General features: G+C 58.9%; 49 protein-coding genes and 2 pseudogenes (1 of these 51 running past the window's edge). 36 read left to right on the plus strand and 15 right to left on the minus strand.

Annotated elements, in window-relative coordinates; all coding sequences use genetic code 11:
• Both P3T22_RS29585 and P3T22_RS29590 read left to right on the plus strand, forming a co-directional pair.
• A pseudogene (locus P3T22_RS29585) lies at nt 1-480 on the plus strand (DHA2 family efflux MFS transporter permease subunit); the annotation flags it as partial.
• 216 nt (nt 481-696) lie between these two features.
• Entirely contained in the window at nt 697-1,194 is a 498-nt protein-coding gene (locus P3T22_RS29590) for a DUF302 domain-containing protein (RefSeq protein ID WP_429326879.1), read from the plus strand.
• Nucleotides 1,195-1,429: 235 nt separating this feature from the next.
• Here the strand turns inward: P3T22_RS29590 and P3T22_RS29595 are convergent, their stop codons facing one another.
• The 11 genes and pseudogenes from P3T22_RS29595 to P3T22_RS29645 form a co-directional block, all read right to left on the minus strand.
• Entirely contained in the window at nt 1,430-2,608 is a 1,179-nt protein-coding gene (locus tag P3T22_RS29595) for an acetyl-CoA C-acyltransferase (protein WP_429326921.1), read from the minus strand.
• A gap of 19 nt (nt 2,609-2,627) precedes the next feature.
• The gene (locus P3T22_RS29600) at nt 2,628-4,751 is read right to left on the minus strand and encodes a 3-hydroxyacyl-CoA dehydrogenase NAD-binding domain-containing protein (RefSeq protein WP_429326880.1); all 2,124 of its coding nucleotides are present in this window, start codon (nt 4,749-4,751) and stop codon (nt 2,628-2,630) included.
• 306 nt (nt 4,752-5,057) lie between these two features.
• Nucleotides 5,058-5,900: a TetR/AcrR family transcriptional regulator gene (locus tag P3T22_RS29605; RefSeq protein ID WP_429326881.1), complete on the minus strand. Its 843-nt coding sequence runs from the start codon at nt 5,898-5,900 to the stop codon at nt 5,058-5,060.
• Between the two features lie 168 nt (nt 5,901-6,068).
• Nucleotides 6,069-6,899 carry an alpha/beta hydrolase gene (locus P3T22_RS29610; RefSeq protein WP_429326882.1) on the minus strand — a complete coding sequence of 277 codons (831 nt, stop codon included), beginning with the start codon at nt 6,897-6,899 and terminating at the stop codon, nt 6,069-6,071.
• Between the two features lie 151 nt (nt 6,900-7,050).
• On the minus strand, nt 7,051-7,476 hold the full coding sequence (locus P3T22_RS29615; RefSeq protein WP_429326883.1) for an organic hydroperoxide resistance protein: 426 nt from the start codon (nt 7,474-7,476) through the stop codon (nt 7,051-7,053).
• 165 nt (nt 7,477-7,641) lie between these two features.
• Nucleotides 7,642-8,208, minus strand: coding sequence for a TetR/AcrR family transcriptional regulator (locus P3T22_RS29620; protein WP_429326884.1), 567 nt, complete (start codon nt 8,206-8,208; stop codon nt 7,642-7,644).
• A gap of 204 nt (nt 8,209-8,412) precedes the next feature.
• Complete coding sequence (locus tag P3T22_RS29625) at nt 8,413-9,972, minus strand: DHA2 family efflux MFS transporter permease subunit (RefSeq protein WP_063499103.1); 1,560 nt, start codon at nt 9,970-9,972, stop codon at nt 8,413-8,415.
• Nucleotides 9,973-10,053: 81 nt separating this feature from the next.
• Nucleotides 10,054-11,208 (minus strand): annotated as a pseudogene (locus P3T22_RS29630) (efflux RND transporter periplasmic adaptor subunit); the annotation flags it as partial.
• 68 nt (nt 11,209-11,276) lie between these two features.
• The gene (locus P3T22_RS29635; RefSeq protein ID WP_429326885.1) at nt 11,277-11,870 is read right to left on the minus strand and encodes a TolC family protein; all 594 of its coding nucleotides are present in this window, start codon (nt 11,868-11,870) and stop codon (nt 11,277-11,279) included.
• Nucleotides 11,871-12,339: 469 nt separating this feature from the next.
• Nucleotides 12,340-13,239, minus strand: coding sequence for a helix-turn-helix domain-containing protein (locus P3T22_RS29640; RefSeq protein WP_429326886.1), 900 nt, complete (start codon nt 13,237-13,239; stop codon nt 12,340-12,342).
• 916 nt (nt 13,240-14,155) lie between these two features.
• Nucleotides 14,156-15,190 (minus strand): LysR family transcriptional regulator, encoded by a 1,035-nt coding sequence (locus P3T22_RS29645; protein ID WP_429326887.1) that lies wholly within the window; start codon nt 15,188-15,190, stop codon nt 14,156-14,158.
• Between the two features lie 613 nt (nt 15,191-15,803).
• Between P3T22_RS29645 and P3T22_RS29650 the strand changes: the two genes are divergently transcribed.
• The 7 genes from P3T22_RS29650 to P3T22_RS29680 all read left to right on the plus strand — a co-directional run bounded on the left by P3T22_RS29650 (nt 15,804) and on the right by P3T22_RS29680 (nt 24,800).
• Nucleotides 15,804-16,736: a LysR family transcriptional regulator gene (locus P3T22_RS29650; protein WP_429326922.1), complete on the plus strand. Its 933-nt coding sequence runs from the start codon at nt 15,804-15,806 to the stop codon at nt 16,734-16,736.
• Between the two features lie 263 nt (nt 16,737-16,999).
• Nucleotides 17,000-17,422, plus strand: a complete 423-nt coding sequence (locus P3T22_RS29655) for a MarR family winged helix-turn-helix transcriptional regulator (protein WP_429326888.1) — start codon at nt 17,000-17,002, stop codon at nt 17,420-17,422.
• A 412-nt stretch (nt 17,423-17,834) separates the two neighbouring features.
• The gene (locus P3T22_RS29660) at nt 17,835-18,932 is read left to right on the plus strand and encodes an HlyD family secretion protein (RefSeq protein ID WP_082855313.1); all 1,098 of its coding nucleotides are present in this window, start codon (nt 17,835-17,837) and stop codon (nt 18,930-18,932) included.
• A gap of 21 nt (nt 18,933-18,953) precedes the next feature.
• Nucleotides 18,954-20,528 (plus strand): DHA2 family efflux MFS transporter permease subunit, encoded by a 1,575-nt coding sequence (locus tag P3T22_RS29665; RefSeq protein WP_429326889.1) that lies wholly within the window; start codon nt 18,954-18,956, stop codon nt 20,526-20,528.
• 11 nt (nt 20,529-20,539) lie between these two features.
• On the plus strand, nt 20,540-21,946 hold the full coding sequence (locus P3T22_RS29670) for an efflux transporter outer membrane subunit (protein WP_429326890.1): 1,407 nt from the start codon (nt 20,540-20,542) through the stop codon (nt 21,944-21,946).
• Between the two features lie 107 nt (nt 21,947-22,053).
• Nucleotides 22,054-23,106, plus strand: coding sequence for an NADP-dependent oxidoreductase (locus P3T22_RS29675; protein ID WP_429326891.1), 1,053 nt, complete (start codon nt 22,054-22,056; stop codon nt 23,104-23,106).
• Between the two features lie 182 nt (nt 23,107-23,288).
• Nucleotides 23,289-24,800 carry an acetyl-CoA hydrolase/transferase family protein gene (locus P3T22_RS29680; RefSeq protein ID WP_429326892.1) on the plus strand — a complete coding sequence of 504 codons (1,512 nt, stop codon included), beginning with the start codon at nt 23,289-23,291 and terminating at the stop codon, nt 24,798-24,800.
• A gap of 27 nt (nt 24,801-24,827) precedes the next feature.
• Here the strand turns inward: P3T22_RS29680 and P3T22_RS29685 are convergent, their stop codons facing one another.
• Nucleotides 24,828-25,274 carry a hypothetical protein gene (locus tag P3T22_RS29685; protein ID WP_429326893.1) on the minus strand — a complete coding sequence of 149 codons (447 nt, stop codon included), beginning with the start codon at nt 25,272-25,274 and terminating at the stop codon, nt 24,828-24,830.
• 877 nt (nt 25,275-26,151) lie between these two features.
• Between P3T22_RS29685 and P3T22_RS29690 the strand changes: the two genes are divergently transcribed.
• From P3T22_RS29690 to P3T22_RS29740, 11 genes are all read left to right on the plus strand, one after another.
• Nucleotides 26,152-26,997 (plus strand): MlaA family lipoprotein, encoded by an 846-nt coding sequence (locus tag P3T22_RS29690; protein WP_429326894.1) that lies wholly within the window; start codon nt 26,152-26,154, stop codon nt 26,995-26,997.
• Between the two features lie 1,261 nt (nt 26,998-28,258).
• Complete coding sequence (locus P3T22_RS29695) at nt 28,259-29,614, plus strand: lanthionine synthetase LanC family protein (RefSeq protein WP_063499116.1); 1,356 nt, start codon at nt 28,259-28,261, stop codon at nt 29,612-29,614.
• A 49-nt stretch (nt 29,615-29,663) separates the two neighbouring features.
• Nucleotides 29,664-30,578: an NAD-dependent epimerase/dehydratase family protein gene (locus tag P3T22_RS29700; protein WP_429326895.1), complete on the plus strand. Its 915-nt coding sequence runs from the start codon at nt 29,664-29,666 to the stop codon at nt 30,576-30,578.
• Nucleotides 30,579-30,581: 3 nt separating this feature from the next.
• Nucleotides 30,582-31,856, plus strand: coding sequence for an ABC transporter ATP-binding protein (locus tag P3T22_RS29705; protein ID WP_429326896.1), 1,275 nt, complete (start codon nt 30,582-30,584; stop codon nt 31,854-31,856).
• A gap of 9 nt (nt 31,857-31,865) precedes the next feature.
• On the plus strand, nt 31,866-32,969 hold the full coding sequence (locus tag P3T22_RS29710) for an ABC transporter substrate-binding protein (protein ID WP_429326897.1): 1,104 nt from the start codon (nt 31,866-31,868) through the stop codon (nt 32,967-32,969).
• Nucleotides 32,970-33,002: 33 nt separating this feature from the next.
• Nucleotides 33,003-34,790, plus strand: coding sequence for an ABC transporter permease (locus P3T22_RS29715; protein ID WP_429326898.1), 1,788 nt, complete (start codon nt 33,003-33,005; stop codon nt 34,788-34,790).
• A gap of 310 nt (nt 34,791-35,100) precedes the next feature.
• Nucleotides 35,101-36,270, plus strand: coding sequence for a porin (locus tag P3T22_RS29720; protein ID WP_429326899.1), 1,170 nt, complete (start codon nt 35,101-35,103; stop codon nt 36,268-36,270).
• A 90-nt stretch (nt 36,271-36,360) separates the two neighbouring features.
• Entirely contained in the window at nt 36,361-37,248 is an 888-nt protein-coding gene (locus P3T22_RS29725; protein ID WP_063499122.1) for an AraC family transcriptional regulator, read from the plus strand.
• Between the two features lie 133 nt (nt 37,249-37,381).
• Nucleotides 37,382-39,037, plus strand: a complete 1,656-nt coding sequence (locus P3T22_RS29730) for a flavin-containing monooxygenase (protein WP_429326900.1) — start codon at nt 37,382-37,384, stop codon at nt 39,035-39,037.
• A gap of 154 nt (nt 39,038-39,191) precedes the next feature.
• Complete coding sequence (locus tag P3T22_RS29735) at nt 39,192-40,244, plus strand: alpha/beta fold hydrolase (RefSeq protein ID WP_429326901.1); 1,053 nt, start codon at nt 39,192-39,194, stop codon at nt 40,242-40,244.
• 188 nt (nt 40,245-40,432) lie between these two features.
• On the plus strand, nt 40,433-40,753 hold the full coding sequence (locus P3T22_RS29740) for an EthD family reductase (protein WP_063500713.1): 321 nt from the start codon (nt 40,433-40,435) through the stop codon (nt 40,751-40,753).
• 73 nt (nt 40,754-40,826) lie between these two features.
• On the opposite strand, the gene P3T22_RS29745 is transcribed toward P3T22_RS29740, so the two are convergent.
• The gene (locus tag P3T22_RS29745; RefSeq protein ID WP_429326902.1) at nt 40,827-41,465 is read right to left on the minus strand and encodes a TetR/AcrR family transcriptional regulator; all 639 of its coding nucleotides are present in this window, start codon (nt 41,463-41,465) and stop codon (nt 40,827-40,829) included.
• 141 nt (nt 41,466-41,606) lie between these two features.
• On the opposite strand from P3T22_RS29745, the gene P3T22_RS29750 reads away from it, so the two are divergent.
• From P3T22_RS29750 to P3T22_RS29815, 14 genes are all read left to right on the plus strand, one after another.
• Nucleotides 41,607-42,428, plus strand: coding sequence for an alpha/beta fold hydrolase (locus P3T22_RS29750; RefSeq protein WP_429326903.1), 822 nt, complete (start codon nt 41,607-41,609; stop codon nt 42,426-42,428).
• Between the two features lie 5 nt (nt 42,429-42,433).
• Complete coding sequence (locus P3T22_RS29755) at nt 42,434-42,730, plus strand: extradiol ring-cleavage dioxygenase (RefSeq protein ID WP_063499125.1); 297 nt, start codon at nt 42,434-42,436, stop codon at nt 42,728-42,730.
• A 17-nt stretch (nt 42,731-42,747) separates the two neighbouring features.
• Nucleotides 42,748-43,587, plus strand: a complete 840-nt coding sequence (locus P3T22_RS29760; RefSeq protein WP_429326904.1) for a hypothetical protein — start codon at nt 42,748-42,750, stop codon at nt 43,585-43,587.
• A 13-nt stretch (nt 43,588-43,600) separates the two neighbouring features.
• Entirely contained in the window at nt 43,601-43,942 is a 342-nt protein-coding gene (locus P3T22_RS29765) for a non-heme iron oxygenase ferredoxin subunit (RefSeq protein WP_063499127.1), read from the plus strand.
• Between the two features lie 11 nt (nt 43,943-43,953).
• The gene (locus tag P3T22_RS29770; protein WP_429326905.1) at nt 43,954-45,354 is read left to right on the plus strand and encodes a Rieske 2Fe-2S domain-containing protein; all 1,401 of its coding nucleotides are present in this window, start codon (nt 43,954-43,956) and stop codon (nt 45,352-45,354) included.
• Nucleotides 45,351-45,902 (plus strand): 3-phenylpropionate/cinnamic acid dioxygenase subunit beta, encoded by a 552-nt coding sequence (locus tag P3T22_RS29775; protein WP_082855320.1) that lies wholly within the window; start codon nt 45,351-45,353, stop codon nt 45,900-45,902. Before P3T22_RS29770 ends, P3T22_RS29775 begins: the two co-directional genes overlap by 4 nt.
• Nucleotides 45,903-45,904: 2 nt before the next feature.
• Nucleotides 45,905-46,717 (plus strand): 3-(cis-5,6-dihydroxycyclohexa-1,3-dien-1-yl)propanoate dehydrogenase, encoded by an 813-nt coding sequence (gene hcaB / locus P3T22_RS29780; protein ID WP_429326906.1) that lies wholly within the window; start codon nt 45,905-45,907, stop codon nt 46,715-46,717.
• Nucleotides 46,718-46,740: 23 nt separating this feature from the next.
• A complete protein-coding gene (locus P3T22_RS29785) occupies nt 46,741-47,775 on the plus strand; it encodes an NAD(P)H-dependent flavin oxidoreductase (RefSeq protein ID WP_429326907.1) in 1,035 nt (344 codons plus the stop codon).
• Nucleotides 47,772-48,554, plus strand: coding sequence for a 2-keto-4-pentenoate hydratase (locus P3T22_RS29790; protein ID WP_429326908.1), 783 nt, complete (start codon nt 47,772-47,774; stop codon nt 48,552-48,554). Before P3T22_RS29785 ends, P3T22_RS29790 begins: the two co-directional genes overlap by 4 nt.
• Before the next feature lie 107 nt (nt 48,555-48,661).
• On the plus strand, nt 48,662-50,515 hold the full coding sequence (locus P3T22_RS29795; protein WP_429326909.1) for a feruloyl-CoA synthase: 1,854 nt from the start codon (nt 48,662-48,664) through the stop codon (nt 50,513-50,515).
• Between the two features lie 24 nt (nt 50,516-50,539).
• On the plus strand, nt 50,540-51,481 hold the full coding sequence (locus tag P3T22_RS29800) for an acetaldehyde dehydrogenase (acetylating) (RefSeq protein ID WP_429326910.1): 942 nt from the start codon (nt 50,540-50,542) through the stop codon (nt 51,479-51,481).
• A 12-nt stretch (nt 51,482-51,493) separates the two neighbouring features.
• Nucleotides 51,494-52,534 carry a 4-hydroxy-2-oxovalerate aldolase gene (gene dmpG, locus P3T22_RS29805; protein WP_429326911.1) on the plus strand — a complete coding sequence of 347 codons (1,041 nt, stop codon included), beginning with the start codon at nt 51,494-51,496 and terminating at the stop codon, nt 52,532-52,534.
• A 14-nt stretch (nt 52,535-52,548) separates the two neighbouring features.
• Nucleotides 52,549-53,550: an FAD-binding oxidoreductase gene (locus tag P3T22_RS29810; RefSeq protein WP_429326912.1), complete on the plus strand. Its 1,002-nt coding sequence runs from the start codon at nt 52,549-52,551 to the stop codon at nt 53,548-53,550.
• A gap of 136 nt (nt 53,551-53,686) precedes the next feature.
• Nucleotides 53,687-54,820: a porin gene (locus P3T22_RS29815; protein WP_429326913.1), complete on the plus strand. Its 1,134-nt coding sequence runs from the start codon at nt 53,687-53,689 to the stop codon at nt 54,818-54,820.
• 185 nt (nt 54,821-55,005) lie between these two features.
• Here the strand turns inward: P3T22_RS29815 and P3T22_RS29820 are convergent, their stop codons facing one another.
• Both P3T22_RS29820 and P3T22_RS29825 read right to left on the minus strand, forming a co-directional pair.
• Entirely contained in the window at nt 55,006-55,398 is a 393-nt protein-coding gene (locus P3T22_RS29820; RefSeq protein ID WP_063499136.1) for a tautomerase family protein, read from the minus strand.
• Between the two features lie 166 nt (nt 55,399-55,564).
• Entirely contained in the window at nt 55,565-56,506 is a 942-nt protein-coding gene (locus P3T22_RS29825) for a ketopantoate reductase family protein (protein WP_429326914.1), read from the minus strand.
• Nucleotides 56,507-56,757: 251 nt separating this feature from the next.
• Here P3T22_RS29825 and P3T22_RS29830 point away from each other — a divergent pair, with 251 nt between their 5' ends.
• Complete coding sequence (locus P3T22_RS29830; RefSeq protein ID WP_429326915.1) at nt 56,758-57,183, plus strand: MarR family winged helix-turn-helix transcriptional regulator; 426 nt, start codon at nt 56,758-56,760, stop codon at nt 57,181-57,183.
• 89 nt (nt 57,184-57,272) lie between these two features.
• A protein-coding gene (locus P3T22_RS29835; RefSeq protein WP_429326916.1) for a thiolase family protein crosses the window boundary here: on the plus strand, nt 57,273-57,671 show its 5' portion. The gene runs 786 nt beyond the window's last position; only the first 399 of its 1,185 coding nucleotides appear in the window; its start codon is at nt 57,273-57,275; its stop codon lies off the right edge, out of view.

Genomic DNA, 57,671 nt, shown 5'->3' on the forward strand with positions numbered 1-57,671 from the left:
ACGGACCTGAGCGAAGGCTACATCATCCTGCCGACGCTGCTGCAGGGCATCCCGATGGCGCTTTTCTTCGCACCGCTGACGACCATTATCCTTTCTGGCCAGCCGCCGGAGAAAGTGCCTGCGGCAGCGGGTCTGTCGACCTTCTTCCGGATGTTTTTTGGGGGAATCGGCACGTCGCTGGCAAACGTCGTGTGGAATAACCGGACCATCCTTCACCATGAAATTCTCACCCAGCAGTCCAGTCCGACCAATCCCATGTTCACGCAGCAGATCGGCGCATATCACTCGCTGCTGGGATTGGGGCGGGGAGCGTCGTACGCGCTGTTCGATCAGACGGTCCAGGCGCAGGCGGCAATGATGGGCCTGAACGACGTCTTCTATGGTTCGGCGCTGATCATGATCGTGATCATTCCCCTGATCTGGATTACAAAGCCGCGAAAGACGGCTGGGGCGAGCGACGCGGCAGCCGCTGCGCACTAATCAGTCCATGAGCCATGGCCCGACGTATAAGGAGCGATTCCGGACATAAGGCGTCGCGGCCAGGTTCAGGGCAGGGAGAAGGCGACGCCGCCTGCCTGCGGTCGAGTGCGTGTCGCCGCGGGTTCCTTTACCCGATGGATACGATGGGGCGCTGATGCTCCGATAGGTGAATTTCTAGTTGTGTATTAACCCAATGCAATCTCGAAGGAGGTCAACATGAGGACATCTGAAACCCAAAGGCAAATAGTTCGCGTCACGATCGATGCCGACGTAAATTTTGAAGGCTTTGTCAAAAGCTTTCGGGAAAGACTCGGGAGATTCGATCAGGCAGCAATTGCCGCCCTGATGGGGCAGCCTCGCGAAGCGGCGGCCGCGATTCAAGGCATGGAGGGGGATCAAGGGTTAATGATCTTTTTTACTCTTGACCACGGTCGCGCGCTCAACATGGTCGGGAAAAGCAAGAAGGCCATCCGGTTCATATTGGGAAACCCTCTGGTAGCGATACAGATGACTAAGCACGACGTACGTGCCGGCCAGTATGTTCCTTTAACGCTCATTGCTTATGAAGATGAGGAGAATCGCGTTCGCATCGAGTATGACAAGCCATCGTCTCTACTCGATGTTTGCGACAATGCAGAAATCGACGAAACAGCACGCGACCTCGATAAAAAGCTTTTCCTGGTGGTGGAGCATGCAATCAAGGATGCATCCTAGGCAGCTGGGACGAAAGACCTGGGGTGATGGAACACCCGAGCTCCATGCCGACAAGAATGGCGCCAAGGTGGACGAACCTGGTGGAAGGCCACCGACGCTTCGCCCACGTGCCGCGTGAACGTGGACAGGGGATGCCGTCAGACTGAAGCTTCCAGTCGGGTCACTATCCCCTGTTTCGCACAGCATCGCGCGAGTCCTTGTCCTTAAGGATCAAGATCCATGACTTGCCACCGCCTCAGTAGATTTCAAAGAGGCCTGCTGCGCCCATGCCGCCAGCGATACACATTGTGACGACCGCGTATTTGGCGCCACGACGGCGACCTTCGATGAGGACATGCCCGGCCATGCGTGCGCCTGTCATGCCGAAAGGATGGCCAATGGAGATTGCTCCTCCGCTCACGTTCAGGCGTTCAGATGGAATTCCGAGTTGCCGCTGGCAGTAGAGCGCTTGCGACGCAAATGCTTCGTTGAGTTCCCAGAGGTCAATGTCATCAACCTTAAGACCGTGCTGCTTCAGCAGTTTCGGCACGGCCAACACCGGACCGATGCCCATTTCGTCCGGTTCGCAGGCAGCCACGGCCAATCCGCGAAATGCGCCTAGCGGTGTGAGGTTGGCGCGCTCTGCGTCCTTTGCCTCCATCATCACGCACGCTGATGAGCCATCCGAAAGCTGTGACGAGTTGCCTGCCGTGACGAACTTATCAAGACCTTTGACAGGTTCGAGTTTTGCAAGCGCGTCCATGGTGGTTCCAGGACGATTGCAGTTGTCGGCGGTAATGGTCGTGGAACGATGGCTGATTTCGCCCGTTTCCTTATTCTTGACGGCCATCGTGGTAGTCACCGGTACGATCTCGTCGGTAAACCTTCCTGCTTGCTGTGCCACTGCGGTCTTGCGCTGGCTTTCAAACGAGAATTCGTCCTGTGCCTCGCGAGTGATGCCGTAACGCGCGGCAACGATGTCTCCCGTGTCGATCATCGGGAGATACAGGTCCGGCTTGTGTTCAACGATCCAGGGGTCGAGATCATTCGTGCCGGTTCGTGCCCGGATTCCAGAAATACTTTCGACGCCACCCGCGATGACAGCTTGCGCACCGTCAACGACGATGCGGCCAGCGGCAACGGCGATTGCCTGGAGCCCGGACGCGCAAAAGCGATTGATCGTCGCACCCGGGATGGAAATTGGCAGTTCGGCGCGAATCACGGTTTGACGGGCGATGTTGCCCCCGGTAATGCCTTCGGGATAGCCGCAGCCAAGAATCAGATCGTCGATGATGGCGGGATCGATGCCGGAACGTTCGACGGCAGCCCGCACGGAGAATGAGGCAAGCGTTGGGCCGAGCGTAATGTTGAATTCGCCGCGATGCGATTTGGCCAATGGTGTGCGCGCGGTGGAAACGATGACAGCTTGTCGCATTTTCGGTCCTGTATTGAGGTCAAGCGTATTGATTGAGGCTGCTGAAGTCCGCACCGCTTTCAACGAGCTGAGCGAGCAACGGCGAAGGTTTCCAGAAAACCGGATCTTCCTTTGCGAATTCACGGATATCGTCGACCACGGTTTTGAGTCCGACTGAGTCCGCGTACTTCATGGGGCCGCCGCGATGCCGCGGGAACCCGTATCCGGAAAGAAATATTATGTCGACGTCCAGAGGGCGCAGAGCAATTTGCTCGTGTACGACGTTCGCCCCCTCATTGATCATCGCTGCCATATAGCGCCGAATGATCTCGTCGTTTGTGAAAGTGCGCGGGGAAATGCCGGCGCGTTGACGCTCGGCTTCGACAATCGCCTCGACTTCCGGGTCGACGCTACCGGTTCGAGAACCGTTCGGGTATAGATAAAAGCCTCGCCCCGTTTTTTGCCCAAACCGGCCGCGCTCGCAAAGGCGATCAGCGATCTGGACGTAGCGTTCGTCGGGGGCGCGCGTTGCGGCGCGGCGCTTGCGCGTGGCCCAGCCAATGTCGCCACCTGCCAGATCAGAGACCTCGAAAGGTCCCATCGGATACCCGAACTCCCGAATGGCTTTGTCGATCTGATAGGGCGACGCACCGTCTTCCATCATGTAGTCAGCGGCAGTACGGTACCTGGCGAGTATCCGGTTGCCGATGAAACCGTCGCATACGCCTGCACGCACCGGGACCTTGCGCAGCTTGCTGGCAAGTGCGAAGGCGGTCGCGACGACATCGGCGCTGACCTGTTTCGGTACGACCACCTTCAGCAGCTTCATGATGTTGGCGGGAGAAAAGAAGTGAAGACCGATCACATCGCCCGGACGCGAAACGCTGGCCGCGAGCTCGTTGACGTCGAGGTAGGACGTGTTGGTCGCGAGGACTGCGCCGGGTTTGCATACGCGATCCAGTTCGGAGAACACTGCCCGCTTGACTGCCATATCTTCGAAGACAGCCTCGATCACAATATCTACAGTGGCTAGCGCGTCATAAGTCGTGCCGCCGGTCCAGCGCGCAAGCAGATTCTCCTTGTCCTGTTCGGACATGCGGCCTCTTGCGATCAGACCGTCGTAGACTTTCGCGATATTGGCGCGACCACGTGCCAGCGAAGCGTCGTCGCGCTCGATCATCGTGACCAGCAGACCTGCGTCGAGCGCAGCGACCGTGATCCCTGCGCCCATCGTGCCGCCGCCCACTACCCCAATGTGGGCAAACGGCCGTGGTTTTGCATCACGCGTCTCGGGGGCCTTGAGGACTTCCCGTTCGGCAAAGAACGCGTGAATCAAGCCTGCCCGCTGCGGACTGGCCATGCATTGAGCGAACAGGTTCCTTTCCGTCAGTAGTCCTTGTTCAAAGGATTGCTCGAGCGTGGCCTCGACGGTTTCGACAATCTTTAGCGGCGAGAAGAGGCCGCGCGTCTTCTTTGCCGTGTCGGCGCGCGCTGCGGCTATGGCCGCGCGGCTCGCGTCGCGGTCGGTCAAATGCCGATCTGCGTTGCGCGTGCGTCGCACAGGCGCTCGCGAGGAGAGCAGCTCCTGGGCATACGCAAGTCCGTGCGCATATGCATCGCCGCCCGTTGCGATCCGGTCGATGAGGCCAATCGCGAGCGCTTCCTCGGTGTCGATCTGCCGGCCACTCAGCATCATATCTAGAGCCGCGGGTACGCCAATCAGGCGTGGCGCGCGCTGTGTGCCGCCCGCGCCGGGCAGCAGGCCGAGATGTACTTCCGGGAGGCCCATCCGGGCACCCGCGACGGCCAGACGATAATGCGCTGCCAGAGCGATTTCCAACCCGCCGCCAAGCGCAACGCCGTGGATTGCCGCGATGACCGGCTTTTGGCACTGTTCAATTCGCTCGCAGACTTCGGGCAGCGATGGTTGTCGAGGTGCTTTTCCGAATTCGCGGATATCAGCGCCAGCAATGAAGTTTTTGCCGGCGCCGACGAGAAGGACGGCTTCGACCGTTTCGTCGGCCTCCGCTGCTTCTATCGCAGCGACGAGTTCGCGTCGGACATCGGCACCGAGGGCGTTGACCGGTGGGTTGGCTATTGTTGCAATGAGGACTTTCGCCTGCACCTCGCGCCTGACGTAGGCGGCTGACTCACCGAGTTCCATGTATGTCTCCGGGACTTCTGTTCAAGGGATCTCAGACTGGATTGTGGAATCGTCAATTGCCCGGCGTCACTAGGTGTTATCACTGTGTACATGGTGGCTGCTGAGGCGTTAATATGCAAGCGGTGAATCCTGTTTCAACGCGTCAGGCTACGAGATCTGGCCGGCCGAGATGAAAGTGCTGATGTATCGACACGAAGCAATCCGGGAGGTATGCGTGATCGGCGCAAGAGACCCGCGCCGCCTCGCAAATGCACAAGAATGAATGACGATTGCCAGCACGAACGCCAGGCCGGCGAATCGACCCGCCTACGCTTCGGTTTTGGTGGGTGTGGCTGGAAGACGAATCCACGCTTCAAGATGCGACGGACCGGCAGCAATGGCACTCAGAAACATGCAGATCGAAAAATGAATCATCTGATCGATACGCACGGAATACCCGAGTTGAGGTGCCCGGCCGGAGAGAATTAAAGTGGCAAGCCCGTGCTCCATGCTCCAGGCCGCGTGGGTCACTAGCGGAAGGGCGCGCTTTTGCCAGCCGCTTTCCAGCGCTGCATCCTGAACCGATGATGCGAACAAGTTGAACGATTTCAGGCCTGCTTCGACGAGTTCCGGATAACATTTGCGAACGATGATGCGCGGCCCGACCATCAAGTCAAACAGTCCTTTGTGCTGCTGCGCGAATTCGACATAGGTCCGCATCATCCGGTATGCCTTCGCCATCGCAGGCTCGTCGCGTGCCTGGATCGTAGTTCTCAAGGCGGCGAGCTCCAGGAATCCATCGGCTGCGATCGCGGCCAGCAGACCTTCCTTGCCGGCAAAATGCCGGGAGGGGGCGGCTTCTGATACGCCTACCGCACGGGCGAGATACCTCAAACTCAACTCGTGGACGCCAATTTCTTCCAATGCCGTACGGCCCTCGGCAATCAGGGCATTGCGAAGATTCCCATGGTGGTACGGCGCAGGTGTCTCGCTTGAGGGTTTCGGACTCACGGTGTTGGTCAAAGATCGTCGAAGGCAGCCAATTATAGGCGTGCGAATTCCACGCGCGCAACGCATCGCCGGCCGGACCGCCGTGCCAACCAGATAGATGGTAGATATAAATGACGGCATCCGGAGAAGCCACCACAAATGACGAAAAAGCCGTCGCACGAACGAGGCCGTGCGACGGCAAGACGCTGGTTGGCAAGCGCCACAAATAGCGGGCCGTGGACGAGGTGATCAACCAACTGGGCAACAACGTTCTTCACGTCGAGCTTTGCGAAGCCGCGGGCGAGTTGTCGTCGATCTGGTCAACAAGTTTCTCGCCCTCGCGTCGCGTCATTGATTGGCCGAGACCGAGGCGGCAGCTTGCTCGATCAGCTTGGCCGTTTCCTTCGCATGAGAGATGTAGGCCACGTGGCTCGAATTGACCTCGATCGTCCTGGCGTTCATGCGCTTCGCCATCTTGCGCTCCAGGTCCGGATTGATCGCTCGATCGGCGGCCGCTACCATGTACCAACTGGGTTTCGACTTCCAGGCTGGAGACGTGACGTTGGACGTGAACGAATTGGCGGAGATCAAAACCTGCGAATCAGCCATGAATTTAGCCTTAGCCGCTGGAACGTCCGCAGCGAAGTCAGCCGCAAACACTGCCGGGTCTATGAAAAAGTAGCCGTCGTCAGTGCGCTTGATCCCTTTGATAGCCGGCGGCACGGATTGCTCGAGCTGTGCCGTGTTCTCGCCAGCGTCGGGCGCGAACGCGGCGATGTACACCAGCGCAGAGACCTTCGGATCGTTGCCAGCTTCGGTGATGACGGTACCGCCGTAACTGTGGCCGACGAGAACCACAGGCCCTGGCTGGCTATCGATGATCCGCTGCGTAAACTTGACGTCGTCGGCTAACGACGTCTCTGGCTCCTGTACTACCGACACCGTGTAACCGTCCTTCTTGAGGATCTTGGAAACGGCCTCCCAGCCGGAGCCATCGGCGAATGCGCCGTGCACCACAACCACGTTCTTGACGCCCGTCTCCGGTGCGGATTGCGCCGAGGCAACCTGGAGAGTCCCACCCATCAGCGTAGCTGCGATCGCAGCAACCATGTAAAGCTTCTTCATGACATTTGTCCTGTACAGAGTTTCAATCAACCATCTCGAGGTCGACGCGCCCATGGATATCCGGTTAGCGCTTTGACCCCTTGCAGAGATGGGATTTTTGTTCGAACGGCGGTGCTTCGACCGTTTGCAGAATCGCCGCACGAACCCGTTATCGAGCCGGGCGACTTTTCGTCGCGGAAATTCTTTTGGCGTTGGCCGTGCTTCCTTAGACGAGCGTGAGCGTAACGTCGATGTTGCCGCGCGTCGCGTTCGAATACGGGCAGACAGCGTGGGCCTTGTCGACAAGCGCCTGAGCGGCTTCGCGTGCCATGCCGGGCAGCGAAATCTTCAGTTCAACCTCGATACCAAAGCCGTTCGGAATAACGCCGAAGCCTACGCTACCGTTAATCGAAACGTCAGCCGGGATTGCGATCTTGTCCTGTGCCGCGACAAACTTCATTGCACCCAGGAAACACGCGCTGTAGCCAGCGGCGAAGAGTTGTTCAGGGTTGGTGCCTTCGCCGCCTGCGCCCCCGAGCTCACGCGGAGTGGTCAACTTGAGGTCGAGCTTGCTTTCGGGCACGAGCGCACGGCCGTCGCGGCCTCCCGTGACTTGAGCATGGGCACGGTAGAGAACATTTTCGATAGACATGATGTGATTCCTCAAAGGACAGTTATTGGTTTCTATCTATTACTAGATAAAATATCGTGCGTAATTCCCCGCACAATGGGGTTCAGTTTCTGCTTCGTCGCAAATCTATCAGTAGATAGATTTGCGGATAAATGGGCATGGCGACAACCGGCCTTCAGTGCTGCGTTACTTCATGATTTTCCACGCGGTTTCGACGTCTTCCAGGCGCGCTTTGGTTTGAAACAAACGACTCGCCAGCACACAGCCCTGATACGCGGCGAACAGCGTCCGAGCGGCACTCTCCGGCTTGCCGTTGACCGCTAGCGTTCCCTCTTTCGCTCCTTGTGCGAGCACCTTGGCCAGCCAGTTCTCGTTGGCCTTGAAGAAGGCCTGTACCGCATGTCGAATGTTGTCCGGTAGTGACCCAATGTCGGCGGCGAGCATCCCGCATAGACAGATTTGATCGCCGCCGCCAAGAATCCTGCCAAACTTCTTCGTGTACTTGGCCAGCTTTGCGTCGGCCGGCAATGATGCGTCGATCGAATGAATGTCGTTGAACACCTGATTGCTGTACTCGCTCACTGCCTCGAGCACCAGGTCGTCTTTCGACGGAAAGTAGTAATGGATGCTCGAAGTCTTCACGCCCACTAGTTCAGACAGATCCCGATAGCTAAAGCCGTTGTAACCGCGCAGCATCATCAGCGTGATGGCGTGGTGGACAACTTGCTCGCGTACGGTCGGTGTGGTCATCATGGACGTAAATTTATCTATTAATAGATAGACCGTCAAGTGGAAATTTCAGCCGGTTCCACCGCTGCGATACCGTATGCGACCAGCCGCCATCAATACGTCATCAATACGTCCCAATCTTCCTGGGTTATGCGTCAAAGACGCGCTCGGCTTGAGCGCGCCAGCCCGATTGCATGTGACCCGCCCGCGAATGTGCGGGGGGGCGCGTCAATGTGCGGCGCTTGCGGCGGCCGCACCGGCCCCGCCACCGCCGCTTGGCTTCGTGAGCCAGATCAGCGGAATGATGACGATCATGATGATGGCCGACGCATAGAAGACATCGTTCAGGCCCATCATTGCGGCCTCCTTGTCGACAACGCTATTGAACAGCGCATATGAAGATCCCGAATCCAGCCCCAGGAAAGAGTGGTAGGCATCCAGTTGCTGGTTAAACAGAGGGTTGGTGGGACTGGTCTGCTGCGTCAATATCTCGTGATGGAGGATCGTGCGGTTGTTCCATGCGACATTCGCCAGCGATGTGCCAACGCCACCGCCAAACACCCGTGCGAAAGTCGAAAGACCGGCCGCCGCGGGTACTTTTTCAGGCGGTTGTCCAGACAGTATGATTACCGTCAACGGAGCGAAGAACAGGGCCATCGGAATACCCTGGAGCAACGTCGGCAGGATGATGTGTCCTATGTCAATGCCGGTGATGAAGAACGATCTCATGTAGTAGACGCCCGCGAAACCGATGAACGCGAACGTACCAAGAATGCGTGCGTCGGTACGCGGCAGGATCTTTCCCATGATCGGCGCCCCAATCAATGCGAAAACACCGATCGGCGCGGTGGCGAGACCCGAGTCGAGTGCGCGGTAGCCGAGGTAGGTTTGCATCCACTGCGGCAGCAACACGAGCGTGCCGAAAAAGATCGCGTAGGCGATCGCGATCGAAATCGTCCCGCCGAGAAAGTTTCTTTGCCGAAACAATGTGAGGTCGACGATCGGATTCTTCTCCGTGAGTTCCCACACGATGAAGAACGCGAAGCTGGTCAGCGCGACGACGGTCAACACGACGATCGTCGTCGACGTAAACCAGTCGAGATCCTTGCCCTTGTCGAGCATCACCTGCAGCGACGCCACCCAGGTGATCAGTAGCAGCAAACCGACTGTATCGACGGGCAGTTTCCTGGTCGGCGTGTCGCGCTCGCGATAGAGGCTCCAGACTGTGGCTGCGGCGAATATACCGACCGGGATGTTGATGTAAAAGATCCACGACCAGCTATAGCTGTCTGTGACCCAGCCGCCGAGCGCGGGTCCGACAATCGGACCTGTTACCGCGATCATGGAGAAGATTGACAGCGCAAACGAAGACTTGTCTTTAGGCCAGGAACTAAGCAATAGTGCTTGCGACATGGGAATCAGGGGCCCCGCTACCGCGCCTTGCAGCACGCGTGCGAACAGTAGCACGGGCAACGACCAGGCGATCCCGCACAGCCACGACGACAGCACGAACAACAGGATAGATCCGACGAAAAGCTTCACCTGGCCGACGCGCTGTGTCAACCACCCGGTCAGCGGAATCGACACGGAGTTCGCCGCGGCGAACACGGTGATAACCCAGGTGCCCTCGTCAATGGATACGCCCAGGTTGCCCGAAATTGTCGGAATGGCGACGTTCGCGATCGACGAGTCCAGCACGGTCATGAATCCCGCGAGACCCACGCTGAGCGAGCCGAGAAAGAGTTTGCCTCCCGTCAACGGAGGGTGGGGCGTTGATTGAGTTGTCATAGGTCATCCCGGTTGAAAGCGGCGCATCGTTGTGAAAGACACCCGTCTGCTTGCATTGCCTGCGTCACTGATCCCCTACCTGTTTGTGGCGATGATGCGAGCGATCTTCGTATCGGCTTCATCGCCGTACTTCGCAAATACGTCGGTTTGATAGACAGTGTTCTCGATGTTGCTGAGCGGGCTACCGCTTTCATTCTTGATATTGACGTCTACCACCGTCGATAGGCCGATGGCCAGCGGATGTTTTTCGAGTTCCTTTGGATCGAGCTCGATCCTTACCGGCAGCCGCTGCACGACCTTGATCCAGTTGCCGGTTGCGTTCTGGGCGGGCAGTAATGAAAACGCCGAACCTGTACCGGCGGAGAAGCCGACCACCTTTCCGTGGTACATGACCGACGAACCGTACTTGTCGGCTGTCAGTTCGACCGGCTGACCCACCCGCATATGCTTGAGTTGCCCCTCCTTGAAATTTGCGTCGACCCAGATCTGCTGAAGCGGCACGACCGAGATCAGTGGGGTGCCCGGCGATACGCGTTGACCGACCTGTACTGTTCGCCTGGCGACGTAGCCCGTCACCGGGGCAGGCAGGGTGTTGCGGGCGGCGGCCAAATACGCATCGCGAACCTTCGCGGCAGCCGCGAGTACGTCGGGATGGTTATCGATCGTCGTGTTAGCGGTCAGCGCGCGATTCGACGCGAGCCGCTGTTGGGCGGCGTCTAGCGCAGCCTGTGCCGACTTCACCGCATCGCGTGCGTGCGAAATTTCCTCTTGCGAGACGGCACCAGCCATTCCGGTGGCCAACCGTCGCCGCAGATCATCCCGCGCTTTTGACAGATCTGATTGCCGTTGCGCGACCTGCGCGCGATATTGGTCGTCGTCGACATACAGGCCGTGTACTCTGCGCACCGTTTGCGCCAGGGTGGCTTCGTCTTGCTGGAGCGCGATGCGGGCGTCGGCTGGGTCGAGCACGACGACCGCGTCGCCTTGCTTCACTGTCTGGGTGTCGTCGGCGTTGACCGCGATGACCGTGCCCGTCACTTGCGGTGTGATCTGCACAATGTTGCCGTTGACGTAGGCGTCATCTGTGTCCTCATGGAAGCGCGCGACGAGGAAGTAATAGACGCCGTAGGCTATCGCCGCGACCAGGATTACGATGACCACGAGCGTCATCATGAGCTTGCGCTTGCGGTTGCCCTCCCGCTTTGCGCTGGCGGGATGTTGCTGTGGGGTGCTCATAGACATGCTCCGTATCCGTGCAATCTGCGCCGTTTGTCCTGCCGGTTCTTCCGGCTCCGTGCGTCGCGTCAGTTGGCTGCCTGCGCCTCGGATGCCGAAGAGGCCGGCACATCTGTCGGCACGACGAGACTGCCGCGTTTCGCGTCGAATCCGCCGCCAAGCGCCTTGATAAGTCCGATCTGCGTGGCGCGGCGATTCATCCTGAGGTTCGTCACCGTCTGTTCGGCGGCGAGGCGGTTCTCGCTGTACCACGTCCCCCCATACGGAGGCGGGAAGATCGTGTTTCCGGAGAACAGTTCACGGTTCCAGGCATAGCTACCGTTTGCCTTGGGGTAGAGCGTCGATTTTGAAGACTCGATATAGGAGGACGCCTTTGCGATACGTGCCTCGGCCTGGGCGATCGACGGATTGCCTTGCAGCGCTTCATCGATCAACTGGGGCAGCTGCGGGTCGCCGAACTGGCGTGCCCAATCCGGTGACGGCCATTGACCGTCTTCGTTAGGCAGGCTCTGGCTGGAGGTGTACTGCGTCGGCGCCGACATCTGCTTATCGCTCTTGATGCCGAAGTAGTTCACACAACCCGCGAGCGCCAGCGCGGTCACAGCAATGACTCTGGCTGCTGAAGACGTGCCGACGCTCACCCAAGGCGAGGGAGTATTCATCGCGGTTCCCGGTCACATATCAATGCCCATTGCCAGCCGGCAGCAGCCCCTCGATTTCCACCTCGCAACATGCGGCCTTGCTGAGGAAAGATTGGCGAAAGTGACATGGTCTGGAAAAGTTGTTGGGAGCACTGACAATATTACACCGGGAGCATGTCGATAATATCCACCTCCACGTCCGTTCAGTGTGGTTCGGGCCGGTGAAGAGTCATAGGTAAACCGCCTCGCCAGTTTGCTGGAGGTTTAGTGCAAGTAAACGCATTTTTTGTTCGTCGCTAATAATGGACAGGTCAGTTATCACACCGGGAATCCCGGGCAACTTAACTCAAGTTGCGTAGCGTCGATCCGCGGCATTCTCAAGGGGGCGTTCTGCGGCAGCACAATGGTTGTGCCTCGCGCCGTGGAGCCGTTGGATGTCATGGTGAAGCCGTGGGGCGGATATAAGCCGCGCTGGCTAGCGCTGCCGTTGCTACCGGGTTACGCGACGCCAGATCCCGGGGGACATGCCGTTAGCCATGAGGAAACGCCTATTGAAGTGCGCCTGGCTGGCGAAGCCACATGCTAGCGCAATCTCCGCAAGCGAAAGTTGGGTGGTTAGCATCAAGTCCTTCGCGCGGAGCAGACGATGAGCGATCAGAAACTGATACGGAGACTGTCCAGTCTGCTGTTTGAACGCGTGGCCGAAGTGTCCCACCGACATGCCACATTCGTTGGCTAATATCGGTACTGTCAGAGATCCATCAAGATGCGTATCGATCAGCTCCCTGACCCGCTTCTCTTGCCACAGCGCGAGTCCCCCTCGGCGAGTCGGAGCGGCGCTAAATTTGACGTTGGCGTAAGTGCGGAGCAGATGCGCGGTCAGGGCACGCGTGATCGAGTCGATAAACAGCGAGCATGCCCTTTCCGGTTGTTCGAGCGCCGGAAGAAGGCAGGTTGCAAGATGCCCGACGATCGGATCCACTGTCCCCGGCGTGGGGCATCGTAACGCCTCAATCTGGCGGGCGCCGACATCGTCGATGAACTGCTTCAGGACGAAGCGCGGAAGGAAGAACCGAACGATGTCGAACGGCTCAAACAGCTCGGAGTGGGGTTCATCGCTCAGGTGGGAAAAACACATCGAATGCAGGCGCTGGGGCACCTGCAGATTCGTGACAACGCGATCGCCAAGCCACATGCGGCCGGATGACATCGGCCTCAATTTCACGCCCACGAAATAGGCGTCGTCGCGAGGCATGACTGGCGTCAAGCCGAACGCACGGCCGTCATATAGGAAGCGCGATACGGACATCGAAGAACTATTCAGGGACCGGCGATGCAGGACTGGGATGACGGGGGCCGCATCAGATTCGCGTTCGGGTGTCGGCAACATGGTTGGACCTCGTCACGTATGAAGGTAAGACGCCCGGAGCGCATCCGGAACACGCGGTTCTGTTTGTTTTATAGTGATATTGGTGAAATCGCAAGCTCGCAACAGTACGCTGCTGTCCAGGGAATAGTCGCAGCTCGCACGGGAGGCGCAGGAACTGACGCGGTAGTCCCGGATCGGGGCGCAGAACGCGGGTCCGTACCTGCCGTGTTATAACGGCTGTCCATTCAGTTTCTGGATCGTTGTGATCTGCCTTTAGCATTTGCTGCCGAGCATGGCCCGCAGTCGTGGATGGCCGTGCTTCAAGAGACTTATGACTTCGATCGACGCGGCTCGGCACGATGCACTTCAACGCGCATCCTATGTATTCACTTCATTCATCCCGCGTGTTCGTGGCTTGTGATGTTGACGCTTGCATGGTTCCAGGCGCCGAATCGATTGCGCACCTGATCGATTCTTACGTGCTTTCCCATTGGGCGTGATACGTCCGGGCGCTACCGCCTCGAAGACCTCCAGGGCTATCCGAGAGCGGAGATCGACATAGGTTCATGCCGGGCTTGGGGCGTAAAAAAAGAAGCCCGCCGTAGCGGGCAACCGTATCAGGGGACACGGGAGGAGACATACTTTCCGGGCGGACTACGTAATCCTTGAGGTGCCGGTGCAATCCCAACTGCCGACTCACGTCGGCGCTGTGGATGACCGCTCAGACCCGGTTCTTGATAGCCAGATTCGCATCGACGAATTGCTATTTGGGATATCCATACCGGCTTGTTGCTGCAACATTGACGGGTAGTGTAGACCGTCGGCGTCGTAATGCAAGTAGGCACAGGTGAATTCAGTTGTGCTCCGGGTTTAACAATCAACGATGCATCAGGTTACCTTTGGGTGCACGGGAGCGAAGTTTTCGCCGAGTGGGCATCTAGAGTGCACGGGCAGCGGCCGAATCACTGGAAGCCTCTGCGGTAGCGGACACCGCACGTGCAAAAGCGCCCGCGCGCGTGGCGCGGACCGGCACGTCTGAACATAGCGGCACCTCGTTCCGCACCTCTGTCGCGAAGAGTGAAGCGCGTTCGAACAGTTCGGAAATCCAGTCGACGAATGCGCGTACGGAACCTGAGAGATGCCGGTTCTGGGGATAGACGGCGGAAACGGGGATTGCCTTTGGCTCGCAACCCGGCAGAATTTCTACCAGTTCCCCGGAGCGAAGGTAAGGGATGGCCATGAAGCGAGGCACCTGGACGATGCCCAGCCCCTTTAAGCCGCACGCGAGATAGGCTTCTATGTCGTTGACCGCTACGCTTCCTCGCAGATTGAGTTCGATCATCCTTTCGTTCAATTGAAACTGTAGGTCAGATGTGCGAGTTGCTCCGGGGCAGAGATATCTCACACCGATATGCGCGCAGAGATCGTCGATGGAATGTGGAGCGCCATGGTATTCCAGATATGTTGGTGCTGCCGCTGTCACGCGCTGCAGCGTGCCGATGCGTCGCGCCACCAGACTTGAATCTATGAGTGATCCGAGCTTGATCGCGCAGTCGACTGCCTCCTGAATCAGATCGACAGGTTTGTCGCCGAAACCGATGGTGAGCTCGATATCCGGGTAGCGGGCTCTGAAGTCATCCAAAGCTGGAATGAGGAGTGTCTTTCCGATGGATCCCGGGGTATCGATGCGAAGCTTGCCTTGTGGCATTTTCCCAAGGATCGACAGGCTACCCTCCATCTCGTCAATATCCGCGAGTATTCTCACGCAACGTTCGTAGAACTGCGCGCCCTCGGGTGTCAGGCTAAGCTGTCGAGTCGAACGCTGTAGCAGGCGAACTTTCAGATAGGTTTCGAGATTCTGAACAATGACGGTGACCGATGCTCGTGCGAGATCGAGCGTGTCTGCAGCGCGCGAAAAGCTCCCGCTGTCGACAACCCTTGTGAACACTAGCATTGCTTGTAGCCGATCCATAGTCATGCCCCTTCGTATCTCGCGGCGAGGTCGTGTCGCAGTTCATTCGTTCATCGGGATCTTCCTGCTCGCTCGAATCAGCCTGCATGTATCAATGGGTTTGGGCAAGAAGGATGCGATGTTTTCCAGCCGGAGAGACGGAAGGAAGGTAGAAAGATCTTATGCCGAGGCCCCTTTCGCTGTATTGACCAAAACTGCGGTGTTTTGCTCGAATCTGCGCAATTTTTCAAAAATTCGGATGAGATCAAACGTTCAACGGGTGCGCCCGGACGAGGTTGCGACGTCTTGCGATGACCCTTCCAGATCTGGCAAGCCGCATGGTCGGCGTGTCAGAGCGGAATTGCTGATGGCGCCCGTTTAGGGCTGCGAGGAGCGCAGCCGCTCGATTGAACACATGGGTCATGGCAATAAGCGCAAAAATGCGCAACTCTGCGACAATCCCGGTACACGTGAGCGAATGCTGTTTGATAATGATGCCGAGGCTTCGTCATGGCTGCGCGCCATTCGTCAAGGAGATCTGGCTGGCTTTCGCTCTACGGTTACGAGTGGTTGCGTACGTCGATTCGGGCGCAACAGGCGGTCCATTCACAGATGTGCCTACCGAAGGTGCCCTATGGATTATCTTGATAGCTTGCGCGTTTTCCGCTCGGTCGTCGAAGCGAAAAGTTTTACCCGTGCGGCAGACATGCTGGGCATAACCACTCCGGCCGTGTCGCGCGCCATATCCGGGCTTGAGCAGCGTCTCGGCAGTCGTCTGCTTCATCGCACGACGCGGCAGGTTTCGCTAACGGAAGCCGCGGAACATTTCTATGACGGCTGCTGCCGGATTCTCGACGATCTCGAAGTACTGGAAGCCGAAGCGTCGAACCAGGCGCGTGAGCCGACCGGCGTGCTTCGGCTTGTCGCTCATACAACGGCGACCGTGAGTCGGCTCGTGCCGCTCATCTCGACCTTTAAGCAAAAGTATCCCAAAGTGAGTCTGGACGTGACCCTTACCGAGCGCCCTGTCGACCTGGTGGCGGACGGCTATGACCTGGGGATTGTCGTCCCCTTCATGTTGAGTACCGACACGGTTGTGACGCGACTTCTGGAGCGCATGCCGCTCTCGATCGTCGCGACGCCAGCATATCTGGAGAAACACGCCGTGCCTGAGCATCCGTCTGAGCTGGCTGATCACACGTTCGTCGCGATGTCGCCCACACTTCGTAAGCCGTCGTTGACCTTTCGTCTGGGTGATGAGGATATGACCGTCCCGCTGAAGTTCGATATCGTTTCGAACAACCCGGTGTTCAACCGGGAAATGGTCCTGGAGAATTGGGGCGTCGGCGTGCTGCCCGCTGCGCTGGCCCAGGAGGAACTGGCTTCAGGCAAGCTCGTGTCGATCCTTGAAGATTTCGAAATCATCGACGGAGAGATTGAGATTCGACTCGCCTATAACTCGCGAACCTTGCTGCCGGCCAAGGTGAGGGCGTTCGTCGAGCATGCTGCCGCGTTCTTCGACGAGGTGATAGGCGCGCGGCTGGCGCGCGCCAGTTCCAGGGCGTGATGCTTCGCTTCGCCCGGTTGCCGCGCGTCCTGTTTCAGCGCTTCATCGTCAAGCTTATGAAATAATTTTGAAAGAAATGGCTTGCGAGATTTGCCGAGTTCACAAGAAGCGACCCGGCTAGTCCAAAACTCCGACAATTGACGGGTGGGCGTTTAATCTGTCGCCTCGCCGTAACCGGTCACCTCCGATTGTTCTCTGCCCCGATACAAACTGATGCACCGTCGAGCATTGATTGCCGTCATCCCGCCCACTAGCATGTGCCTATGCACATTGAATCCCCCGAAAGCGACTACTGTTTCGCCGTTCGTCAGGCCGCGCGATACATTTCGCAGTTGTACGAGCGGCATCTGTGCGAAGCAGGTATCACGCCGACGCAGTTCAGCATCCTTTGCGCGCTTAAATGTAGCTCGAGTTTAACGATGATGGAGTTGGCGCAGGCGATGGTGATGGACCGCACCACGCTTGTACGCATACTTCGGCCGTTGCTGCGCAATGGATTTGTCGCTAATGAGCAGGACGGGCAGGTGAGGCAGCGTCTCCAACTGGTTCTGACCAGTGGCGGCCACCTGAAGCTGCACGAGGCCACGACGCATTGGACGGCGGCTCAGGACGAGTTCGAACGCAAGTTCGGGTATCGGCGCTCAGCCTCTTTGAGGCGTGAACTTCTTCGCGTGACACGCGCTTGAAGACCGCTCGGCCGGACACGGCAAAGATCACGCTGATCCTCGAAGACGTCGGGCCGTGCGTGCGTGCGCGCCGGTTGCCCGTTCAACGGTGCAAAGATAACCGGTGTCCCGGCCGACGATCATTGTCACAGTTGCAACAGTTCGATTCCAAAAACGGTGTTGAGCAAGTGCTTGCGCACACTTACCATGCACGCGAAAACAAGATCCGCTTCAGTTCATCCCGTGCTTTACGGAGCAAGTGCAGCACCGCTGCGCATTGCGCTCACCATTTGATTGGACGAAGGCGTTGTGGCGAGCCCTGGCTCGCCCGACCCTCAGTCAACCTGTCTGTTAGCACTTGCCGCTTTTAACCGAAGCGCTGCCACCCTGGCGGCCATTTCTTGCAACCTTTGAGTGCATACACACATATATAATGAGCACGACACCTATCCCCACCTCTCCCGCTGGCGGAGTGAACACCGCTTCGTCAACCAAACGAGTGCCCTGGATGTTGCTCTCGGTCCTCGGCGTAGTGGCGGTCCTTTGCGCCTCTGGTCTCTATTGGTTCTTCATCGCGCGTTATGTTCAGAACACTGACGACGCATACGTAGGCGGTAACGTCACGGTGATCGCGCCGAAGGTGACCGGCTTTGTGGATCAAGTGCTGGTTCAGGACAATCAGCACGTCACGGCAAACCAGGTGCTGATCCGTCTCGATTCACGCGATTACGACGCACGGCTCGAGCAGGCGAACGCGGAAGTGGGCAGTGCTCAGGCAGCCGTCAATGAGTTGAAGGCGAAACGCCAACTGCAGGTCGCGATCATCAACCAGCAGTCGGCCGGGCTCGCCTCTGCCCACGCTGAACTGACGCGCAGTGCCGCCGACAAGGTGCGTTACCGCCAGTTGGTCAAGGACGAGGCGGTTTCGAACCAGATTGTCGAGCAGGCGGATGCCTCTTTCTCGAAGGCGAAGGCAGCGGTGGACGGTAGCGATGCGGCCCTTCAGGCGGCAAAGCAGCAACTGGACGTGCTCGATGCGCAGATCGCCGACGCCAATGCGCGTGTCGCCAAGGCCGAGGCTGAACGGCGCTACGCGGCGCTCAATGTTGGCTACACGACGATCCGCTCCCCCGTCGACGGCTACGTCGGCAACCGCACGGCGCGGGTCGGGCTGCTCGCGACGGCAGGTACGTCGATGCTGACGGTAGTGCCCTCGAGTGGCCTGTGGGTTGATGCGAACTTCAAGGAAGACCAGTTGAAGAAAATGCACAGTGGCGACTCGGCTGACGTGACGCTCGATGCGCACGCCGGCACGATCCACGGCGTCGTGCAGAGCCTCGCACCGGCAACCGGAGCGACGTTCAGTGTGCTTCCTCCGGAAAACGCGACCGGAAACTTCACGAAGATTGTGCAGCGCGTGCCTGTGCGAATTCTTCTTGATGTACCCAAGGGTTCGGAAGATTACCTGCGGCCCGGTCTGTCGGCGACGGTTGATGTCCATCTGGACAGCGCCCGTCAGAGCGGCGAGTGAGCGACAGAGCGAGACTTCATCATGACCTCACAAGGAATTCCAGACCCCGCGGGCATGCCGACCTCGGCAAAGGTGTTCGCTTTCGGCCTGATGTGCCTTGGTTTTTTCATGGCAACGCTCGACATCCAGATCGTGGCGTCGTCGCTTAAGGATATCGGCGGCGGCCTGTCGGCGAGTCAGGATGAACTGTCGTGGATCCAGACCGCGTATCTGATCGCCGAGATTATCGTGATCCCGATGTCCGGCTGGCTCACCCGGGTATTTTCGACGCGTTGGCTGTTTGCGGCTTCGGCGCTCGGCTTCACGATCACCAGCATGCTGTGCGGTCTCGCCTGGGACATGAATACGGAAATCATTTTCCGCGCGATGCAAGGCGCAGCTGGTGCAGCGATGATTCCGACCGTGTTCACCACGGCGTTCGTACTGTTTCCGGGCAAGCAGCGCGTCATTGCCTCGACGACCATCGGCGCGCTCGCGTCGCTTGCGCCGGCCATCGGCCCAGTGATTGGCGGCTATATCACCGATGCATTGTCATGGCACTGGCTGTTCTATCTGAACCTGGTGCCTGGCTTGTTTGTGACGGTGCTGGTGCCGAAGTACGTTCGTATCGATAAAGTCGATCTAAGTCTGATCAGGAAAGGGGATTACCTCGGCATCCTGTTGATGTCAGGTTTCCTCGGGTGCCTCGAATACGTGCTCGAGGAAGGTCCACGCAAGAACTGGCTGGGCGATACCACGATTCTCACTTGCACCTGGATCATGGGGATCTGCGGCTTTCTGTTCCTCGTTCATGCGCTCACCGCCCGTGAGCCGATTGTGGATCTGCGTGCGCTGAAGATGCGCAACTTCTGGATCGGCTGCGTGTTGTCCTTCATCACCGGGATTGGGATCTTCTGCACGGTCTTTCTTACGCCGGTTTTTCTGTCGCGGGTGCGGGGTTTAGATTCGCTCCAGATCGGCATTGCACTGCTTTCTGTCGGGTGCGCGCAGTTGGTAGCGCTGGTGCTCTACTCGAAACTCGCTTCCCGGGTGGATATGCGCTGGCTGAATCTGTTCGGCCTCGTGGTGTTCGGCCTCGGATGTTACCTCTACGTTCCATTGACGAGCGACTGGGGTTGGCAGCAACTACTGCTTCCCCAGATTCTGCGCGGATTCGGCCAGCAGTTCTGCATTCCGCCCATCGTTACGCTGGCATTGGGTTCGTTGCCTCCAGCACGCTTGCGTTCGGCAAGTGGGCTGTTCAACCTGATGCGAAATCTAGGCGGCGCTATTGGCGTGGCCGTGTGTAACACCATGTTGAACGATCGCCTGAATCTGCATTATTTGCGATTGAGCGAGCATGTCACCCAAGGGCGCCCGGTGATCGATTCGCTCATCTCGGGCGCGTCCGCGCAGCTAGGTGCGGTAGCCGGGGACGTGCTTGCCGCGCCGCGGGCGGGGCTCGCGTACCTGAACAATCTCATCATGCGCGAAGCGCTGACCATGACCTTCTCCGACGCGTATTTTGCGGTTGCAAGCTGCTTTGTATTGGCGATTGCATGCGCGGTGTTTGCCCGTCCTATCGACGGCGCGGTGCCGCCGCCGGACGCCCATTGAGTTAGAAAAACATGAAATCGACTTTTATCGCAATCGCAGCGAGTCTTGCGCTGGGCGCTTGCGCGGTTCAGCCTGCCTCTCACTCGAAGCTGCCCGACGATGTCGCGAAGATTGCGCCGGCAGCGTACAGCGTCGACGTGCCTCAGGACCCGGTGGATGCGGACGCGTGGTGGCAACAGTTCGGGGACCCGGTGATGCACGACCTGGTCGCTTCGGTGCTTAACCAGAACCTCGACATCAAGGCCGCCGTCGAGCGGGTCAAACAGGCCGAAGCGCAAACCACAATCAGCCGCGCGGCGCTGCTTCCCGAATTGAACGCTGGTGCCACCGCGAGCGATCGACGTCAGAATGCGCCGCCTCCGCTCGGTTATGTGCGTCAGGCCGGTGTTGGATTGACAGCCAGTTGGAACCCGGATGTCTTCGGCGGTGAACGTCTCGCATTGCTCGCGTCGCAGGCCCAGCTCACCGGAACGCAAGAGTCGCTGAATCAGTTGCGCCTCGCGCTGGCTGCAAATACTGCCGATGCATACATCGACCTGCGCTGGGCCCAAACCGAACAGCGGATCTTGCAGGACAACGTGCATATCCGCGAGCGTGCACTTCGATTGACGCAAGAACGTTTGCAATTTGGCTTGTCGACCAATCTCGACGTCGCGCGAGCGCAGAATCAGCTGAGCGATCTGCAAGCGCGGATTCCGGGCGTGCAGTCGACGATTCAGCATCAGTTAAGCCTGATCGCCGTCTACTCTGGACAGACGCCCGAGAGCTTGAACGCACCGGTGTTCGGCACTGGCGCAATTCCGGTGCCGAGTGCGTCTGCACCCAACACGTTGCCTTCACAAGCGCTCCTGCGGCGCCCGGACGTACTGAACGCTTACGCAGGCGTCGAACAGCGCGCGGCCGAAGTGGGGGAGGCGAAAGCGGAGTGGTATCCGAAGTTTTCACTGAACCTGACGGACGGATTATTGGCTGCCTCGTATCTCGGCATGCCGACTTTGACCGACAACCTGTTCAGTGCGGCGCTGGGGGTGACAAGTCCCATCTTCAACGCCGGCCGTATCAATGCGGACATCGCAAAGAGCCAAAGCCACATGCGCGAGTCCGAACTGAATCTGAATCAGACCATCCTCAATGCGTTGAAGGAGATTGAAGACACGCGCAGCGATCTGGTGAGTTCGGCGAGCGAGGTGGAGCACCTGTCGGCGGCGCTGGACTCGTCAGGCAAGGCACTGCGTCTTTCAACCGAACTGTACAAAGGCGGTACGACGAGTTTTCTGGATGTGCTGGATGCGCAGCAGAGCTATCTGGTGGACGACGATTCGCTGAATCAGGCGCGACGTGCGCGTGCCCTGGCTGCGGTGGCGCTCTACCGGGCGCTCGGCGGCGGCTGGCGGGTCGCTGCGAATGACCCGGGTTGAATTCGTCACGGCTTGACTGCAACAAACAACCGTTCGATGCAGAATGCTTCTGCGGCACGCTATCTGGCGTGCATCTGAAGCATGGCATCACTATTCCGGAGAACACAATGGAATCGCAGCAAGCAACCCAGGTGGTATTGGCATCGCGCCCCGCAACGGCTCGCGCGAGCCTTGAAAATTTCCGCGTCGAAACCACTCCGCTGCCGGTGCCCGGGGCGGGGCAGGTGCTACTGCGCGTAGATACGCTGTCGCTCGACCCGTATATGCGTGGACGCATGAACGACGCCAGATCGTACGCGAAGCCTGCTGGAATCGGCGAACCGATGCCCGGTGAAAGTGTGGCAACCGTTCTCGAATCACACTCTGCGGAATTCGTTCCGGGGGACGTCGTGCTCGCGCAGACGGGCTGGCGTTCGCACGTAGCGATGGATGCTGCGGGTCTGAAGAAACTGGATGTCGACGGCATCGAGGCATCCGCCTACCTGGGCGTACTGGGGATGCCGGGCTTTACGGCCTGGTCCGGGCTCGAAGTGATTGGTAAGCCCAAAGCGGGCGAAACGCTAGTGGTGGGCGCGGCGACTGGTCCAGTGGGGTCGCTGGTTGGGCAGTTAGCGAAGCTGGCAGGTCTGCGCGCCGTCGGTATCGCGGGTGGTCCGAAGAAATGTGCATATCTGATCGACGTACTCGGCTTTGACGCCGCGATCGATCATCGCTCGCCCAACTTCGCTCAGGAACTCGAGGCTGCCTGCCCGAACGGCATCGATGTCTATTTCGAGAACATCGGCGGCGCCGTCTGGAATGCTGTGCTGCCATTGCTAAACCAGTATGCGAGAGTACCCGTTTGCGGGCTGATGGCGCAGCAGTCGGGCACCCTGCAACACGATACCTCGGCAGATTATCTTGCCGCGACAATGCGTGCGGTGCTGACCCGCAGTCTCCAGATTCGCGGCTATATCAACTACGAGTTCACAGAACAGTACTTCGATTCGTTTCTTCGCGAGGTCGGCACCTTCTTGCGCGAGGGAAAGATCAAACATCTGGAGGACGTTACCGTGGGACTGGAGAATGCTCCACAAGCGTTCCTGAACATGATCGACGGCCGCAACTTCGGCAAGGTGCTGGTTCAGGTGCGGAGTAACGCTTCCGCGTCCCGATCCTGACGTCACTCGTTGCGCAACGAATGTTGTTATCGTCGATATTGCTTGTTGCGGCAAATCGGCGGAATCAACTAACCCATGCGCCGTAGAATGCAAGGCGTAACCCGAGCATGTCGAGGCACGATTCGTCCGCGGATTGTGCACGACCGGGAAAACCTGGAATCTACATAGACTTGGGAATCGCAATGGAAAATCGTATCCATAATTCATACCTCGCGTCCAAGGTGATGTCTGCCGATCAGGCGGCGGCGCAAATTCTGCCCGGTATGACCGTCGGGATGAGTGGTTTTACCGGGTCGGGATACCCCAAGGCGGTCCCCTTGGCGTTGGCCGCACAGATCGAAAGTGCACATGCCCGTGGCGAAAGTTTTGCACTAAAGTTACTGACGGGCGCCTCCACCGCACCCGAACTCGACGGGGCACTGGCTAAAGTGGGAGGAATCGACTTTCGATTGCCCTATCAGTCCGATCCGGACCTGCGTGCGCGGATCAATCGCGGCGAGATTGAGTACATGGACATCCACCTCGGACAGGTCGCGCAGTACACCTGGTTCGGGTTCCTGGGGAAGCTGGACATGGCAGTCGTCGAGGTTTCAGCGATATTGCCGGACGGTCGGCTTGTTCCATCCACATCGGTAGGCAACAACAAGACGTGGCTTGACCTGGCCGACAAAGTGATCATCGAGGTGAATTCGGCTCAACCTGCGGGTCTGGATGGCATGCACGACATCTATTACGGTACAGCGCTACCGCCGGAGCGCAAGCCGATTCCGCTGACCGGTCCGGATGACCGTATTGGCGAGCCCTACTTGCGCGTCGATCCCGCCAAGGTAGTCGCCGTGGTGGAAACGCATGGTCCGGATCGCCTGGGCCGATTTTCCCCGCCGGATGAGAGCAGCATTCAAATTGCCAATCACCTGGTAGAGTTCTTCCGTCACGAAATCGCCATGGGGCGGCTCGGGGAGCAGCTCCTGCCTTTGCAGTCCGGGGTAGGGAATATCGCGAATGCCGTGTTGAGCGGCTTGCGTGACGGTGGATTCGAAGGGCTGACCGCGTTTACGGAAGTGATTCAGGACGGCATGCTCGATCTGATCAGAACCGATACCATCCGCCGCGCGTCGGCGACTGCTTTGTCGCTGAGCCCGGAAGGTGTCGAGGAATTTGGCCGCAATATCGAGCACTATCGCAGCCGCATCGTGCTGCGTCCGCAGGAGATTTCAAACCACGCCGAGCTGGTTCGCCGCTTAGGCTGTATTGCAATCAATGGCATGGTCGAAGCGGATATCTACGGCAACGTCAACTCGACGCATGTGGCTGGCAGTTCGATTATCAACGGTATCGGCGGCTCGGGAGATTTCGCTCGGAATGGTTTTCTCTCATGCTTCGTTACACCGAGCACAGCCAAAAATGGCGCAATCTCCTGCATCGTGCCGATGGTCAGTCATGTTGATCACACCGAGCATGATGTAGCCGTTGTTGTCACGGAGCAGGGACTGGCTGACTTGCGCGGTTTGTCGCCCAAGCAACGGGCGCGTGCTGTTATCAATAATTGTGCACACCCAGACTATCGTCCGCTCTTGCAGGATTACTTTGAGCGGGCTCTTCGTGCGAGTCCGGGCAAGCACACTCCTCATCTGCTTGGCGAGGCCTTGTCGTGGCATGAACGGTTTGTCGCATCCGGCCACATGAAACCCTGATTGCGTGGCTTCGGGTGCGACAAGGGGTCAGTGCTCGTTGCAGACGATGGCGGTGGCGACGAGGGGGACGACCTCCCGAACGATAGCGTCGCTGCCCGCCTCACGCACGCGTGCTTCCACCTGATCCGTGGGGCCGGCTACTACCACACCATATAGCGACCCTGCCAGGGTGTCACCGCCGCCCTGTCTGAACATGGCATCGTTGTGTTCATACCCGACGACGGCGTGGACGGGAAAGCCGAATGCCGTCAGGTCGCTGCCTCGCTCCGGCCGGAATGCGTTGACCGAGTTTGCTTCAATATGCGTTGGCTCCGGGGTGATATCGTCGTCGTTGATGAGCCCGGTTATGAATGTGTGCGCGTTCGAATCACATGTGAACTGCGGATCGAGCGGTTGCGCGTACGACTGGATCGAATGGAGCGCCATACTCAGTGCGTAGAGCGTGGCTAGTGTATTGAGAAGGCGTTTTTTCATAGCAGTGTTGCATTGACCCGTTCCGGCTAATACCTGGAACAGGTAACGGTATTGGCGACGAATGTGAGAATTACAAATCGCAGTTCGTTACATACGACCACCACCGGCACAGGTGGCTTCCTCGAAAGGGGGGCGACCACACGGCCGCTCCGGCTTGATCGGGCTACTAACCAGTGGACCAGTTGCAGTACGACGCCCGACTGGGGTGTTGTACCCATAACGCGGCTCGAGTTGCGGCGAGGTTGTGTCAAATGACGTGACGGATGCGATCCGTGCGGAAAGAATGTGTTTCATGGTTGTGCCCATCGATACAGCGCTAATTTAGCGATCAAATTGTGATCGATGACTGAAGAATAGCGACAGACTTCGCACATGAAAACAACTTCATTCGTAAGAAATTCTAGTCAACATTGAAACAATGCATCGGTGGAAACGGGACCACGACTATGCGTGGTCCATAGTTGTGTTCAGGTGAAATTGATTTGAGATTTTGTGCTGAAGGCGCAGCGCAGGCGCAGGCGACACTCGCCGGTTCGACGTTGATGACGTCCCTGCACGTATTTCATGCGGGCTCCCACGTACATCGTTTTGTTCGTCGCAGAACAACACTGTTTATTACGGTGGCATCTTTATCAGAACGTCCTTGCTAGCTAAACTCGGTGCGCGAGTGACCTTGTGAGCAGGGCGATTTCAGTTCCGCTAGCGAACCGCCGAACACCCGATGACTTGCGCACTTTCCCGTGCGGCAACAGGCGAAACCTCGCACCGCCCTGGTGTTGCATCAGCGGTCGGCAACATCTGAGGATGGCCGTTACGATCGGACTTTTGTGCGGACGTCGGGGCGACTCGAGAGATAGGAACGGAAGGAAAGGAAGCGATGCAAGCAAGATGGAAGGTCCGAACCCTGGAACTCGGTATTGTGTTGGCGAGCATCATCGGCTTATGCGGTTGCGCGTCCAGCTTCGATCGGACGCCAGGCGACCCCTTGGAGCCAATGAATCGAGCGGTATTCTCGTTCAACGATCGCGTGGACACGTACGTCGCACGCCCAGTGGCCGTGCGCTATACGAAGATAACACCGAGCCCTGTTCGCACAGCGATAAGGAATTTCTTCTCGAACATCGGTGATATCGGAAACTTCTCGAACGATGCACTGCAACTGAAGGTTACCGACGCCACCGAAGATCTGATGCGCTTTGCGTTCAACTCGACCTTCGGGATTGGCGGTCTGCTCGACTGGGCAACCCCTGCCGGTCTGCCAAAGCACAATCAGGATTTTGGCCTGACGTTGGGGCATTACGGCGTGCCTTCTGGTCCCTATCTCGTACTGCCACTGTTTGGTCCAAGCTCCCTTCGCGACTCGACCGGCTGGATATTCTCGTATTTCACCACGCCCACGAGCTACCTGCAGGCTGACGTCAGCGTGCCCCTATTCGGCGTGAACTTCATCAGTACTCGAGCTGACCTTCTCGGCGCGACAGATGTGCTTTCACAGGCAGCGTTGGATAAGTACACGTTTGTCCGTGATGCTTACACGCAACGACGTCGCTATTTGCTGGGTAGCGGAACTGCGCCGCCGAACTACACCGACGCCGATGACAAGTCGACCGAGGTATCCGATGCGGTTCGATCCCGGGCAGTGGAATCGACGCCAGATTCGCGGAATGGACTGGCGCACGTATCCGGTGCTTCGACTCGTTCGGGAGACGCTGTCGCCAACTAGGCGTTATTTTCTTCGCCTTCCCTTGAACCCGCGGATCGCAAACCTGCGCCGCCCGCTTGCCGATGGCCTCGGTCCAAGCTGGATAGTCAGTCGCTTTGGCCTCGATCCGAGGCATACCGGCATCGTTGGAGTCCAGAGCGTGCGGATTTAAAAACCGCGGGACCTATCATCGTTTGCAATGGTGCCCCCCGGCGAATCCGCGCGGTTGCACGGTGATGCAATTCATTTTGCGCTCGCCGGCAACGACTAAATTCTCCTTCCTGCTACCTTTTATCCATCGGCTCATCCGGGCAGTCAGGTGGACGTCAGAGGCCGACCATGGGAAATGGCTCGATCATCACGCGAAACAGGGTCGAAGAGCGAGGAGCTACATGCGACCCTGCGATTGCATTCTTGTTTCCGCTCATTGGTCCATCGCCCAACTGAAGCAGGGAGCGTAAGCATGCCCCCATCGACGTCATCCACGCACAAGACCCACTGAACGCCGACGCGCGACTGCAATTGAGGAAATGCCTGTGGGCCATTGCGCTGATTCGATCGGCGCACTCAAGAAACGGTCCTGCGAAAACGTTCGCTTAGATTTATGGTGTGTGGAAGAAAATTCTACAACTTAGCTTAACGATGGAAGCGACTTTCGAAATAACTTACGTTCGGTTTTTTCTTCAGAAATTTTTTCCCGAACACCAGAGCTAGAATTCAAAGCATGAATGAGCGAGGTGTGGCGGCTTGCGAGACTGAGATCGACGGGCTTTGTGCGGGAAGATCGATTGTGCGAAGCGATTCACCTATCAAGACGGCCGATCGTCGGGACTTGACGGAAGCGGTGGCTACCCTCTAGCCAGACAATTGAAGCGACGCGAGGATTTGGTAGCGAGTCGTTCGCGTTCAGGCTCAAGGTTATTGAGGTTTGGCGTTGTTAGATAGGCGTGCGGGGTCACGGAACTGGACACCGGGCACTTGAACGCGAAGTTTCTGATCGCGGAAGCCGGTTGGGAACGGCAAACGACCGGGAAGTCACTCAGGGTAAGCAGCGAAATGGTCACTATGCAAAGGGAATGCTTTTGTGTGAGCATATGCACACTTGTGCGCTGTTCTGTCTGCGCTGATTGGGTGTCATTCTTCAAGGAGACCGGGAGGAACAGCGTTTGGGACCGCGCGCAGATCTTGTTGTGTGTAGGACGCCGGTCCAGGCAATGCAGTTGAGGCATAAGGGCAGGGTAGGTGGCCCATCTGAAACTTGATGATTCGGAACGAAATGACCATGTCCACAAACACGTCGGCATTCGATGCTGCGCTTAAGGTTCATCGTTGGCTCGAAACGCAGAAACGCATCCATACAACGGGCATCAACTGGCCGGCCCATGGCACTCTTCCGCCCGAAGAGCAGCTCAACGTTTACTACGGGGGGGCAGGCGTTGCCTTATTTTACTTAGGCCTGTACCAGCAGACAAAAGTTGACGCGTATCTCGCACTTGCCAGACAAGCGGCCGATTATCTTGTTGCGAATCTTCCGGCCAAACTGGATACGCAACGGCGGCACGAAAGTTCGTACAGCAACCTCAGGGTCGACGATCAGCCCGGATTGTATTTCGGGATTGGCGGAGTTGGTGTGCTCCTGTCGCAACTACAGGCAATACCTGGACATGCCCGCTATGGTGAGGGCGCAAGAAGAGTCGCAAAACTGATTGTTGATGCGGCGCAGGAGAGCGGTGCTGGAGTCGCGTGGAGCGACGTTCGGGACATTACTACCGGAAGCGCAGGCATTGGGATCACTCTTCTGGCCTTGTCCAGATGCATGGATTTTCCCGTAACGAGAGAACTCGCCATAGCCAGTGGGCGTCGCTTGCTGGAACTCGCGATTCCGGATGGCGGTGGGTTGCGCTGGGAATGGGAGGAAAGGGAGCGACTTGTGCACCCCAACTTTGCGCACGGCGCGGCGGGGACTGGCTACTTCCTCCTCACGCTGTATCAGGAGACAGGCGACAAAGCGTTCCTCGACGCCGCGCTCGCTGGGGCAGCTTACCTCCATAGCGTTGCTCGCCATGACGGTCTTATCTGCCATTCGCTGAATTGCACGCCGGACCTCTTTTATCTTGGCTGGTGCCACGGCCCAGTTGGAACCGGTCGCTTCTACTATCGTTTGTGGCAAACGCAGGGCGATGCCGTCTGGCTGGAACGGCTATTCCAACTCGCGGAAGCAGTTGTCGGCACGGGGATTCCCGATGCCGCGACAGACGGGCTTTGGAACAATGTCGGCATATGCTGTGGCTCCGCGGGCGTCGCCGAATTTTTTCTGGATCTGTATGTACTGGCGAGGGGGCTTTGCCGCAGCGATGCACCGTCTTATCTGGCTTTCGCCCAGCGCCTGGTCGACAACATCCTTGAGCGCGGAATCGATGACGATGATGGCCTGCGGTGGACGCAGGCCGAGCATCGCACGTTACCGGAATTACTTACCACGCAAACAGGCTACATGCAGGGAGCCGCGGGTGTTGGGTCAGTCCTCATTTACTTTGACGCATTGAACCGTGCATCGACTATCGACGAGATTGACGCATGTGCGATGCAACGCCTGCGTTTGCCTGATTCTCCCGTGTTCCGCGCCGTGTCGCATTGAATTGGTCTGCCATTTTCGTACGACGTTTCGCTAATTTGGGGACCATCTGATGAGAGTATTCCTGACAGGTGCTACCGGTTACATGGGCCGGGTAGTTCTGGAAAAGTTGCTGGATAGCGGCATTGATGTCCTTGCTTTAGCGCGACCCTCTAGCCGGTCGGCTATGCCCGCACGTCCTGGTTTGGCGTGGGTGCAAGGTACGCTCGACGATGCAGACGCGATCGGGAAGGCGGTCCGCCAGACTGACGCGGCTATGCACATGGCGGCTCAACACGATTTTCATATGCAGAAGCTCGATTGGGCCGCGATCACGGCTATCGGGCAGGCGCTGGAAGGAACCGGTAAGCCGTTTATCGCAACCAGCGCGACGCCGGTATATGGCCACACCGGCGACGAGCCGCGCGATGAGCATGAGCCTGTCGAGCACCCTCATCCGTTACGCACATTTCGTCTGCAACACGACCGGTTCGTAATTGGCCTGAGGGAACGCGATGTCAGGGGCGTAGTCGTGCGTCCGCCATTGGTCTACGGGCGCTCGGGCGGTTTCCTTGTCACCTTGATCAATCAGGCAATCGAGGACCGGACCGCCCGTACGATCGGGAATGGGACTAACCGCTGGTCGACAGTCGACGTGGACGATCTTGCCGACCTCTATATTCGCGCCTTGCTTGCTGAAGATGCTTACGGCGCATTTAACGCGGGCTCGAGAGATGTAGTCAGCATGAAGGTTATTGCCGAAACGATCGCTCAGTCGTTCGGGCCAAAGATATCGGTCGGATCGTGGACAGAGCAGGAAGCCTGTGCACGACTGGGAGAGTTGATGGCATTAATGTCTCTCGATCAGCACGTTTCGTCCGAGCGCGCCCGGAGCGAACTTGGGTGGAATCCGCGCGCGACTACCTTAATTGAGGATCTGTCACATGGTTCTTATCGGCTTGCTCCTCTGGTTCCTTACAGTCATTGACCTATGAACTCGATCAGTAAAGATTTGCCGCTCAGCGATACCGATGAGCGCAGCGCATGTCCGGCGACAAACGGATCTCGTCGAGCTGGGATTCTCGGGCTCATCAGTCGCACTCGACGTTCGAGTACCGACATTGACGCTGCAAAGCCGACGCAGGCCTCGCAGCCCGACGCAGGCGGGCAACGAATTGTGCTCGGCTCCGAGATTCTGCTGGATCGTGTCTCCAAGCATTTCTCCAATAAAACGGTCCTTGACGAAATCAGCCTGAAACTGGATTCCGGATCGTTCTTCGCTTTGCTGGGCCCAAGCGGATCCGGCAAAAGTACCTTGCTGAACCTGATCGCCGGTTTTGAGCGACCGGATAGTGGCGATATCCGAATTCGCGGGCGTAGCGTGGTTGGCGTTCCCGCTTACGCGCGGCAGGTCGGGGTCGTTTTCCAGAGTTATGCCCTGTTTCCGCACCTCAACGTGGCGGAAAACCTCGCCTATCCGCTTCGACGCCAGGGTATCCGGAGCCGTGCCATCCACGCCCGGGTCAACCGGATGCTTGAACTGGTTCGGCTGGGCGGATATGCCGATATGCGCATCACCCAGCTTTCCGGCGGGCAACAGCAGCGGGTGGCGCTGGCGCGAGCCCTCGTTGCGGAGCCGGACGTGCTGCTGATGGACGAGCCTATGGCCGCACTGGACAAATCCCTGCGCGATGACCTGCAAGTGGAAATCAAGCAGCTCCAGCAATCGCTCGGCGCGACGATCATCTACATCACTCATGATCAGCGGGAAGCATTAGCGCTAGCGGATCAGATCGGTGTACTCAATGAGGGGCGGTTCGAGCAGGTCGGGGACGCGGTCAGTATCTACGCAAGGCCCGCATCGGCGTTCGTTGCGCGGTTTCTAACAGGCGCAAGCGTACTTGATGGTCGCGCAGGTGGATCGGCGGCCGACGGATGGTATCTCGAAGACGAAAACGGAGCACGTTTGCCGGGGCAGTGGCATGACCGCACGCCGAGCTCACCGGGCGCCAAAGCCGAGATGGCAATCAATCCCGCTCTGGTGAAGATTACAGCGTCGGGCGCGCACCCCATGGGCTGGAGCATTGACGCCCGCGTGGCGGCCGTATTGTACGTCGGAGAAAGCACGATTGTGCATCTGACTCTGCAAGGCGGAAGCACGCTAGTCGCCCGTGAGTCGGGTGCCAGTGGGCGCTCAGTCGGCGAGCCGGTTCGAGTTGGCTGGCGGCCGGAAGATGCATTTTTGTTCGAAGTGCTACATAAATAGGGGGGCGACATGGAATCCAGTTCAAAGCATCAAGGCCTTACGCGTAGAGATATTCTGAAGGGTGGTGCCGCAGCATTGGCCAGCGCTGTGCTACCCATGTCGTCATGGGCCGCCGCCGGCTCGGTGACCATCACCGACGGAGGTGGGGCGTGGGGCGCCGCGCAGCGCAAGGCATATTTCGAACCGTTCGAAAAGGAAACGGGTATTCGTGTAGACCTCGTGCCCTATGCGCTTCCGGGCAAGCTGAAAGCGAGCGTGCTTGCGGGTTCTCCCGTTGCCGACGTAGTCGACCTGACGGGAGCGAAGCTGCCGGAATTCAGCCGCAGCAATCTGCTTCTGCCGATAGACTTTAAGGCATTCGATCCGCAGGACCTGGCGGCGCTAAAACCGGTGCCGGCCCACCCGTATGGCGTTCCGTCCTTATTCGGATCGATCGTTCTCGCCTACGCAGACAGTGTTGCGAAGTCTCGCGCGCCTGCCACATGGAAGGACTTCTGGGATTCGAAGTTGTTCGTCGGCCAGCGCACGCTCGCCGACGGAGGCGCTTTCCCCGGCGGGGGTACCTTTGAGATTGCATTAATGGCGGATGGCGTGACTCACGACAAAATCTATCCGATCGACTGGAAACGTGCGTTCAAGAGTTTGGACCGGATCAAACCGGACATGGCCAGATTCTGGTCAGGTATGGCCGAACCTGTGCAGATGCTGGTGGACGGTAACGCCACCATCGCCAGCGCCTACAACGGGCGCGTTAGCGACATGCAGGCTAAGGGTGCAAAGATCGCATTTAGCTGGAGGGATGGCATTCTCAGTTGGGATCACTGGGTTGTCCCGAAGGGCTCCGCCAACGCGGCAAACGCCATGAAATTTATTGCTTTCGCGACTCGGGCAGATCGCCAGGCTGAGTTCGCCACTTTGATTAACTATGGGCCGACGAACAGCCGCGCGTTTGCCCACATGACGCCCGAGCGGATTAGTCAGATGCCTTCGGCGCCAGCCGTTCGGGACTTGCAACTGGCCACAAATTACGAGTGGTGGGCAGCCGAGGCGTCACCTGGCGTCAGCAATGAAACGCTAGCGACGCAGCTTTGGGAAAAGTGGTTGCAAAGCTGATCGTTACATGGCCGGTCAACAGGAGAAGAGTTCGTGAATCACCAGTCAACGATGCAACACCCGGCGTTAGAGAAAACCTTGTCCCGCCTGTTTCCGGCGGGACGCCCCTATATGCTGCTGCTTCCGGCCGCATTATTGGTGACAGTGTTTCTGTGGATTCCCGTCGCCGGGACATTGCTCGATAGCGTGCACTCTTCTGCAGGCTGGTCGCTGCGCGCTTACGAAGAGCTGTTGGGCGGCGCCTTCAGGCATATCTTTTTCTCCACGGTCGTCAATAGCGTTTGGGTGACGCTTGGGTGCTTATGCCTTGGTGTGCCAACGTCGTATTGTATGGCGCGAATCAACCGGCCTTGGCTGCTCACACTTACGGTGCTCGCAGTCACTGGACCGTTTTTCGTTAGCGCGTTGATACGAAGCTACTCATGGGTGGTCGTGCTTGGAAACAACGGCCTGGTGAACGGGGCACTGTTGAGTTTGCACCTGATCGACCAGCCGGTACGGCTTGCCTATACCCATCTGGGTATGATTGTCGCGATGGTGCAGGTCGAGCTCCCGCTTTTTATCCTGCCGGCCTACAGCGTGATGCGTCGTGTTCCCCCGGACCTGAGGCGCTCGGCTCAGAGTCTTGGCAGCGACCCGGTTACGGCCTTCCTCACAGTCTTTCTACCTTTAGCCGCACCAGGCGTGATTGCGGGTTGTGCGCTTGTATTCATGACCTCTCTCGGTTTCTATGAAACGCCAGCCTTGCTTGGGCCGCCAGGGACGTATTTCCTCAGTCAGGCGATTGAGGTCCGTGTGAACAGTCTCGCAGACCAATCGGGTGCCGCCGCCCATGCTGTTGTGCTACTCGTGCTGGTAGGAGGGCTTACCTCTGCGTGCATGTCGCCGTTGCTCCTGGCGTTGAGTTCGACGTCGGCGCAGCAGTCGGTAAGCCCGTCGTCCGGATTGAAATCGGGGATGCAGCGTTTCTACGGGGCTGTTGCCCATTCGATCGAACGTGTCGTGCGCAGGCTAGCGAGGTTTAGATGGCCAATCGCCATTTCCATCGCGAGCTTCACGTTCATGCTGCTGATCGTCCCGCTGCTCATCCTGTTTCCATTGGCCTTCAGCTCGGCGCCCTTTGTTTCCTTTCCTCCGCCTGGTCTGTCGGCGAAGTGGTTCACCAGCTACCTGAGCTCCGCTCAGTGGGTTGATTCCACGCTACAGTCCTTGTTCATCGGACTGACATCAGCCGCTCTGGCCACCGTCGCAGGAGGGCTGGCCGTACTTGGCGGCGCCCGACTCTCGGCAAAGCTTCGCTTCGCCGTGTTTGTCAACGGTGCGGTTCCGCTTGTGATATCGCCGATCGTGATGGCGGTAGCGATGTTCTATCTGGCAGCAAGGCTGGGACTCATCGGTTCTCCGCTGGCTTTCATCAGCGCTTACGCGGTCATGGGCTTGCCCTATCCGATTTTCGTCATCGGGGCTGCTCTCACCCGGCTCGATCCATCCCTGTCACGCGCGGCGACCTCACTCGGCGCGACGGCACCTGTCGTGTTGCGGACTGTAATAGTCCCACTACTTGGAGCGGCCATCCTCAGCGGATTCGTTTTTGCCTTTCTGATTGGCTTTAATGACGTAGACGTGGCTCTGTTCCTGAATTCATCTTCGATGAAGACGCTGCCTCTCCTGATGCTGGAGGACATTCGCGAGGAGATCACGCCGCGGCCGGCTGCGGTGGCTGTGGTCCTGATTGTTGGCACGGCCTCGTTTTTCCTGGTCTGTTCTGTCATGCGGAAAATCTATCGGAAAGTTTTGGATTTTGTTAGAAATTTCTACTAGGAGAAAGCGGACCTATTCAGGTTATTTAAATGGTCAGCGAATCTCGTACGTTGGATGAGTGGGACGGAACACGTGGTGCCGTGGCCCCAGCTTGCGGCGGAGGCGGAGCCGTTCCACCTGAAGGATTCGCTCGGGTCAATCGGGTGAACGCTGGCCATGGTCTGCCGGGAGCAGTTCGACCGTAGGCGGCGAACCGGCACGCCGACCTTCAGAACAGGTGTGCGCATCAATTTTCATTAAGCTCAAATTATGTAGTAGTACGACGTATATGGAAGGGACATTTCAACTACTTAATCTAAAGTGAACTTCGATGAAAAAATCGCTTATTGCATTGGGTGTTTTGAGCGCGTTGGCTGGCGCTGCGCATGCGCAAAGCAGCGTCACGTTGTATGGCCTCATCGACGAAGGGCTGGACTATACAAATAACGTTGGGGGGCACAGCCTCTACGCCCTGTCAAGCGGCGACGCGCAAGGTTCGCGCTGGGGCATGAAGGGCGCGGAAGACCTGGGTGGCGGTCTATCGGCGATCTTCCGGTTGGAAAGCGGTTTGAATGTCAACAACGGCAAGTTTGCGCAGGAAGGGCAAGAGTTTGGCCGTCAGGCTTACGTCGGTGTGGCTAGCACAACGATCGGTACGCTTACGCTCGGCCGCCAATACGATTCCCTTGTTGACTATTTGGCTCCGCTGACCGCCAACGGTAACTGGGGCGGCGCAATGTTCTCGCACCCCTATGACAATGACAACACGGACAACTCGTTTCGTATCAACAATGCGGTCAAGTACACCAGCGTCGACTATGCGGGCTTCACGTTCGGTGGAGCATATGCCTTCAGCAACTCAACCAATTTCGCGGTCAACCGTGCGCAGAGCGTAGGCGCACAATATATCAATGGCCCTCTGAACGTTGCCGCTGCATACCTGAACGTCGATAGCCCTAATAATGGCTCCGCCGGGGCCGTTGCGAATCTCGGTTCGAGCGGCGCCGATGGCAGTTGGACTGCGGCTCGTCAGCGCGTATTCGGAGTGGGCATCAACTACACGATTGCCTCTGCAACACTCACCTTCGTGTACACCCATACGCAGCTGTCGCAACCAACGGCGACTGAGTACGCTAACCTGACCCCGAGCCCGACACTCGGTGCAGCATCGTCGCTCAAGTTCAACAACTTCGAGGTGAACGCCAAGTATCAGTTTACGCCGTCGTTTTTCGTGGGCGGCATGTACACCTATACCCAGGCTTCGTACGATGGCACGGCGGGTAATAGCGCCAAGCCGAAGTACCATCAGTTTGGTCTGATAGCCGACTACAACCTGTCGAAGCGGACCGACGTGTATGTTCAGGGCAGCTACATCAAGGTTGCGAGTGCTTCCGACGTAGCGGGCACCGGGCTGGAGTTTGCCGCGAATCCGGACGCCGCGGGTCCTTCGTCGAGCAGCAAGCAGGTTATGGCTCGGGTCGGTATTCGTCAGCGGTTCTAATCATCGAAAGCGCGCTCCGGCGCGAGACAATCCGCCGGATCAGAGAAACTCGCCGCTCTATCGCGGCGCCCGTCGAGCGGAGAGTCAAATATGAGGCAGTTCATCACTCCCAGCGAACTCCCTAAGTGGGTGCCCGGAGAACTGCTGCGATCCAGCGAGGGTCTCGGATGGAACGGCGTGGGTCTACGCGCCTACCGCTACGAGCCGCTTGATGTGCCGGTACCGGGGATGGTGGACTTCATGATCGTGTCCTACAAGCGCGGCAGCACACGCATGGAGCGCCGCTTCGAGGGGCGTTGGACCCGAACCCACTGCCACCCCGGTGACATATCCTTGCTCACCCGCTCCCAGGAGTCGCACTGGCACTGGACGGGCGAGATCGAAGTCGCGCACGCCTACCTCTCCGACTCGCTTGTGTCCAAGGTCGCGGCCGATGTGCTTGAGCGTCCAATTGCGGACGTACGGCTCCACGATCTCCTGCAAACGAAGGACGCGGTCGTCTCAAGTATTATCGACACTATTGCCCAGGAGGCTGGCAGTTGTGCGGTTGGTGGCGCGCTTTACGTCGAGGCTCTTAGCACGCAGCTTGCTGTTCATCTGCTGCGCAACTACGCTTGCGTGTCGTACCGTGAACCGGCCCATCAAGGTGGGCTGCCGCAGGCTCTCTGTCGCCGACTCGTCGAGTACATCGAAACACGTCTTCACGAGGGCATCACGCTGGAGGATCTGGCTGGCATGAGTGGAATGGGAACGTGGACGCTGGGCCGGCGCTTTCGCCAGTCGTTCGGCAAGGCACCCCACGCTTACATCATGGAGCTGCGCGTATTACGAGCCAGGCGCCTGCTGTCGCAGGGCGCCATGCCGGTCAAGGCGATTGCGTCGGCCTGTGGCTTTGCCGACCAGGCGCACATGACACGCGTCATGAACTGCAGGCTGGGTGTGACGCCCGCAGCATTGCGCCGCCAGGGCACCGCCTGAACGCCACCGGTGCGCGCCAGCCGCCTCACGTTTTCGTTCAAGACTTTCACCCACCCGTTCAAGATTTGCGCGGACACGGTTCGTATCCTTGCATCACGGTCGTTGCAATGACCGGAACAAGGAGACAAACACCATGAACGCTCCCACGCATTCTTCGAATCTGTCCAACCCAGACCGTGCCGATGGGGTAACCCGGCTCGACGCCGTCGTTATCGGTGCCGGTGTGGCCGGCCTCTACCAGTTGCACCGTCTGCGCGAGATGGGGCTTACCGTCCGGGCCTACGACGCCGCGTCGGGTGTCGGAGGCACCTGGTACTGGAACCGCTACCCGGGTGCCCGCTTCGACTCGCAGGTCGAGGTTTACCAATACTGGTTCTCGGAAGAACTCTACAAGTCGTGGAAGCCCAGCGAGCGTTTTCCGGCCCAGCCCGAAACCGAGCAGTGGCTCAACTTCGTGGCCGACCGGCTCGACCTGAAGAAGGATATCCAGTTCAACACGCGCATCGCATCGGCCCACTACAACGAAGACACCCAGCGCTGGACCATCACCACCGACAAGGGCGAGCAGATCGACGCGCAGTACCTCGTCGCCTGCTGCGGCATGCTGTCCGCACCACTCACGGACCGCTTTCCCGGCCAGGCCAGCTTCAAGGGGCAGATTTTCCACACCGGTCTCTGGCCCAAGGAGCCGGTAGACCTCAAGGGCAAGCGCGTGGCGGTGGTGGGCACCGGTGCGACCGGTATCCAGGTGATCCAGACGATTGCCCCAGAAGTCGGCTCGATGAAGATCTTCGTGCGCACGCCGCAGTACGTGGTTCCGATGAAGAACCCCAAGTACAGCCAGGCCGAGTGGGACCGGTGGGGTGCGCAGTTTCACGAGTTGAAGAAGCGGGTGCGCGGAACCTTTGCTGGTTTTCACTATGACTTTGAGAGCGGCCCATGGGCCGAGAAGACCCCCGAGCAGCGCCTCGCCGTGCTGGAGGAGTTCTGGGAGGAGGGCTCGCTGGCAATGTGGCTGGCCACCTTCGCCGAGATGTTCTTTGACGAGGCCGTCAGCCACGACGTGTCGGAGTTCGTGCGCGGCAAGATGCGCGAGCGGCTGCATCACGACCCCGCGTTGTGCAAGCTGCTGATCCCCACCGACTACGGCTTCGGCACGCACCGCGTTCCGCTGGAGAACAAGTACCTCGAGGTCTACCTCCAGGACAACGTCGAGGCGGTCGACTGCCGCCAGTCGCCCATCGAGTGCGTGGTGCCCGAAGGCATCAGGACGGCCGACGGCAAGGTCCACGAGGTGGACGTGATCATCCTGGCCGTGGGCTTCGACGCCGGCTCCGGCGCGTTGAGCCGCATCGATCTGCGCGGGCGTGGTGGCCGCTCGCTCAGGGAGCAGTGGCAGCAGGAGATTCGCACGGCGATGGGGCTGCAGGTTCACGGCTACCCCAACCTGTTTACCACCGGTGCACCGCTGGCGCCCTCGGCGGCGCTGTGCAACATGACTACATGCCTGCAGCAGCAGGTGGACTGGATCACCGACTGCATCGACTACGCGCGCAAGCACGGCAAGCGGGTCGTCGAAGCCACGCAGGCGTTCGAGGACCAATGGGTCGCCCACCATGACGAGACGGCCGCTGCCACGCTAGTGGTCAAGACCTACTCCTGGTACATGGGCTCCAACGTGGAGGGCAAACCACGACGCCTCCTGTCCTACATCGGCGGCGTTGGCAATTACCACCGCCAATGCGACGAACTGGCGGCCAGTGGCTACCCCGGCTTTGCGATGAGCTGATCGAACCGCACCTCTGCCTGGTCGGACTTGCAGAGCGGCGTGAAGCCGGGTGTGGCGCGCGCATGAGTGTGAATAGCTGACTTCACTCGCCCGTCACACAGACTGCATCTTGCAGGTTCGACCACCTATCCATTCGGCACTTCAAGGCATCGTCATGATCACCAACACCTATTACGGCCCGGAAGGGCACGGCCCTTACGAGCTGATCGACATCGGCACGCTTGAGCTCGAAGAGGGCGGTTCGATCCCCAACTGCCGACTTGCGGTCGCCATGCACGGCACGCTCAACGCAGCAAAGGACAACGCTATCCTTGTCCCGACCTGGTACTCAGGCACCAGCAAGATCATTGAGCAGGTCTACATCGGACCCGGCCGGGCGCTGGACCCGACGAAATACTTCATCGTCGTCGTCAACCAGATCGGCAACGGGCTGTCGACCTCGCCGCACAACACGAGCTGGGACCAAGCCGGCCCGGGTTTCCCGAAGGTGCGCATCGGCGACGACGTGCGCGCGCAGCATCAGCTGCTGACCGGGAAATTCGGCATCACGCGGCTGGCGCTGGTTGTCGGCGGTTCGATGGGGGCGCAGCAAACCTACGAGTGGGCCGTGCGCTACCCGGAGATGGTGCTTCGCGCGGCGCCTATCGCAGGAACTGCGAAGCTCACCGAGCACAACGCCCTCTTCGTTGAAACACTGGTCGAGGCAATCATCACCGATCAGGGATTCAAGGGCGGCGACTACGCTACGGCTGCCGAGGTGGCGGCCGGCTTGAAGCGGCACGCGAAGATGTGGACGGTGATGGGTTGGAGCACGGAGTTCTTCCGCGCCGGCCGCCACAGGGCTCTCGGCTTCGATTCGATGCAAGCCTTCGTCGACAACTTCATGACCGGCTACTTCGCGCCGATGGACCCGAACGACCTGCTCGCCATGGCCTGGAAGTGGCAGCATGGAGACGTGAGCCGGCACACAGGCGGTGACCTTGCAGTCGCGCTTGGCCGCATCAAGGCGAGGACCTTCGTGATGCCGATCAGCCATGACATGTTCTTCTCGCCAGCGGATTGCGAGGCCGAGCAGAAACTCATCCCAGGGAGCGAGTTCCGGCCGATTGCGAGCGTCGACGGACACTTGGCCCTTTTTGGAACCGACGCGGAATGTCTGGCGCAGATCGACCTGCACCTGAAGACCTTGCTGGCTACCTCGGCATGATCACGGAGCTGACTACCGGAGGTGACTGGTTGGCGAGGCCCGATCGCGTCTGGCGCGCGCGAGGCATGGTCTCCCGGCAGCCCGTGGCCGTTGTCGACGATGATGTATGCTGTACGACAGTTGCAAATCGTTCATGCGTTGGACCCCAACGTTTTGGGGGCACACTTTCTGCCACTTGGAGACCCATGATGATCAAGGTTAGTGTCATGTACGCGAACACGCCTGGCGCCCGCTTCGACCACCAGTACTACCGCGACAAGCATATGCCATTGCTCAAGAAGCGCATGGGCGAAGCGTGTTTGTACTACACCGTTGATAAAGGGCTTGCAGGCGGTGCACCCGGCCAACCACCAACATACATTGCCATGTGCCACTTTTTCTGCGACTCGGTTGAGTCCTTTCAGGCTGCGTTCGGGCCGCATGCGAAAGAGATCATGGATGACGTAGCCAACTACACCGACTTGGCGCCAACACTTCAGATAAGCGAAGTGGTAGTAGAGCGCGCTTGACACGAACGGCGGTTCGCCGGTCCACTCGCCCCCTGCGCCGTCCAGGTGGCGCGAGGACGGCGACGGGACATCGTCACGGCGTCTCTGCTCCATTCAGCGGAGTCAGCAGCAGTTTTTCCATAAAAGCACGCCGGTCGTCTTTCTGCTTCGCAGTGCCCTGCTGTGAAAGCAGCGATTCTGAAAGCTCGTAGCTGTAGAGCGCAAACGCTCGAGACTTCGCTTCAGTCGCGCTGAATCCGAGAGCCCGAAAGCATTGGGTGATGTAGGTCAGGCGCTTGGCGTCGACTTCATCCAGCACGCTTCTCGCGGCGTCGTCCCGGCGTGCCCACGCCCGAATTGCCAATTCTGTCGCCGCCGCTTCCTTGGCCGACGCGCCGCGAAACGGGAGTGCCAGAAGGTCGCGAATCAGTTCGCGAGCAGACAGTCCGCGGCTTTCGAAGCGGAAGATGATCTGTTCGGTCGCTGCGTCCCGCCAGGCGGTCAACATACGCCGTATCAAGTCGTCGCGGTCCTTGAAATGCCAGTAGAAGCTGCCTTTGGTGACGCCCATCTCTTTGGCGAGCACTTCCACGCGGACGGCGTCGATGCTGCGGCTCTGCAAAACCCGCTGCGCCGCGTGAATCCAATCGTCCGGGCCGAACTGCCCGCGACCGCTCTGAGTAGCTTTTGTCTCTGCCATATTGGCTCCGGAAAACACGCATTTTACCGCCATTCAATTTGCGGGCCGGTACGCACTCCGACGAATTTCCGTCGTGCGTAGTCGCCGCCTGCCGCGTTAACCCCAGGCTTCAAATCATTGACGTTATTTAACCTCGCTTCTAACATACGCATACGTATGGGTATGGAGGAAATGATGGCAAATCTGGAAGGCGTGGGTAAAGAGCTGGTTGCGGCCGAGCATCGGACGAATTACTTCGACGAGGGGCGCGGTAAGCCGCTGTTCTTGTTGCACGGTTCGGGTCCCGGCGTGTCGGGCTGGACGAACTGGAAAGGTGTCATGCCCGATCTGGCGGAAAAATTCCGCGTGGTCGTGCCGGACATTGCCGGCTTCGGCTTCACAGAGTTCAAGGAAGGCACCCAGTACGACATCAAGCTTTGGGTGCGGCATCTTGTGGGCATCATGGATGCGCTTGGTATCGAGAAGGCGTCATTCGTCGGCAATTCGTTCGGCGGCGCGCTCTCGCTGGGCCTCGCCGTTTTCGATCCGTCGCGGGTCGAGCGCATCGTGCTCCTCGGCACACCCGCAGGGGAGTTCGAACAAACGCCCGGTCTTCGCTCAGCGTGGCAATACGAGCCGTCGCTTGAAAACATGGAGCAAACCATGCGGCTGTTCCCGTTCGACCAGTCGATTATCACGCCGGAGATGGTCAAGTCGCGTTACGAGGCGAGCGCGCGCCCGGGGGCGCAGGACGCGTTGCGCAAGCTGATTCCGAAACCGAATGCCGAAGGCCCGACGATGGTCAAGGGATTCCCCGAGCACGTCGTCGCAAAGATTCAAGCGCCTACGCTGGTGCTGCATGGTCGTGAAGACCGCGTCGTCCCGCCAGCTTGCGGGCAGTTGCTCGCCCGTGCGATTCCTCGCGCCGATCTGCATCTGTTTGGACAGTGCGGTCATTGGGTGCAAACCGAGCGTCGTGCGGATTTCCTGCGCCTCGTGACAGCCTTCTGTGAATAACTGCCATGAGCCGCAACGTACTCGAGCGTGTGCTCCATCAATTGAGCGTCGATCGTGCCGCCAAACAGCGCTTTCGTGAAGACGCCGAGGGTTTTCTCCGGCGCTTCGCGCTCAGCGACGACGAGCGCCAGATGGTCCTCGACTTCAACGTCCTCGCGCTCCAGACGGCGGGCGTGAATCCAATGCTGACAATGGGCTTCTGGCAGGAGCTATCGCCCAACCGCGATATGCGTGCGTACATGGCGCGTCTTCGTCCCGTGAGCGATGGTGAGGCCGTGCACGTAGCGGCACTCAAACAATAGAGAGGGAGAAAGCCGACATGGCAAAAGTAGTAGGTGGCTTTCTCGTGCCACATGACCCGGTGATGTTCGTCGCGCCGGACGCTCCCAAGCAGGAGGTCCGTGACCGCATGTGGAAGGCATTCGACACCTGCGCGGAACGGCTCGCGGAGTTGCGGCCGACCAGCGTGGTGATCGTCGGCGCCGACCATTACATGCTCTTCGGGACGAACTGTCTGCCGAGCTTTCTCATTGGTACTGGCGACGTCGATGGACCACTGGATGCTCTCCCTGGCTTGAAGCGGGGAGTGATACCGGATAGCGCGCCCCTGGCGCAACACATCGCGGAACACGGTTTGGCGAATGGCTACGACTGGGCAGTTGCTCGAGCATTGACGGTTGACCACTCTGTGAGCATCCCGAATCAACTGATTGTTCAGCCACTTCGAGAGGCGGGCGCGCGAGTGGGAACCATTCCGGTTTATCTCGCCGCGGGTGTCGACCCATACATTCGCTTGACCCGGGCTGTTTCGCTCGGTCGCGCGATCCGGGACGCCGTTGACGCGTGGCCGGACGACGAACGGGTTGCCGTAATCGGCAGCGGTGGCATCAGCCACTGGGTCGGCACGGCGGATATGGGCCGCGTCAACGAAGCTTTCGATCGCGAGATTCTCGACTACGCGACTAGCTGTGATGTGGACGCGATCGCGCGCTTGAGTGATGAGTACATCCTCAAGAACGGCGGAAACGGCGGTATGGAAATTCGCAATTGGGCGTGCGCGATGGGTGCGCTCGCGGGGGCGCGTGGCGAGGTCATCGACTACGCACCTGTTCCAGAATGGGTCACCGGGCTCGGCTTCGTCCAGCTGCATCTGCAATAACGGAGTGTGTTTTATGAACAAGGTCTTTCTGCTCAAGCGCGAAGAACTCGCGCCTGGCGAGATGCGTAAGGTCGAAGGCAGCGGTTGTCCACTAGCCGTCTACAACCTGGAAGGTCGTTTCTATGCGACCAGCGACACTTGCACCCACGCAACCGCGTCGCTTTCGGCAGGGGAGATTGTCGACGGCGACCTGATTGCGTGCCCGGTCCACGACGGACAGTTCCATATTCCGACAGGCCAGGCCGTTGCATTTCCATGCACTGTCGACCTGCGTACGTATCGGGTCATCGAGGAAGGCGACGAAGTATTCGCCGATCTGGATGCCGAGTCGGAAGACGCGGTTTCATCGGTCTGAAGGAGGCGCAGATGTCACATGATTGCACGGGTGCTTGCCCGCGACTCAAGCGCGACGCGGCAAGCGAGCCGCTTTCCTACCTCGACCGGTTGATCGACCTCGAGAAAGGCAGCCTTTCGCGCCGAGTCTACTGGGATCACCAGATTTACGAGCAGGAACTCGAAAAGATCTTTGCCCGGAGCTGGCTCTTTCTCGCCCACGAATCGCAATTGCCGAAGGCGGGCGATTATCTAACCACGTATATGGCGGAAGACAATGTCATTGTCGTTCGCCAGAAAGATGGGTCGATCAAGGCGTTCCTGAATACCTGCCCGCACCGCGGTAACAAGCTGAATTTCACGGACGCGGGAAACGCGCGGAGTTTCGTCTGTAACTACCACGGCTGGAGTTTCGGCATTGACGGTGAATTGCGCGGCATGGCAGGTCAGGAGCTCTTCGACGCAAGTGGCATGAAGGCTAGCGAACATGGACTCCATCCTGTCGCACAGGTGGCATCGTACAAGGGACTCGTGTTCGGCAACATGGACGCGGATGCGCCGCCGCTCGACGAGTGGTTGGGTGATTTCCGCTTCTATCTCGACGTGTTGCTCGATATGGACGGGCGGGGCACGGAGTTCGTCGGCGGCTGTGTGAAGTCCGTCATCAATTGCAACTGGAAGGTGCCGGTCGAGAATTTTATCGGTGACATCTACCACGCGCTCTGGACTCACGATTCCGCTGCTCGTGCGATGCTCGGCGGCCCCGTCTCCGACGTGTACCGCGACCCCGACTCTTATCACGTGAATTTCAACGGCCACGGATGGGAGTTCAACCTTGATGTCGTCGGCAATGCGGCGACTTTGGGCGATAAGGAAATCCGCAAGTATCTGTACGGCATTCAGCCTACGGTGGCGCAGCGGTTAGGCGAGTTCCGCTCGAAGATGATCGGCTCAATTTCCTCGGTCAGCGTATTTCCGAATCTCTCGTTCCTGCCGGGCCAGAACACATTCCGTGTCTGGCACCCACGCGGTCCAGGAAAGATCGAACTGCACACGTGGACCATCGTGAATCGCAGCGCTCCGCAGGAAATCAAGGACCGCTGGATCAAGGGCACGATGATGACGTTCTCGCCGTCAGGTGTGTTTGAGATGGACGATGGAGAAAATTTCGAGTTCTCGACGCGCACCAACGCGGGTTTCGTTACCCGTCAGCAGGAACTGTACATGGGCCTCGGTCTTGGCTCGCGTCTTACGGATACGGAACTGCCGGGCAACGTCTTCCGCAACCAGGTGAACGAGGCGAACCATCGCGCTTTCTACCAGCGCTGGGCAGACCTGATGGGCGCCCGCTCGTGGGACGAAGTGCCGAAGCGCGATAAGGCTGGGTTGCCCGAGAGCGCGTTTCAACACGAGGACAGCAAGGTAAGCGCATGAACGCAAATGTCAAAGCTGAATTCGTCTCCGACGATGAGAGACTGGTCGAGCGCGAACTCGCACATCGAATCGAACAGTTTCTGTTCCGCGAGGCCCGTCTGCTCGACAGCGAGCGGTGGGAAGAATGGCTCGCGCTCATGACGCCCGACATTCACTACTGGATGCCAGCGATCGAGAATCGCAGAAGGGCAGACCGGCTGGGCTCATACGCGCCCGGACGTGGGGCGTATTTCGACGATTGCCATCTCGACCTCGAGCGCCGCGTGGCTCGTTTCATGCAGCCGTCGGCGTGGGCAGAAGATCCGCCGACGCGGCATGTCCACGTCATCAGCAATGTTGAAGCGTGTCGCGCGGAGAAGGATGGAGAGTACGTCGTTCATTCGGTGTTCGTGAATTATCGAAGCCGGGGTGAAGCGGATAACGATTTGCTGCTGGGCCGTCGCGAGGATCTTCTTCGTGAAGTCGACGGTGCACTGCGTATCGCGCGTCGAAAAGTCATCATCACGCAGTCTCTGCTGATGTCGAAAAACATCAACACATTCTTCTGACCATGGGCTGGCTAAACGATGATGTCGCGCTTGTAACGGGCGCAAATTCCGGCATCGGACTCGCAGTGGTTCGCCGCTTCCTGGCCGAAGGTGCGCAGGGCGTGGGTGTTCTGATTCGCAACGCCGCGCAGGCCGACTCCATGTACGAAGAGTTCGGCGGCAAGGTCGTGGTGACCGTCGGCGACGTGCGCTCTCCGGAGGCCAACGCCGAGGCTGTGGATGCGACCTTGCGCAAGTTCGGAAAGCTCGACACGCTGGTTGGCAATGCAGGCGTGTGGGACCACTTCGCGGCGCTGCGCAAGTTCGACGGTCCCACGCTGAAGGCAACCTTCGAAGAGGTCTTCGGCGTCAATGTGCTGGGCTATATGCTCGCCGCCCATGCTGCCGCCCCTGCGCTGCGGGAAAGCCGCGGGAGCATGATTTTCACGCTCTCGAATGCGAGCTTCTACGCGGGAGGCGGCGGTCCTGTGTACGTCGCGTCCAAGCACGCGTGCGTGGGTCTCATCAAGCAATTGGCCTATGAACTTGCGCCGGATGTTCGCGTGAATGGAGTTGCTCCGGGTGGGACCGTTACACCACTCAAGGGACCGCAATCGCTGGGGCGGGAGAATGATCGACTGTCGGATATTCCCGGTTTCGCGGATGCGGTGGCGGATGCCGTGCCGCTCGGCTTCATCGCGCAACCCGAAGACCACACCGGTCACTATGTGCTTCTAGCGTCCCGAACCAACTCGCCAGCGACGACCGCGGCGATTCTCCAAAGTGATGGTGGCTGGGAAATTCGTGGGCGCCCCGCGCGCAGGAAAGCACCGTAACGCAAACCGCTTATCGGAACATCATGCTAGAAAAGTCTACAGCTCCCCAACTTCGCGAATTGTTCGCGCAAACTCGCCTTCCGGTTATGGCGGCTCCGATGTTCCTCGTCTCGAGTCCGGAGCTCGTCATCGAGGCGTCGCGAGCGGGTATCGTTGGCACGTATGCGGCGCCGAACGCGCGCAATATTAGCGCGCTCGACGATGCACTGAGCGCGATCGCGGCCGGTGCAGCTCTCGGCGGCACTGCGCCGTGGGCACTTAACATGATCGTTCACAGCAGCTACGACCGCTTTGACGCCGAGCTCGAACTGGTGCTTCGCTATCAGCCGAAAATTGTCACCACGGCGCTTGGCAGCCCCCGTCGTGTTCTCGATCACGTTCATGGCTACGGCGGATTTGTGATGGCCGACGTGGCCACCCCGGCGATGGCTCGCAAGGCAGTCGAGGCTGGTGTGGATGGCCTCATTCTCGTGTGTTCTGGCGCCGGCGGCCACACGGGCACCTACCACCCGTTCTCCTTTGTCGACGAAGTGCGCAGGTTCTGGAGCGGCCCGCTCGGGCTCGCGGGCGCTGTCTCGACCGGCGCTCACACGCGTGCCGCGCAACAGATTGGCGCCGATTTCGGGGTTCTCGGCACCCGCTTCATCGCGGCCGAGGAAAGCATGGCGCAGCCCGCTTACCGGGACATGCTGGTGGATAGCAACATGGAGGACCTGGTCGCTTCGAAGGCAGTCTCGGGGGTGCTGGCGAACTGGCTGCGTCCCACACTCGAGCGGGCAGGGCTTGCCGCGGTGGAGGTCAGCGAAGCGAAGAAGATCGACTTCTCCGGCGACATCAGCACGGCGCCGAAGGCGTGGAAGGACGTATGGTCGGCTGGCCACGGCGTGGGTGCGGTGACGGCGGTTGAGCCGCTCTCGAAGATCGTGGATCGTCTTGCGCAAGAGTACGCGGAGTGTCTCGCTGCTGAACGTGAAGCGATCGAGCGGCTTTCACGGCAGGTCCACGGCTGGAAATCGGCAGTCGTGGCGGTGAACTGCAACGAAGGAGCGATGCAATGACCGAAGAGCGCATCGAACAGGCTGCTACAGTGCTGCGCCAGGCGAGACAGGCGCGCACAACCATTCCGCGCATTTCCGAAACGTTCGGCATTGAAGGCATTGATGCAGCGTATGCGGTCGCGGAGATCAATACACGGGCGGCTGTGGCGGCCGGCAACAGGATTATCGGTAAGAAAATCGGCTTGACCTCGAAGGCGGTCCAGCAACAACTGGGCGTTGATCAACCGGACTTCGGAGTGCTCTTCGATGACATGGAATATCTGACCGGCGCTGTGGTGCCGGCCGGTCGCCTTATTCAACCCAAGGCGGAAGCGGAGATTGCTTTTGTGTTCGGGCGCGATCTCGATGACGAGGTCATCAGTTGGGGACGCTTTCTGCAAGGTGTGGAGTACGTCTTGCCCGCAATCGAAATTGTCGACAGCGTTATCAACGACTGGAAGATAACGCTCGTCGACACGATTGCAGATAACGCATCTTGCGGCGTCTACGTGCTTGGAGACACGCCGCATCGCATTTCCGACGTTGATCTCGTCGCATGTCAGATGCGTTGCACCGTGAATGGAGACCTGGCATCCCAAGGTTCCGGTGCCGCATGCCTGGGCAATCCGCTCTATGCGGCGTGGTGGCTCGCCAAAACGCTCGCGATACGCAATCAGCCGTTACGCGCAGGCGACGTGGTGCTTTCAGGTGCGCTCGGTCCGATGGTTGCGGTATCCAGCGGCGCCCAGATCGACGTTCAGATTGATGGCCTTGGATCCGTTTCCTGCAGCCTCGGTTAGTCGTCCGATAGACGCAGTGGATGGAGGAGAGACTAAATGAAAAACAAGAATGGCGCAGTTGCTAGCGCGCCCATTCATCGGCGCGTTGATGCCGCAATGGAGACAGCATGTTGACCGGCGTTTACCAGCAATCACCGCTCGCACGCCCTGGCGCGTTGGCGATTCCACATATTATTCGCGAGGACCGGGACGATGGCAGCTTCGTGCTGCGGTCGGCTGACCTTCTCCAACCCTATCATCGCCGGGTCGGAGAATGGCTGATTGAATGGGCCCGGAAGACCCCCAGTGCCACGTTCATTGCCGAGCGTGACCTCGACAATTCACGGAATACCTGGCGCGAGGTCAGTTATGCGACTGCCTTCGACAAGGTGCGCCGACTGGGGCAGGCATTACTCAACCTCAAGGTGCCTGCGGGTACGGCTGTTGTCGCTTTGTCGGACAACAGTGTCAATCTTGCGCTGCTGTCGTTGGCAGCAATGCATGTTGGCATACCGATCGCAATCGTATCGTCAGCGTATTCACGCGCGGCCTCGGATCACACAAAGCTGCACGCCATGCTCGACCAGCTCACGCCGGCAGTGATTTACGCGGAGGACGGCGAGGTCTATGGTCGCGCAATCGAGAGCTATGTCGGTCGCTGCCATGTGGTCTACACGCGTAACGTTCGGCCGGGCGCTATCTCGTTCGCCGATCTGGAATCGGGAGCGCCGACGGATGCTGTGGAGCGGGCGTTCCTTCGAGTCACCCCTCAAACGCCCGCTCGCTTATTGCTGACATCGGGTTCGACTGGGAAGCCGAAGGTTGTCGTCACCACACACGACATGCTGTGCGCGAACCAGCAAATGATTGCGCAGTGCTGGCGCTTTGTCGACCAGGCGCAACCTGTCGTGCTCGACTGGTTACCGTGGAGTCACACGTTTGGCGCCAACCACAATTTCAACCTGATTCTGCGGAACGGCGGTTCGCTTTATATCGACGATGGCCGACCAGTGCCGGGGATGATCGAGCGCACTGTGCAGAACCTGAAGGACGTTCGCCCGACCTTGTTCTTCAACGTGCCGCGAGGATTCGACGCGCTGTTACCTTTGCTGGAGAGAGACCCCGAGGCTACCTCGGCGCTCTTCGAGCGGCTCGACATGCTTTTTTTCGCTGCTGCTGCGCTTCCGCAGAAGACAGCGGACCGGGTTCGCGCCCTCTCTTTGGCCGTGCGAGACGACCCAGTGTTCCTGACGACCGAGTGGGGTGCGACCGAGACCTCGCCGGTCATTACGAGCGCGCACTTCTCGACTGTGGATTCGCGCAACATCGGCGTTCCCGTTCCGGGTGTCGAGCTCAAGTTCGTGCCGTGTCAGGACAAGCTTGAGATGCGGGTTCGCGGACCATCTGTGTTTTCCACTTACAGGGACGATCCTGAGCGTACTGACGCCGCATTCGACGAGGAACGGTTTTACTGCATTGGCGACGCCGGCCGTCTTGCCGATCCGGACGACCCCAACCTCGGCGTGATTTTTGACGGCCGCGTCGCGGAAGATTTCAAGCTGACCACCGGCACATGGGTTTCCGTCGGCACACTTCGCGTTCGCGTCGTTTCAGCACTGAATCCGTACGTTATGGACGCTGTAGTGACCGGACACGACCGCGACGAAGTTGGCTTGCTGCTTTTTCCATCCGGGGCTCTGCGTGCACTGGCATGCGACCACGCCTCGAAAATGAACGGCGAAGAACTCGCGGCGTGCGAAGAGGTGCGACACCTTCTTACCCAGGCATTGTGTGATTTCGGTGCGGGCCTTGGGTCATCACAGAGACCTATGCGTGCAGTGCTGCTCTCCACACCGCCGTCTCTCGAGCTGGGTGAAATCACCGATAAAGGCTACGTCAACCAGCGTGCAGTGCTAACACTGCGAGCAGCGGAAGTCGAACGCCTTTACTCCAATCATCATGCTGTTATCCGCGTGCGCTAGTGCAATCCGGACCAGGAGAGTTATATGAAACTTAAAGCAGCCATCATTGGCTCGGGCAACATCGGCACCGACTTGATGATCAAGATCATGCGCCATAGTCAGCATATAGAAATGGCCGCGATGGTTGGCATCGACCCCAACTCGGATGGCCTCGCGCGGGCCGCTCGCCTGGGCATAGCAACGACGCACGATGGTGTCGAAGGCCTGACACGTCTGCCTGTCTTCGACGACATCGATTTCGTGTTTGATGCGACCTCCGCGGGCGCACACGTCAAAAACGATGCACTCCTGCGCGGATTGAAACCGTCGATTCGCGTGATTGACCTCACGCCGGCCGCAATCGGCCCATATTGCGTACCGGTAGTCAACCTCGACACGCACATCGACGCGCCTAACGTCAACATGGTGACGTGCGGCGGCCAGGCGACGATTCCTGTCGTAGCGGCCGTATCGCGCATCGTAAAGGTGCACTACGCGGAAATCGTCGCGTCCATCAGCAGTAAATCGGCGGGGCCTGGCACGCGCGCGAACATCGACGAATTCACCGAGACCACCTCCAAAGCAATCGAGGCGGTTGGCGGGGCGGCGAAGGGTAAGGCAATCATCGTGCTCAACCCGGCCGAGCCTCCGATGATGATGCGCGACACGGTCTACACCCTGTCCGACTTTGCGGATAGAGAAAAGGTCGAGCAATCAATCGAAGAAACGGTCGCGAAGGTGCATGCCTACGTACCAGGCTATCGACTCAAGCAGAAGGTGCAGTTCGACGAGATTCCCGTCAATGCACCGCTCAACATTCCGGGCCTTGGCAGATTCGCGGGCCTGAAGACTTCGGTGTTCCTCGAAGTGGAAGGCGCCGCGCATTATCTGCCCGCGTACGCAGGCAATCTCGACATCATGACTTCAGCCGCACTCGCGACCGCCGAGAGGATGGCGCAGACGCTTCTGAGCGTACAAGGCGTTTAAGGAGCAACGACCATGAACAAGAAACTTTATATCTCGGATGTGACGCTGCGCGACGGTAGCCACGCGATTCGCCATCAGTATTCGATCCAGAATGTGCAGGATATTGCGCAAGCGTTGGATAAGGCGAAAGTCGACAGCATCGAAGTCGCGCACGGCGATGGCCTTCAAGGGTCAAGTTTCAACTACGGCTTTGGCGCGTTCAGCGACCTGGAGTGGATCGAGGCTGTCGCGGACGTAGTCAAACATTCGAAGATCGCGACGCTGTTGCTACCCGGTATCGGCACGATTCACGACCTGAAGGCAGCCTATCAGGCAGGCGCTCGCATCGTTCGCGTCGCAACGCATTGCACTGAAGCCGACATCTCGAAGCAGCACATCGAATACGCGCGCGAACTAGGCATGGATACAGTCGGCTTTCTGATGATGAGCCATATGACCACGCCGGAAAATCTCGCAGTCGAAGCAAAGAAAATGGAAAGCTACGGCGCGACCTGCATTTACGTGGTCGATTCCGGTGGGGCATTGACGATGAACGACGTACGCGATCGATTCCGTGCCGTAAAACAGGTTCTCAAACCCGAGACTCAGACCGGCATGCATGCGCACCACAACCTTTCGCTGGGCGTTGCCAATTCCATCGTAGCGGTGGAAGAAGGCTGTGACCGAATAGATGCCTCGCTCGCGGGCATGGGCGCTGGCGCCGGCAACGCGCCGCTCGAGGTGTTCATCGCCGCGGCAGAGCGTATGGGTTGGAATCACGGAACTGACCTCTACACGCTGATGGACGCTGCCGACGATATTGTTCGCCCATTGCAGGACCGTCCGGTCCGCGTTGACCGGGAAACACTTGCTCTCGGCTACGCTGGCGTCTATTCGAGCTTCCTGCGTCACTCGGAAGTGGCGGCGAAGAAGTACGGCCTTAAGACCGTGGACATCCTCGTTGAACTCGGCAGACGGCGGATGGTTGGCGGGCAGGAAGACATGATCGTTGACGTGGCTCTCGATTTGACGGCTGAGCGTCAAGCACTAGTGGCAGCAAAGGCGGCTTTGTAATTCGGGAAGAGATGATGACGACGTTTGTAGTGAAATTTGAACCGTCGAATGTGGCGTTGCCGTCGGAGAGTGACTCGACCGTGCTCGATACTGCATTAGCTGCCGGATTCTTCCCGAAGCACAGTTGCCGTCGCGGCGAGTGCCGCGCGTGCGAGACCCGAGTCGTTTCAGGTGACGTCCGATATGCCGCGGGTGTAACTCCGGACGGTTTGAAGCCCGGCCATTGCCTGACCTGTCTGGCGATACCCACATCAGACGTCGTCCTCGATGCTCCCGAGGTCGCAAGCGTCCCAGGCCGCCGCATTGTCAAGATGGGCGCCCGCGTGACATCGGTCGATCGCGTTAGCGGGGATGTGGCGGTCGTCCGTGTTCAGACTCCGGCGGGCAGTGATTTTAAGTTCAACCCTGGCCAATATGTCGACGTCGTGTTGCGAGACGGGGCGCGCCGTAGCTATTCGATGGCCAATGTGCCAGCGGATGACGGTCGGGTCGAGTGGCACATTCGCGCCATGCCTGCTGGTCGCTTCTCGCAGCATGTCTACCAGAATCTCAAGGCACGCGATCTTTTGCGTATCGAAGGACCCTTCGGATCGTTCACGTTGCGTGACTCGGAGGCGCCGTTGATTTTCCTTGCCTCGGGTACCGGATACGCGCCTATTGCTTCGATGATGCGCGCTCATGGCGGCATTCTCGCGAAACGTGGGGCGACATTTTACTGGGGTGGCCGCCGCGAGGAGGACCTGTATGCCATGGAGGAGGCGATGGCGTGGGCGAACTCTGCAGCGAACCTCAAGTTCGTGCCTGTGCTTTCGGATCCTGATGACCAGTGGCGGGGGCGGACCGGCTTCATACATGAAGCCGTCCAGAAGGATCATCCGGACTTGTCGGGATTCGAGGTGTATGCGTGTGGCAACCCGTTGATGATTGACGCTGCTCGCCACGTATTTCGTACCGAATGTGGTTTGGTGGAGAACAATTTCTTTAACGACTCGTTCGTGACAGCTGTGAATCGGTAGGCAAATCGGTGCCGCAATTTACGAAGCCGAATAATATTTTTATAAACTAGGAATACTAACTATATAGATAAATATAACCACAGCACGATCGGTAGAAAAATATAAATTGATTAAAAAAATGGATTTGGAGGCAACGATGAAAGCGAAGTATCTCCTCGGCGGTGCGCTTTGCGCAGTCAGTGCAGCTTCATTTGCGCAGAGTAGTGTCACCCTTTACGGCATCGTCGATACCGGCGTTGAATACGTCTCGCACGCGAATGCGGCTGGCGATGGTATTGTTCGCATGCCATCGATCACCGGCGAAATTCCGTCACGCTGGGGTATCCGCGGCACAGAAGATCTTGGTGGAGGCTACAAGGCGCTCTTCGTTCTGGAGAACGGATTCAACGTCGGGACCGGCTCGATGGGACAGGGCGGTCGACTGTTCGGCCGTCAGAGCTGGGTGGGCATTGATGGCCCATACGGAACACTGTCATTTGGCCGACAGTACACGATGACTTACCTGGCGGTTCTCGACGCCGACGTTATCGGGCCGAACATCTACGGCATGGGCTCGTTGGACTCATACATCCCGAATGCGCGAAGCGACAACTCGATTGCATACCGCGGCAAGTTCGGTGGCCTCACCGTGGGCGCGTCGTATTCATTTGGTCGCGATTCGACTGGAACTGGCAATTCGCCGGGACAGGGTACTTGCGCTGGTCAGGTGCCGGGTGAGATGACGGAATGCCGCTCGTGGTCTGCGATGCTGAAGTACGACGGCCCCTGGTACGGCGGTGCAGCGTCGTATGAGGAGCAGCGCGGTGGTACGGGCGCTGCCGCGAACTTCTTCGATGGCGTCAAACCGCTGCCGCTCACCTCTAACGGTGATAAGGACGACCGCGCGCAAGTTAACAGCTATGTGCGTCTCTACGGCGTGAAGTTGGCCGGCGGCTGGATTGGACGTTGGGTTAATACGGATTCGTCGGCTGGCCCGAATGTTCACTCAAATCTCTTTTACGTTAGTGCCAGCTACCAGATTGTTCCGGATTTCGCGCTTGACGGCGGAGCGTACCGCGTAATCGTAAGCGGTCAGGACGCACGCGCGACGCTTGGCGTTCTGCGCGGGACTTACTTCCTTTCAAAGCAAACGGCGGTTTATCTGCAGGGCGCGTATCTCGCCAACAGCAGCCACGCGAGGTACTCCGCGAGCTCGGGCGGCGGAGGCACCACGCCGGCGCCGGGTCAAGGTCAGGTTGGTGTGATGGCGGGCATCCGTCACATGTTCTGAGTTCGCAGTCGATTTAAGGCCTCGCCAGACTTTGGAGAGCGTGCAAAATCTGGCGAGGCACCCAAGGCGGGCCGCTCGAGCATCTGGGCGCTGCACCGGCATCGTGTGGGGTACGGCTGCAGCGCGACTCGATCGGTTCCTCAGCCGCAACGGTGTGGCAGACTGATTACTCTCGCGCCGAGTCGTTATTCGCCAGGAGCGTATTGCATCTCCCCGTTTCCAAACGACCAGTTTTCGCGAGGAACGTCGATCAGGCTAATCCATACATCCTCCTTGCGAATGCCGGTTTTTTCGCTGATTCCGTCGGCGACCGCTTTGTAAAACGCCTTCTTGACTTCAACACTGCGCCCGGCGTTCCAGGTCACCTGGATGAACGTGATGTCGGGGGTGTAGCGGATTCCGAGGTAGCCGTTCTCCGGGTAGACCAACTCATCATTCGAGTGCCGGCTGATGATCTGAAATCTGTCGTCAAGCGGCACGTTGGCAACCGCGATCATCGCGTCGTAGACGACGTCGCTGATGGCTTGAACATTTTCCGCTGGGGTGTTGCTGGATGTGTTGATTCGGACGAGTGGCATAGGGGCCTCCTGGGTAGCAATGGTGTCCGGCGAATGACTCGACGAGTGTCTATGACGCGCTCGTGCACGTCTCGCCGGCGATAACGTGGTGTGACTCGCGTCCGGGCGGCGGACGCGTGCGAATCGAAGCCGCCAACGCGCTTGGGTTCGTTTGATGCATCGTACGTCAGCGTGAGGCTGTCCGCCCGGACGCTTTGCGCGCCATATAAACCTGCAAATTGGCATACGCGGCGGATGTGAGCACGGCCGGGATGTCGAGCGCGTGTGCGCGGGCGGCCATGTCGCCAACAATGGCGTCGGCCTCGAGCTTGTGCAAGCCGGCCTCGATGTCGCGCATCATTGACGGAGCCCAGCGTGATTCGCGATCCAGCAGACGTCCCCTGATCTGGTCGATGACCTCGCGGCTCAGCTCAAAGCCCGACCGCCTGGCGACCTCGGTGCATTCGTGAATCGCCTGCGACATCAGGGCGGCGCCTTCTCTCGTGGCCATGATTTCGCCCACTGTGCCGCGAATCAGGCAGCACATGAGCGCGGAAGCGCTGATCATTGCCCACTTGTCCCAGAGTGCCTGGTCGACATTCGGGCTGATGGAGCGGCGGCCGGGCGATTGACTTAAGACGCCATGGAACCGTTGCACGAGATCCTGCATTCCCGGGCTGCGGGCGCCGACAATAACTGTATCGGTATCGCCTAGATGCTCGATGGCGCCGTCGTCCGACATCATGGTCGCGATGTAGGCAACGCCGCCGATGATCTTGTCTCGGCCGAACTGGCGGTCCAGCAGATCGTACGCACTGCGGCCATTCAGGAACGGCAGCACGGCTGCGCCCGCGTGGACCGTCGGCGCAATCGCTTCAATGGCCTGTTCGAGATCGTACGTCTTGCACGAGAGGACGACGAGGTCATACTTGCCCGGAATGTTGCTGCTGTCGACGAGAGACACGTCCGACTGAAAGTCGCCAAGCACGCTTTTGACGCGCAATCCAGATGCTTCAATGCTTCGCTTGCGCTTCGGACGGACAGCAAATGTGACATCGGCGCCGGCTTGGATGAGACGCGCCCCGTAGTACGCGCCGATCGCACCTGCACCCAGTACCAGTATCTTCATTAATCAGACCTCAGTGGAAACGACGCTGCGCGAAGTGCTCTGTCGAGCAAGGTACAAGGTATACCTCAGCAATAGAATTTCGTGGCGTGTGCCAGTATATAGCTTCGGCCGCGACGGCAAGCATGATGCGACGACATCCATGCCACCGGAAGGGGCATCGAAAATGATGCGCCTGGACATATATGTGTGGCGCGTACCACCCGTAAAAATCCTCTTGTATGTGTCCGTACACACCATATAAAGTTTGCAGCATGGATAAAAACGTCTCTCATTCCGAGTGCAACTGCTTTGCGCTGCGGCAGGCGGCACGCTATGTCACGCAGGTGTATGACCGCCACCTGAGCCAGGCCGGGGTCACGCCAGCTCAATTCACGATCATGGCGCACCTGGCCCGACGCCCCCGCATGACCATGGTTGAGCTGACCGAGGCCATAGTGATGGAGCGTACGTCGCTTCTCAGAGCGCTTAAACCTTTGCAGCGAGATGGGCTGGTCGACACTGAAGCGTCTGCGCATGATGCGCGCGCGCATGTGTTCAGGTTGACAAGGAGTGGAACCAGGACGCTCTCGCGAGCACGCCCGGCATGGTTGGCTGCTCAAGCGGAGTTCGAATCGAAGTTCGGAAGCGATCGGGCCAAAGCGTTGCGAGCGGAATTGTTCGACATGACAACGGCATGACCGGAATTTAGAACCCTGCGTATCAAGAGTTCAGCGAGTCGATGCGGCGAATTGTTGAACGGATTTCGTTTTCTGTTAAAGGAGCAATCATGGAAGCACGTGAAGTTGTCATCTGCAATCCGGTTCGTACGCCAATCGGCGCATTCGGCGGGTCGCTGAAAGATGTGCCGGCGGTGGACCTTGGCGCTGTCGCGGTGCGCGAGACGCTGCGCCGTAGCGGCGCGGACGCGTCGAAGATCAACTCGGTCGTGATGGGCAACGTGATTCAGGCCGGAAACAAGATGAACCCCGCTCGCCAGGCTGCGATCGGCGCCGGTCTGCCGGTCGAGGTCCCCGCGCTGACTGTCAATCGCGTGTGCGGTTCGGGCGCGCAGGCGATCGTGAATGCGGCGCAGGAGATCTGGCTCGGATTTGCCGACGCATCGATTGCCGGCGGGATGGAAAGCATGGAGCGCGCGCCTTACTTGCTGCCGAACGCTCGTTGGGGT

It is taken from the genome of Paraburkholderia sp. GAS348 (assembly GCF_050434205.1).
GTDB lineage: Bacteria > Pseudomonadota > Gammaproteobacteria > Burkholderiales > Burkholderiaceae > Paraburkholderia.

Excerpts from the sequence above, each read along its gene's own strand:
- P3T22_RS29590 (WP_429326879.1), top strand. The coding sequence starts at position 697 with ATGAGGACATCTGAAACCCAAAGGCAAATAGTTCGCGTCACGATCGAT.
- P3T22_RS29595 (WP_429326921.1), bottom strand. The coding sequence starts at position 2,608 with ATGCGACAAGCTGTCATCGTTTCCACCGCGCGCACACCATTGGCCAAA.
- P3T22_RS29600 (WP_429326880.1), bottom strand. The coding sequence starts at position 4,751 with ATGGAACTCGGTGAGTCAGCCGCCTACGTCAGGCGCGAGGTGCAGGCG.
- P3T22_RS29610 (WP_429326882.1), bottom strand. The coding sequence starts at position 6,899 with ATGGGCGCGTCGACCTCGAGATGGTTGATTGAAACTCTGTACAGGACA.
- P3T22_RS29615 (WP_429326883.1), bottom strand. The coding sequence starts at position 7,476 with ATGTCTATCGAAAATGTTCTCTACCGTGCCCATGCTCAAGTCACGGGA.
- P3T22_RS29620 (WP_429326884.1), bottom strand. The coding sequence starts at position 8,208 with ATGATGACCACACCGACCGTACGCGAGCAAGTTGTCCACCACGCCATC.
- P3T22_RS29625 (WP_063499103.1), bottom strand. The coding sequence starts at position 9,972 with ATGACAACTCAATCAACGCCCCACCCTCCGTTGACGGGAGGCAAACTC.
- P3T22_RS29635 (WP_429326885.1), bottom strand. The coding sequence starts at position 11,870 with ATGAATACTCCCTCGCCTTGGGTGAGCGTCGGCACGTCTTCAGCAGCC.
- P3T22_RS29640 (WP_429326886.1), bottom strand. The coding sequence starts at position 13,239 with ATGTTGCCGACACCCGAACGCGAATCTGATGCGGCCCCCGTCATCCCA.
- P3T22_RS29645 (WP_429326887.1), bottom strand. The coding sequence starts at position 15,190 with ATGGATCGGCTACAAGCAATGCTAGTGTTCACAAGGGTTGTCGACAGC.
- P3T22_RS29650 (WP_429326922.1), top strand. The coding sequence starts at position 15,804 with ATGGATTATCTTGATAGCTTGCGCGTTTTCCGCTCGGTCGTCGAAGCG.
- P3T22_RS29655 (WP_429326888.1), top strand. The coding sequence starts at position 17,000 with ATGCACATTGAATCCCCCGAAAGCGACTACTGTTTCGCCGTTCGTCAG.
- P3T22_RS29660 (WP_082855313.1), top strand. The coding sequence starts at position 17,835 with ATGAGCACGACACCTATCCCCACCTCTCCCGCTGGCGGAGTGAACACC.
- P3T22_RS29665 (WP_429326889.1), top strand. The coding sequence starts at position 18,954 with ATGACCTCACAAGGAATTCCAGACCCCGCGGGCATGCCGACCTCGGCA.
- P3T22_RS29670 (WP_429326890.1), top strand. The coding sequence starts at position 20,540 with ATGAAATCGACTTTTATCGCAATCGCAGCGAGTCTTGCGCTGGGCGCT.
- P3T22_RS29675 (WP_429326891.1), top strand. The coding sequence starts at position 22,054 with ATGGAATCGCAGCAAGCAACCCAGGTGGTATTGGCATCGCGCCCCGCA.
- P3T22_RS29680 (WP_429326892.1), top strand. The coding sequence starts at position 23,289 with ATGGAAAATCGTATCCATAATTCATACCTCGCGTCCAAGGTGATGTCT.
- P3T22_RS29685 (WP_429326893.1), bottom strand. The coding sequence starts at position 25,274 with ATGAAAAAACGCCTTCTCAATACACTAGCCACGCTCTACGCACTGAGT.
- P3T22_RS29690 (WP_429326894.1), top strand. The coding sequence starts at position 26,152 with ATGCAAGCAAGATGGAAGGTCCGAACCCTGGAACTCGGTATTGTGTTG.
- P3T22_RS29695 (WP_063499116.1), top strand. The coding sequence starts at position 28,259 with ATGTCCACAAACACGTCGGCATTCGATGCTGCGCTTAAGGTTCATCGT.
- P3T22_RS29700 (WP_429326895.1), top strand. The coding sequence starts at position 29,664 with ATGAGAGTATTCCTGACAGGTGCTACCGGTTACATGGGCCGGGTAGTT.
- P3T22_RS29705 (WP_429326896.1), top strand. The coding sequence starts at position 30,582 with ATGAACTCGATCAGTAAAGATTTGCCGCTCAGCGATACCGATGAGCGC.
- P3T22_RS29710 (WP_429326897.1), top strand. The coding sequence starts at position 31,866 with ATGGAATCCAGTTCAAAGCATCAAGGCCTTACGCGTAGAGATATTCTG.
- P3T22_RS29720 (WP_429326899.1), top strand. The coding sequence starts at position 35,101 with ATGAAAAAATCGCTTATTGCATTGGGTGTTTTGAGCGCGTTGGCTGGC.
- P3T22_RS29725 (WP_063499122.1), top strand. The coding sequence starts at position 36,361 with ATGAGGCAGTTCATCACTCCCAGCGAACTCCCTAAGTGGGTGCCCGGA.
- P3T22_RS29730 (WP_429326900.1), top strand. The coding sequence starts at position 37,382 with ATGAACGCTCCCACGCATTCTTCGAATCTGTCCAACCCAGACCGTGCC.
- P3T22_RS29735 (WP_429326901.1), top strand. The coding sequence starts at position 39,192 with ATGATCACCAACACCTATTACGGCCCGGAAGGGCACGGCCCTTACGAG.
- P3T22_RS29740 (WP_063500713.1), top strand. The coding sequence starts at position 40,433 with ATGATCAAGGTTAGTGTCATGTACGCGAACACGCCTGGCGCCCGCTTC.
- P3T22_RS29745 (WP_429326902.1), bottom strand. The coding sequence starts at position 41,465 with ATGGCGGTAAAATGCGTGTTTTCCGGAGCCAATATGGCAGAGACAAAA.
- P3T22_RS29750 (WP_429326903.1), top strand. The coding sequence starts at position 41,607 with ATGGCAAATCTGGAAGGCGTGGGTAAAGAGCTGGTTGCGGCCGAGCAT.
- P3T22_RS29755 (WP_063499125.1), top strand. The coding sequence starts at position 42,434 with ATGAGCCGCAACGTACTCGAGCGTGTGCTCCATCAATTGAGCGTCGAT.
- P3T22_RS29760 (WP_429326904.1), top strand. The coding sequence starts at position 42,748 with ATGGCAAAAGTAGTAGGTGGCTTTCTCGTGCCACATGACCCGGTGATG.
- P3T22_RS29765 (WP_063499127.1), top strand. The coding sequence starts at position 43,601 with ATGAACAAGGTCTTTCTGCTCAAGCGCGAAGAACTCGCGCCTGGCGAG.
- P3T22_RS29770 (WP_429326905.1), top strand. The coding sequence starts at position 43,954 with ATGTCACATGATTGCACGGGTGCTTGCCCGCGACTCAAGCGCGACGCG.
- P3T22_RS29775 (WP_082855320.1), top strand. The coding sequence starts at position 45,351 with ATGAACGCAAATGTCAAAGCTGAATTCGTCTCCGACGATGAGAGACTG.
- hcaB (WP_429326906.1), top strand. The coding sequence starts at position 45,905 with ATGGGCTGGCTAAACGATGATGTCGCGCTTGTAACGGGCGCAAATTCC.
- P3T22_RS29785 (WP_429326907.1), top strand. The coding sequence starts at position 46,741 with ATGCTAGAAAAGTCTACAGCTCCCCAACTTCGCGAATTGTTCGCGCAA.
- P3T22_RS29790 (WP_429326908.1), top strand. The coding sequence starts at position 47,772 with ATGACCGAAGAGCGCATCGAACAGGCTGCTACAGTGCTGCGCCAGGCG.
- P3T22_RS29795 (WP_429326909.1), top strand. The coding sequence starts at position 48,662 with ATGTTGACCGGCGTTTACCAGCAATCACCGCTCGCACGCCCTGGCGCG.
- P3T22_RS29800 (WP_429326910.1), top strand. The coding sequence starts at position 50,540 with ATGAAACTTAAAGCAGCCATCATTGGCTCGGGCAACATCGGCACCGAC.
- dmpG (WP_429326911.1), top strand. The coding sequence starts at position 51,494 with ATGAACAAGAAACTTTATATCTCGGATGTGACGCTGCGCGACGGTAGC.
- P3T22_RS29810 (WP_429326912.1), top strand. The coding sequence starts at position 52,549 with ATGACGACGTTTGTAGTGAAATTTGAACCGTCGAATGTGGCGTTGCCG.
- P3T22_RS29815 (WP_429326913.1), top strand. The coding sequence starts at position 53,687 with ATGAAAGCGAAGTATCTCCTCGGCGGTGCGCTTTGCGCAGTCAGTGCA.
- P3T22_RS29820 (WP_063499136.1), bottom strand. The coding sequence starts at position 55,398 with ATGCCACTCGTCCGAATCAACACATCCAGCAACACCCCAGCGGAAAAT.
- P3T22_RS29825 (WP_429326914.1), bottom strand. The coding sequence starts at position 56,506 with ATGAAGATACTGGTACTGGGTGCAGGTGCGATCGGCGCGTACTACGGG.
- P3T22_RS29830 (WP_429326915.1), top strand. The coding sequence starts at position 56,758 with ATGGATAAAAACGTCTCTCATTCCGAGTGCAACTGCTTTGCGCTGCGG.